A 57,671-nucleotide genomic window follows, 5' to 3' on the forward strand; every position below is an offset into this window, starting at 1 on the left:
CTAGCTGACCTTAACAAAAAACTTGATGCCGTTATTGATATTCATGTTCCTGAAGAAGTTCTTGTAGAACGTTTAGCCGGCCGCTTCATGTGCCGCAATTGTGGGGCAACTTATCATAAATTGTTCAATCCTCCAAAAGAGGAAGGAACATGTGATCGTTGTGGAAGTCATGACTTCTACCAACGTGAAGATGATAAGCCTGAGACGGTCAAAAATCGTCTAGCTGTCAATATCAAAAGCAGTGAACCAATTTTGACTTATTACAAAGACAAAGGGTTATTGCAATCGATTGATGGGGATCGCGACATCGACGCTGTATTCGAAGATGTTCAAAAGATCATTGACTAATCATAGATTGCCCGAGTCCAACTTGCAGCTTAAAACTTTCTCTTGAAATCTTTGACAGGATATGATAGAATATGTCAGTCCGACTTCTACTTTTTATTAAGTAGGAGCATAGTTTGAGAATATCAGGTGGGAACCGAGTTTCCGCCATTTTATCGTGTGAAAATCACAAGTACAAGGAGGTACTGTGCGTGGCAAAAGAAGATATGATTGAAGTCGAAGGTACAGTCGTCGAAACTTTGCCGAATGCAATGTTTAAAGTAGAATTGGAAAACGGACACCAAGTTCTAGCGACCGTTTCTGGTAAGATCCGGATGCACTACATTCGTATTTTACCTGGAGACAAAGTGACGGTGGAATTATCCCCGTATGATCTGAACCGTGGCCGCATTACTTATCGCTTTAAATAATTGTACTCCGTAAAACCACAGGAGGTATTATCATGAAAGTAAGACCATCAGTAAAACCAATGTGCGAACATTGTAAAGTAATTCGTCGTAAAGGACGCGTTATGGTGATTTGCCCAGCAAATCCAAAACATAAACAACGTCAAGGATAATCGGAGGTGTAACAAATATGGCTCGTATTGCAGGAGTAGATATTCCTCGTGATAAACGTGTGGTCGTTTCACTTACTTATATCTATGGTATTGGTAACACGACTGCAAAACAAATTTTAGCTGACGCTGGCGTGTCTGAAGAAGTTCGCGTTCGTGATTTAACGAATGAACAAACAGATGCTATCCGTGCGGAAGTTGATAAATTAAAAGTTGAAGGTGACCTTCGTCGTGAAGTGAACTTAAACATCAAACGATTGATGGAAATCGGTTCTTACCGTGGAATCCGTCATCGCCGTGGATTGCCAGTTCGTGGACAAAACACGAAAAACAATGCACGTACTCGTAAAGGCCCGTCTAAAACAGTCGCAGGCAAGAAAAAATAATTCCTAAGTGAAGGAGGTTAAAACTTCATGGCAGCAAAAAAAGTGAGTCGTAAACGCCGTGTGAAAAAGAATATTGAAGCGGGTATTGCACATATTCACTCAACATTCAATAATACAATCGTAATGATCACTGATACTCATGGTAATGCATTAGCATGGTCATCAGCTGGTTCATTAGGTTTCAAAGGAAGCAAAAAATCTACTCCTTTTGCCGCTCAAATGGCAGCAGAAACAGCTACCAAAGCAGCAATGGAACACGGATTAAGAACTGTTGAAGTAACAGTTAAAGGACCTGGTTCTGGACGTGAAGCAGCAATTCGTTCATTACAAGCAGCAGGTTTGGAAGTGAGTGCGATCCGTGACGTGACTCCAGTCCCTCATAATGGATGCCGCCCTCCAAAACGCCGTCGTGTTTAATGAGTGCTGCTCATTTTGAGTGTAACAAATACGTCATTGAACAAGACACTTTTCGTTTTGAAAGGGGTAATAGATAAGAATGATTGAATTCGAAAAACCAAGAATCGCAAAGATTGATGAAGACAAAGATTATGGCAAGTTCATCGTGGAACCTCTTGAAAGAGGCTACGGAACTACACTAGGAAATTCCCTACGTCGTATTTTATTATCTTCTTTACCTGGTGCGGCAATCACCAATATTCAAATCGATGGAGTTTTACACGAATTCTCAACTGTTAAGGGTGTTCGGGAAGACGTTGCTCAAATCATCTTGAATATTAAAGGTCTTGCATTGAAAATGTACGGGGATGAAGAAAAGACCCTTGAAATTGATATTTCAGGACCTGCTACAGTAACTGCTGGCGATATCATCGTTGATAGTGATGTAGAAATCCTTAACAAAGATATGTATATCTGTACCGTTTCTGAAGGTGCTACGTTCCATGCTCGCTTAACAGTGAAACCTGGCCGCGGCTACGTTCAAGCGGACGAAAACAAAAAAGAAGACATGCCGATCGGCGTTCTTCCAGTCGATTCAATCTATACACCAGTACGTCGTGTCAACTACCAAGTAGAAAACACACGTGTCGGTCGTCGGGATGATTTCGACAAATTAACGATGGAAATATGGACTGATGGCTCAATCGAACCATTGGAAGCAATGAGTTTGTCTGCGAAGATCATGACTGAACATTTAGACATCTTTGTTAACCTAACGGATGAAGCGAAAAACGCTGAAATCATGGTTGAGAAAGAAGAAACACAAAAAGAAAAAATGTTGGAAATGACGATCGAAGAATTAGACTTATCTGTTCGTTCATACAACTGTCTAAAACGTGCAGGAATCAATACTGTACAAGAATTGACAAACAAATCTGAACCAGAAATGATCAAAGTAAGAAACTTAGGCCGTAAATCTCTTGAAGAGGTCAAAGTGAAATTACATGATTTAGGTTTAGGACTACGTAAAGACGATTAAACCGTTTTCGATTACGTTAGTTCGGTTCGTCTGACCGATACAACATTCGAAAGTGAAGGAGGGAAACCACGTGAGTTATCGTAAACTAGGACGCACATCTAGCCAACGTAAAGCGATGTTGCGTGATTTGACAACTGATTTATTCATTAACGAACGTATCGTTACGACTGAAGCTCGTGCGAAAGAAGTTCGTTCAACTGCAGAAAAAATGATCACTTTAGGTAAACGTGGTGATTTGCATGCACGTCGTCAAGCAGCAGCATTCGTTCGTAATGAAGTTGCAAGTGTACGTGAAGAAAACGAAGAAGTAGTTATTGAATCAGCATTACAAAAATTATTCAATGATATCGCTCCTCGTTACACAGATCGCCAAGGTGGATATACTCGTATCTTGAAAACAGAACCAAGACGCGGAGATGCTGCACCAATGGTTATCCTAGAACTTGTTTAAAATCACACTTATCATCACTTTATAGATGTTTACTAAGAGTGTTATGATGTTGGAAGAAACTTTCCGAGTCTAGCTCAGCGCCTACACCTCGATGTATTTCGAGGTGTACGCACTCATCATAAAGTGCTTTTTTTTTACTTTCGATTACCTGTCAAGACAGGTAATGGCAAGTGAAAAAAAGATCTGGAGACAAATCGTGCGTGAATCATTGAAAAACGTGCACTTTTTTGGTAGTGTTAGAAAGAATTAATCGCAAATGAAGGAGTCTATCATGAAGCCAATCATTGAATTGAATGCTATTACTGTGCGTTATAGCGAAGAAGAGCGTGCCGCGTTAAATAACGTATCCTTTTCCATCAACAAAGGGGAGTGGGTGGCGTTGATCGGCCATAACGGCTCTGGTAAATCAACTTTAGCAAAAACCATCAATGGCTTGATCTTGCCGCAAGAAGGCAGTGTTTCTGTCGGCGAATTGCCTTTGAATGAAGAAAATATCTGGAATATTCGAAAAATGGTCGGTATGGTCTTTCAAAACCCTGACAATCAATTCGTTGGTTCGACGGTGGAAGATGATGTGGCTTTCGGTTTAGAAAATCAAGGAATCCCGCGAGAAGAAATGCTGGTTCGTGTCAAAGACGCTCTGGAACAAGTACGGATGAGCGAGTTTGCGACCCGGGAACCCGCGCGTCTTTCTGGTGGTCAAAAACAGCGGGTAGCCATTGCTGGCGTCGTTGCATTGCGCCCAGATATCATCATTCTTGATGAAGCCACTAGTATGCTAGATCCAGAAGGTCGTGAAGAAGTGATCGCAACGATCAAAAAAATCAAAGAAAAAAACAATTTGACCGTGTTATCGATCACCCATGATATCGATGAAGCAGCCAACGCCAATCGGGTGCTGGTGATGCGTCAAGGAGAGCTCGTCCGCGAAGGGACACCCGCAGAGATTTTTTCTGCAGGTCCAGAACTGATTGAGCTAGGCTTAGATCTGCCATTTCCTGAAAAATTAAAGGCAGCGCTAAAGCAGCGGGGCGTCACGGTACCGCAAGCGTACTTAACTGAAGAAGGGATGGTGGATTGGCTATGGACATCCGTTTTGAACAAGTAGGATTCACCTACCAACCGCATTCTCCGTTTGAACAACGGGTTTTGTTCGATATTGATTTAGAGATCAAAGAAGGCTCTTATACCGCCTTAGTCGGTCATACAGGGAGCGGAAAATCTACGTTGTTGCAGCACTTGAATGCATTATTAAAACCAACGACTGGCACGGTCACGATCGGTGAGCGAGTCATCAAACCCGAGACAGACAACAAAAATCTAAAACCGTTACGTAAAAAAGTCGGGATCGTTTTTCAATTTCCTGAATCCCAATTATTTGAAGAAACCGTTGCGAGAGATATCGCTTTTGGACCGAAAAACTTTGGGGTCTCCGAAGAAGCAGCCAAAGGTTTAGCCCAAGAATACATTCAATTGGTAGGTTTAGATGAAAGTTTTCTGGAACGTTCACCATTTGACCTTTCAGGGGGCCAAATGCGCCGTGTAGCGATTGCTGGGGTCTTGGCTATGGAACCAGAAGTTTTGGTCTTAGACGAGCCGACAGCTGGCTTAGATCCACAAGGACGCAAAGAGATGATGGAAATGTTTGATCGCCTGCATCGGGAAAAGAACATGACGATCATTTTGGTGACCCACTTGATGGATGATGTGGCAAACTATGCTGATTATGTCTATGTGTTAGAAAAAGGCCGTCTCGTCAAAGCAGGCACGCCGTCTGTTGTGTTTCAAGACACTGCCTGGCTGCAAGAAAAGCAGTTGGGGGTACCGACAGCAACCGCATTTGCGGAGCAACTACAAGCCAGAGGATTGGCATTTGAGCAGTTGCCGCTAACAGCTGATGAGCTGGCGGATGTTTTAGTAGCAAAGGGGGGCGACTGCCCATGATGAATAAACTGATTTTCGGTCGTTTTATTCCCGGAGACTCCTTGATCCACCGTTTAGATCCACGAGTCAAATTGATTGCTAGTTTTTATTTTATCGCGATTATCTTTTTGGCGAATAATTGGCAAAGCTATTTATTAGCGGGTGCTTTTACGCTCTTTTGTATCTCCTTTTCAAAAATCGATTTTGGCTTCTTTATTCGAGGCGTGCGACCTTTGATTTGGCTGATTTTATTTACTGTGGCGTTACAGATTTTATTTACTACCGGCGGCGACGTCTACTGGTCTTGGTGGATCTTTAATATCACAGAATTTGGTGTCCAAAACGGGATTTTTATTTTTTGCCGTTTTGTTTTGATCATTTTCATGTCGACCTTGTTGACGTTAACGACGCCTCCATTAGAGCTTTCAGATGCGATCGAATACATTTTGCGTCCTTTAAAAGCGATCCGTTTCCCTGTCCATGAAATCTCACTGATGCTGTCGATCGCGTTGCGCTTTGTGCCAACCTTGATGGATGAAACAGAAAAAATTATGAATGCTCAGCGTGCCCGCGGGGTCGATTTCGGCGAAGGGGGACTGTTGCAGAAGATGAAGGCGATCGTTCCTTTATTGATTCCTTTATTTGTCAGCAGCTTTAACCGTGCGGAAGATCTAGCTACCGCTATGGAAGCCAGAGGCTATCAAGGCGGCGAAGGGCGTACGAAGTATCGTATTTTGCACTGGCATCAACGGGACACATTGGTTGTCATCGTTTTTGCGCTCTTTACAGTCGCGTTAGTGTTCTTACGAGGATAATCGAAGACCTATGATTGAAGTCAACCCGCGAAAGGTTCTTAACGAAGCAACGAGGCTGCTGGCGATCCCAGCGGCTGGTTCGAAAAGGCCTGTCGATCGATCAGACTTTTCTCATAGGCTTTTTTGTGAAAAAATAGAAAGAAACAGGTGATTCAATGGTCCGCTATAAAGCGACGATCGCTTATGATGGCACGAATTTTCAAGGATTTCAGCGTCAACCCAATGGACGAACGGTTCAAGAAGAGATTGAAAAGACATTAACGAAGATGAACAATGGGCAGCCGATTCAGATTCATGGTTCTGGCCGCACTGATGCGGGGGTCCATGCGCATGGGCAAGTGATCCACTTCGATTTCCCTCAAAAGCGCCCACTGGAAAAAATGCGCTTTGGTTTAGATACCCAAACGCCAGAAGATGTTGCGGTAAAATCGGTGGAGATCGTTGATGATACCTTCCATGCCCGCTACTTAGTCGTTGAAAAAACCTACCAGTTTCGAGTGGACATTGGGAAACCCCGCAGTCCTTTCCGCCGTCATTATGCCAGCTATTATCCGTATCCGCTAGATTTGGAAAAAATCCAACGAGCGTTGCCAGATTTTTTAGGCACCCATGACTTTACCAGTTTTTGCGCGACGGGCAGTTCCGTCGATGACAAAACACGGACGATCCATGAGGCGTCCATGGCGGTCAATGACGCTGCAGATGAGTTGATTTTCACCTTTCGCGGCGATGGATTTTTGTACAAGATGATCCGAATCATGGTGGGCACATTGTTGAAAATCGGCAATGGACGACTCGCACCTGACAGTATTCCTGCAATCATTGCGCAAAAAGACCGAAATGCGGCAGGACCCACAGCTCATCCAGAAGGATTGTATTTGGTTCACGTTGCCTATGAATAAGGAAAAACACAAGCTTCGCTGCTCTTGTCCAAAAAGAGAAAACGAAAGCTTGTGTTTTTATTTTTTTTCAGGCAAAACAGGGGTGGTTTCTTGCCAATTCTCAGTTCTTTCCGCAGCGGTTTTAGACGCAGCAGTGGGGGGGGTTTTTTCTAAGGTACTGGCAGCGACTAAAGCGGCGATGGCTACCAAAAATGCGAAAAGCAAGTAAAGCAGCCAGCTCCAAGCCACGTGATAGCGATTGCCGATGCCTAAAAAGACCATTTGTCCGACGGGCCCCCCTAGCATCACAATGGTGGAAAAGATCCCGCTGCTGATGGCGAGATGTTCTTCATCGATCTCACGAATCAGATGTGCCGAAAAGCGGGGATTGATTTTTCCAATCAGATAGCCTTCAGCAAAGAGCAGCACAATCATAAGCCAACGATTATGCAGGAAGAGAAAATTCAAGGTCAATAGACATAAAACGAAAGAGGTATACGCAATCAAGCGAACCAGACCAGTATTCTTGAACCAGTCGGCAGCAAACAAGGCGCCAGCGACCATGCCGATGGAAGTGGCGATGCCTGCCATCGCAACGGTGTTGCCATAAGTGGCAAACCAAAGCGCAAGGTCATCCAACAGCTGGAGATTTAGTAGACCGCTCGTGCTAGCAGCTAAGGTATTGATCAGTAAGGCAAAGAGGATCATCTTTTTAAGAAAAGCTGTACCAGTCAATAATTTAAAGGTTTCCGAGAAATTCTGAAAGAGTGGTGTTGGTGCTTGATTGATTTTCCCTGGCACCGCATAAAAGAGCGAGCGGTTCCAGAAGATCACGATGGCGGCTAAGAAAAACGTCACGGCATTGATCAAACCAAAAGCGGCAAAATTATTATTCAGTAAAATGATCCCCCAAGCACCGATCCCTTGAAAGACGATTTGAACGGTGGTTTGACACGCCATTTGAAAGCCCATGGCACTGTCTAAGGCGTCAGCAGGCACAAGACGGCGAACATAGGGCAGCTGCAACCCAGAACAATAAGCGCCCAAACAATCAGATACAATGTTGATGCCTAGCAAAAGGAAGAAAGACCATAAACTAGGCGGCAGTTGGATCAAAAAAGCGAGTGCCACAAAAAGGACCCCTTGTAATAGTCGACTGCTGATCATCCATTGCACTTTGTTTTTGGTACGATCGGCTAGATAGCCAGTCAGGATCCGTAAGAGATCAGGGACTAACAGTGCCATGGAGGCTAAGGAAACAGCAAGGGCATTAAAGGGTAATGTACTGGCATAAACTACAAAGACGATATTAAATAAACTCATGCCGATGCCGCTGAGTAAGGCGGCGTTGACTAAGGCACGATAGCCTTTGTTTTGTTGATATTCTTTCATCGAAATCATCCTTTCACGTTCTACGTTGTAAAATCAGTATAGGATGCTTTATACTAAGAGAAGAAAATAATCCACTATAGTGGAATTTAAATGTACCAGGAGCGTACCAGAGGTTACTGTCACGAGTGGCTAACAGCTAAAAGAGTGGCATGTAAATAGGGTACCGTAGATTTTGTTCCTCAACATTTTATAAGGTTGAATCTAAATTTGAATCTAAAATAGTAGCATTTAATGGCAGAGCTTCATTCGTAAAGCAAGTTTGGTTTGGCGTTTGCAGACTGATCGCTAGGAGGATGGTTATGGAAGAAGGAAAACTGTACCGACAATTGCGCAAAGAGCGCGGCTATACGATCGCTCAAGTGGCGGATGAACAAAACAGTCGCTCGTTTATCAGTAAATTTGAGCAAGGTGCTTCAAGTATCAGTATTCATCGATTGGAACGCTTATTAGAAAATATCCATGTCACGGTGGAGGAGTTTTATTATTTACGTGCGCAGCAAAAAGGCATAAAAAGTCACGACAACCTGATGAGCTTCCCCAGCTATATGACGAGCGAATTTATGGATTTACTGGATCGAATTTTAGGGATCAACAAAGAAGCTTTCTTGAGTAATGCCCACGCCCAGCGAAGCAAAGAAGGACTGGAGGAAATGCGCAGCGAACTGATCGCCGCTTCCAAACAGCATTCTTTTGTTTTTCTGTACCTTGAGATCACAAAGGAGATACATGAAATCAATCTCTCAGGTCCTAAACCCAATCACTCTTCTGGTGACTATATGGAAAAGCTGCGCACCAAAACTCGCCCCGTCATTTCCTACCTTACGAAAGTAGACAACTGGGGCGTTTATGAGATTTTACTGTTTCGGTATTTTCAATTCTTGTTTCCTGTCGAAACCTCCTATCACTTACTGCAGATCGCTATTTCCCGCACAAAAAAAGAACAAGGCTTGTCCTTGATGCGAGAAATTCAAATGGATTTGATTTTTAGTTGTTTTACGACGTTTGTCAATTTTCGCCGCCTGGAGTGGGCAAAAGAGGTGTTGACCATTGCAGAGGAATTATTGGCAGAGCGCGGAGACATGCTAAACAGCACGCATCTTCTTTGCTATCAAGGGTGGTACTGGTATATTTATGGCGATCAAGAAAAAGGACTGTTGAAAATCGACCAAGGGCTTTCGATCTTTCGCGTCTTGAAACAAACCAAAATGGTTAACTTATGGGAGCGATCGTTGCACTCCATCAAGAAAAATGCGGAAGAACCTAACAGTTATCTTATGTTTCGCTAAACGTTCTAAGGGCTAACGGGCTAGGCATTGCCCCCGCATCGAAGGGGATCTAGTCGGCAGTGGAGGCTAAGACCACTAGAGCGAACAACTGCGGAACGCCAGCACAAAAAAAGAACCAAACTCACCGATCATTGAGCGACACCCATAAGTCAGCGATTGCTCTAACTTATGGGGAGCGCCTCAAAAAGACGAGTTGGTTCTTTTTCGATTAGGTTTCTGGTGGTTGATCCATGAGTTGACGTTGGTCGTCTAAGACTTGCTTTTTGGCTACTTGTTTCTGGTAAAACCAAGCAAACAGGATAAACAATGCGATGCAGCCGAAGAACAAGCAAACACCGATAACAAAGCCTTGCGGCAAGAAGGACAGTTCCAAGTGATGGGTGCCACTTGGGATCGTCACACTGATAAAGCCGTCTTGAAAGGCGGTGATTGGAACTTCTTTGCCGTCAAGCGTAGCAGTCCAGCCCTTGTCATAAGGGATGGTCGTTACAAGCTGCTGCTCTTTTTCAGTCGTGATATCGGCTTTGGCACTGCGCTTGCCGACCGTCATAGCGACCCCTCGATCTTGGATCGCATCAATTGCTTGTTGGTAGGCGTTGGTATCCAAGGTCACGACTTGCGGGTTTTGGAAGGAGATTTCAGGCGTTCCGTAGAAGCTGACGGTGAATTGAACCGTCGTATCGGTCTCATAGTGCCCTAAGTCGTAGTATTGACCGTTGATACTGATTTGCGTTTCTCGCTGCTGACCGTTGACTGTCACGGTGGCAGATGAGCTTTCCAATTCCCCAAAGTTGGCAGGGAAAAGACTCAAGTATGCTTGCGAGTTCGCTGGAACCTCCACTTGCCAAGTCACTTCTTTTGCGACATTGCTTTCTTGCTCGGTAAATTTCATATACATGCCGTCATTGGTGATATCTGTATTTTTACTATGGATCACCTTGATTGGCTGAAAGGCAAAATACTCTAAATTTAAATCCGCCAAGCCATTGAAAAGATTTTTCTGGCTCGTCAAGTTGTCATTTTGCGGCTGATCAATCGATTCAATGGTTGGTTCAGCCAAGAAACCTAGCGGTAACGCATTTTGATTCTCATAAAGCTTGTATTCACCAGATTCCCCCACACGTTGAAAGCCGTATTTGGTGAGATTTGGCTTGGAGATATTGTATTTGATCCCTGTAAAAGCATCCATCAGCAAGGTATTATTCGGATAGCGGATATTTAAATTGGTGCCGCGGGACCGAAAGCCCAGCTTATCCAGGTAGCTTGAGGAATTGCGGTTACGGATCGAAGAAAACATGCTGACACCGCTGTAGCCATAATTGATACTGTCGTTGGAAGAAACAGGATCAAGGTTTTCTAATCGGAAAAAGGTATCATTGTCTTCGTTGGCTTGAGTGACTAGTTTTTTGATGTCCGGATAAGGTTCTGTATACAAACTGCGAGAAGCATAGTTCCAATCATTCAAAATTCCGCGAACCATACCGCTCGTATTGACGGCCATTTCTCCGCAGACGAAGATCAGCATCAAGATCGTCACTCGTTTTTGTGTTAAAAGACCTAATTGCCCGAACCCAATACATAACAAGTAAAGAACAAAGAATACGATCGTTAGAGCAAAAGAAGTAGCGGAAACATATTCATAGGTTCCAGGTCCTTTCAATGCGTAGGAGAGAGCAAACACCACGATCGTAGAAAGACCAATAATGAGAAACAATCCGCGATCTTTTTGCTGCAGCTGCTCCCACCCGTATCCCGCCAGCATGATCACTAAGAAGGAGAACAAATAGGCATAACGGAAAAGGAACATATTTGGGGCATGCATCCCGTGCCAAAAAAGATTCATCGGCACGATATAAAAACTGGCGATCAAAACAGCAAACATGCCAGCGTATAAGAATTTATCCTTCAAGCGGATTTTCTTCGAAACAAAATATAAAATACACAACAGCAGCGGCAATAAACCGATATAGATGAAGGGAATGGAGCCGTATTTTGTCGTATCGTAAATACCGATCATGTTTTTCATCACGAGGTCAAAGACATCGGTGGCTTCGGTTTTAAAGGAAGAAATCGTTGTTAATTCTTCCCCGTTTGAGCGCAAATCCAATAAGGCAGGTAAGATGATCACCATTGAGGCGCCGCCAGCTAACAAGGAGGTGATGCCGTAAGGAATGATCGCCCCCCGAGCTTGCTTCCAGTTGCGCCCCAACTGAACCAAGAAATACATTACGGAAAAGAGACCGATCATAAAGCCCATGTAAAAACTGGATAAAAATAACAGCAGATAACTGATAAATAACACGACTGGTTTTTTCTTTTTCACTAAACGGTCAATACCTAAAATCACTAGCGGTAGATAGATCATGGCATCAAGCCACATGATCAGTTCCGAATGGGCGGTGATGAAGGACATCAAGGCATAACAGACGGCTAAGGTCACATGCTGCCAACGTTGGATCTTAAAGGTTTGGCTGGCATAAAACCAAAACGCCAAGCCCGCACTGCCGATCTTGATCAAGGTCAAGAAGTACAACGCATCTGGCATCAGCTGATTTGGGAAAAACAAGACCAGAGGAGTGAAGATCCCACCTAAGTAATAGGAGATCAGTGCCAGATAATTCAAGCCTAAAGAGGCATTCCATGTATAAAAGATACTTTGCTTGCCTAAGAGCATATTGCGAAAGCTGGCATGAAAGTTTGAGAATTGCGAAAAGGCATCACTGGCTAAGACACTGCGGCTGCTGCCAGGGTAGATGCCGATGGTCAAATAGATCACTGCCATGATAAGAAACGGCAAGAAGAAACTAGCAAGCATATAAGGCCAATGTTGTTTGGCAAATGTTTTTATTTTCGTCACAAGAAGTCACCTGTTCTTTATCAATTTTTTCTTAGTTTACCACAGGTGAATCGATTAAAAAAACAAAGACCTGTTTTCTTTAATGAAAACCTAAGTGAAAGCGCACCAAAGAAAAAAGGGTACAAAAAAAGCCGTTCAAAACGAACGGCCGAAAAGGTCTAATTATACGCGCTCAACTTTTCCAGATTTCAAAGCACGAGTTGACACCCAAACTTTTTTAGGTTTTCCGTCAATCATAACGCGAACTTTTTGCAAGTTAGGTTTCACAGTACGTTTTGTCGCATTCATTGCGTGAGAACGATTGTTTCCACTTGTAGTTTTACGTCCAGTAAAGTAACAAACTTTAGCCATGTGGTTATTTCCTCCTTTGCCTTGATGTTGGAGCGCTATTTCAGCTCATACCATCTGAATTTATCACAGAAAGGTGAAAAAAGCAAGAGTAATTTTCAAGAAACATTGACTTTTCCCGGTAAACATTGTAAATTAAACAAGGTCGAAATGCAAGACGTTTGGTCAGAAAGCCCCTTTTCATATGTCTCATCCTTTTATTTGCGGTACAGCTATGATAAAATATGTAAGAAGAAAGATGGGTCATGTCCATTGAAGGAGGCTATAAAATGGCTGTAAAAATTCAAACCTCATCAGGTATTATTGAAATCAGCAATGAAGTCATTGCAACAGTGGTCGGAGGCGCAGCAACAGATGTGTTCGGCATTGTTGGTATGGCTAGCAAGAAACAAATCAAAGATAACATCAATGAAATTTTACGAAAAGAAAATTATTCTCGCGGTGTCGTTGTCCGCCAAGAAGAAAACGGCATTGCAGTGGATGTATACACGATCGTCAGCTATGGAACAAAGATTTCCGAAGTTTCCCGCAACGTGCAGGAAAAAGTGAAATACAACTTAGAAACGATGCTAGGTGTATCTGCGAACTCGGTAAATGTATTTGTTCAAGGCGTACGTGTACTGCCAGATTAGGCAAGGGATCCGTTCATGGCGGATGATTTTAAGGAGGACTATCTAAGTGAAGGTAACGAATATCAGCGCAAGTCAGTTTCAAGAAATGGTGCAGGCAGGCGCGGCTCGTCTACAAGTTAATGCAGAGTTTGTCAACTCATTGAATGTGTTTCCTGTTCCAGATGGAGACACTGGGACAAACATGAATCTATCCATGACCAGTGGAGCAAAAGCGGTCGCAGATGCGACTTCAGAAAACGTCGGCGATCTTGCCGCTACACTTTCAAAAGGACTATTGATGGGCGCACGTGGGAATTCTGGCGTCATTTTATCTCAATTATTCCGCGGTTTTTCTAAAGCTATCCCGACCGCAGAAACACTCACTGCACCAGAATTGGCTCAAGCCTTTACTCATGGAGTAGAAACCGCCTATAAAGCAGTCATGAAACCTGTGGAAGGAACCATCTTGACTGTGGCACGCATCGCAGCTGAATATGGCGAGAAAAAAGCACAAACTACCGATGATTGTATCGAAGTGATGAAAGCCGTGGTTCACGGTGCAAAACGTTCATTGGCGAAAACCCCAGATCTATTGCCCGTCTTAAAAGAAGTCGGCGTGGTAGATAGCGGCGGTCAAGGATTGTTGTTCATTTATGAAGGCTTCTTAAATGCGTTGACGGGTGAATACCCAGCCGATGAAATCTTCGAACCTTCCCCAGCGGCTATGGATGAAATGGTCAATGCCGAACATCATCGCAGCGTTCAAGGACACTTAGCGACAGAAGATATCACCTTTGGTTACTGTACAGAAATCATGGTGAAGATCGGTGAAGGTCCGACTGTAGATAGTGAATTTGATTATGAAACATTCCGTAATTACTTAAATGAGTTAGGGGATTCCTTATTAGTGGTCAACGACGATGAGATCATCAAAGTCCATGTCCATACGGAACATCCTGGCGAAGTCATGAATTATGGTCAAAAATTCGGCTCATTGGTGAAAATCAAAGTTGACAACATGCGTCTTCAGCATGAAACGATTTTGGAACACGACCAGCAAGGTGCAAAACCTGCACCAGTGAAACGTCCACGGACACCATTTGCGATCATCGCGATCGCGGCTGGCGAAGGCTTGAAAGAGTTGTTCACTAGCCTGGGTGCTTCATATGTCATCAGTGGCGGCCAAACGATGAACCCAAGTACGGAAGACATTTTGTTGGCGATCAATGAAGTTAATGCCGACCAAGTGATCGTTCTACCAAATAACAAAAACATCTTTATGGCTGCACAGCAAGCAGCGGAAGTTTCCGAAATTCCAGTAGCGGTTGTTGAAACACGGACGATCTCACAAGGGATGACAGCGATGCTGGCATTCCACGAGCAATCCACACTAGCTGAAAATCAGCAAGCTATGACCGATGTCTTAGCAAGTGTTGTCAGCGGATCAGTGACTCATGCGATCCGTAATACATCAATTGATGGCATCGAAATTACAGAAGGCGACTTCTTAGGAATGGTCGACGGCAAAATCGTTGTTTCTGTTCCGGATCGTTTCTCTGCTTCCATGACTACCTTAGAAAAAATGATCACAGAAGATACTGAGATCGTCACCATCATTATCGGTGAAGAAGGCAAAGCCAAAGAAGCAGCGAAAATTGAAGAAGCGATCGTTGAGCTGCATCCTGAGATCGAAGTAGAGATCCATCAAGGCGATCAGCCAGTTTATCCGTATCTTTTCTCAGCAGAATAAACAAATTAGGCGGCGGGGGCAAAAATCGTAGATGATTTTTGGCTCCGTCTTTTTCTATGAATGCAGGAATCTCTGCAATAAACAAAATTACTTTGGAAAAGGAGGGTACCTATGCTGAATCAGCCACTTACGGTATTAAAGGGTGTCGGAGAAAAACGCGCCCAAGACTTGGCGAGTTTAGGGATCGAAACCATTGAAGACCTGCTGAAGTATTATCCGTTTCGTTATGAAGACATTCAAGAACGGCAATTAGCGGAGATTCAAGACCAAGAAAAAGTAACGATCAAGGGGATCGTCGTTTCCCCGCCGGTCGTCAATCGCTTTGGCTATAAGAAAAGTCGGTTGCAATTTCGCATGATGCAAGACCACGATGTCTTTAATGTCTCCTTTTTCAATCAGCCTTATTTGAAGGATAAAGTAGAGGTCTCAGAAGAGATCGCCGTCTATGGCAAATGGGACGCCAAACGCAAAGGACTGACGGGAATGAAAATTCTCGGCAGCAAGAGCGCAGAAGACTTTGCCCCCATTTATCATGTCAATAAAGCCGTGCGTCAAAGTGTGTTGATCGAACTGATCAAACAGGCATTCCTTGATTTTGGTGATCAGATCACAGAGATCTTGCCTTTGTCATTGATTGAAAAATATCGCTTGTTGGATCGGAAATCCGCGATGTTTGCGATGCACTTTCCTAAAGATCCCCAAGAGAGTCATCAAGCGAAGCGTCGGGTGATTTTTGAAGAGTTCTTTTTGTTCCAAATGCAGATCCAAGGACTGAAGAAAAGCGAAAAAGCCGAGAAAAACGGCTTAGCGATCGATTATGATGTGCAACGCTTGAAAGAATTTACTCGTAAACTGCCCTTTGAATTGACGAATGCGCAAAAGCGCGTGACCAATGAAATCTGCCATGACCTGAAAAGTCCGCAGCACATGCAGCGACTCTTGCAAGGAGATGTAGGAAGCGGGAAAACAGTCGTGGCGGCGATCGCCCTTTATGCCACGATGACGGCTGGCTTTCAGGGCGCACTGATGGTGCCGACTGAGATTTTGGCCCAGCAGCACCTAGAAAGCTTGAATCAGCTCTTTGACCCCTTAGAAGTGACCACCGCTCTTTTGACAGGCTCGACCAAACCAAAAGAACGGCGAGTCATCTTAGAACAATTAGCAGCCGGGGAGATCGACATCATCGTTGGGACCCATGCGCTGATTCAAGAAGGCGTGGATTTTGCACATCTTGGCTTAGTCATCACCGATGAACAACACCGTTTTGGCGTCAATCAGCGAAAAGTCTTACGGGAAAAAGGCTATCTGCCTGATGTGCTCTTTATGACCGCCACACCGATCCCTCGTACGTTAGCGATCACGGCTTATGGCGAAATGGATGTTTCGGTGATCGATGAAATGCCAGCAGGACGGATTCCTGTAGAGACTCGCTGGGTCCGTCCGCCGCAGTTTGAATCGATCTTAGAGTGGGCGCAAAAAGAATTGGCACAAGGGCATCAGATGTATGTCATCTGTCCTTTGATCGAAGAATCCGAAATGCTGGATGTCAAGAATGCCACGGAGATTTATGAGCAGCTGCAAAGTTACTTTTCTCCTACTTATCAAGTGGGGATGCTGCATGGGAAAATGAAGAATCAAGAAAAAGACACTATTATGGAAGCATTCAAAGAAAATCAACTGCAGATCTTGGTTTCCACGACGGTCATCGAAGTAGGGGTCAATGTTCCCAATGCGACAGTGATGCTGATCATCGATGCTGATCGTTTCGGATTAGCCCAGCTCCACCAATTACGTGGACGGGTAGGGCGCGGCGCCGATGCTTCTTACTGTATATTGATCGCAAACCCGAAGAATGAAACAGGGGTCGAGCGAATGAAGATCATGACAGAAACCACCAACGGCTTTGTAGTCAGCGAAAAAGATTTGCAGTTGCGAGGACCAGGAGAAGTCTTCGGCAATCGACAATCGGGCTTGCCAGAGTTTGCGGCTGCCGATTTGGTCGCAGATGCCCATATTCTAGAAGTGGCACAAGTCGAAGCTGCCCAGCTTTGGCAAAAAAATGGCTGGCAGCTGTTGCCAGAATTTTCGGCATTGGCGAACTATTTAGCAGCAAAAAAAGCAGACAAACAATTTTTTGATTAAAGAATATGCTATACTGATTGGGAAAATGAAGGGAGTGGCAGCGAGATGCGGATTGCTGTTGATGCAATGGGCGGAGACAACGCCCCAAAAGCGATCGTAGAAGGAGTCATGCTGGCAAAAAAAGACTTTCCAGAGATTGAATTCCTCCTTTACGGAAAAGAAAATGAAATCAAAAAATACATGACGGATGATAAAAATGTCACCATTATCCACACGGATGAAAAAATCAATAGTGATGATGAACCTGTCAAAGCGATCAGACGAAAAAAAACCGCCTCAATGGTCTTGGCAGCACAAGCGGTCAAAAATGGTGAGGCAGATGCGATTTTTTCAGCTGGAAATACTGGGGCCTTATTAGCGGCTGGTTTGTTTATCGTCGGTCGGATCAAAGGGATCGACCGTCCCGGATTGATGTCCACGATGCCAGTGATCGGCAAAGATGCTGGCTTTGACATGCTGGATCTAGGTGCCAATGCCGACAATAAACCAGAACATTTGGCAAACTATGCCGTCTTAGGGTCCTTTTATGCCCAAAAAGTTCGCGGGATCAATCGACCACGGGTCGGCTTGTTAAATAACGGAACGGAAGAAACCAAAGGCAGTGAATTAACGAAAAAAGCCTTTGAACTGCTTTCGCAAGACCCGACGATCCACTTTATCGGCAATGTCGAGGCTCGGGAATTATTGGATGGTGCAGCTGACGTCGTCGTGACAGATGGCTTTACTGGAAATGCTGTTTTGAAATCGATCGAAGGAACCGCCTTGAATTTGATGGCGCTGTTGAAACAATCGATTCTCGATTCCGGTGCCAAAGGGAAATTAGGCGCATTATTATTAAAAGATGCGTTGCGGAAAGTGAAAAATGAAATGGATTATGCGAAACACGGCGGTGCCGTATTGTTTGGGTTGAAAGCCCCAGTCATCAAAACCCATGGTGCGACAGGACCAGAAGCGGTGGCGTACACCATCAAGCAGATCCATACGATGTTAGCGACAGATGTCGTGGCACAATTGGTCGCCCATTTTGAAGAAATGCCGACTGACAAAGACGAAACGCAATCATAATGCAATGATTGTAATGAAATTGCAAAAATATCTAGACAAAAAGCATAGAAAGCAGTACAATGTTTGTTAGCCATTCTATGTTTTGTGCAAACGCGTGGAGGTGAAGCCAGTTGACACGAGATGAAGTATTCAAGAAAGTTGCGGTCGTGATCGCCAATCATTTTGAAATTGACGCAGAGAACGTAACGGATACGATGAGCATTAAAGACGACTTGAACGCTGATTCGATCAGTGTGATGGAATTCGTCCTTGAACTAGAAGATGAATTTGGTACCGAGATTTCTGATGAAGATGCCGAGCAGATCGAAACAGTCGGTGGAGCGGTTGATTATATTTCAAGCCATCTTGCTTAAGACAGACATAAGAGCTAAGTCCTAGATGACTTAGCTCTTTCTTTCTCATAATTGATCCGCAGTGATTTTGAGCGGCTTTTCTTTGGTAGCGGAATCTAAAAAACGGTCGTTAAACCTGACATGACGGCGTTGAAAGCATAATGTAAATTTTCTGAAAATTCAGTGTATTAACTTTTCTGGGACTTGCATTATTGGTGGCATTTCTATATAATTATTAAGAATATATTATACAATGTTAAGAAAGCTTTTGGAAATGAAATGCATGTTCCTTCTTTTTTTACATTAAATTGCAAGACATCTTAGAAAGTAGAGAGGGGTATTCGATTGTCCAGAGATAATCAATTACTAGATGTTCAAAACCTTCACACAGGTTTTCGTATTAAAGACGATTACTATGACGCAGTAGATGGTATTTCTTTTACACTGGATCGCAATGAGATCTTAGCGATCGTAGGAGAATCTGGTTGCGGCAAGAGTACGTTAGCTACAACGATCATGGGGCTGCATGACCCAAACAACACGAAAATCACCGGAGAAATCTTATATAAAGATTTAAACTTGTCAAACTTAAACGAAACGCTGTACAACAAAATTCGCGGAAATGATATTGGGATGATTTTCCAAGATCCATTGTCTGCACTGAATCCTTTGATGCGGATCGAAGATCAAATCAAAGAAGGGTTATCTTACCATACGGATATGACCGCCGAACAGCGTCAAGCACGAGCATTAGAATTATTAGAACAAGTGGGGATTCCCAATCCACCGCGAGTAGGACGTCAATACCCTCATGAATTGTCAGGTGGGATGCGTCAGCGGGTCATCATTGCGATCGCGATTGCTTGTAAACCACCAATCATTATTGCCGATGAACCAACGACCGCGTTGGACGTGACGATCCAAGCACAGATCCTTGATCTACTAAAAGATTTGCAAGAAGAAACGCAAACGGGGATCATTTTGATCACCCACGATTTAGGTGTCGTAGCAGAGATGGCCGACCGAGTAGCCGTAATGTACGGGGGACAGTTTGTGGAAGTCGCAACAGCCGAAGAGTTGTTTGCCAATCCGAAACATCCATACACCCGCTCATTGCTTAACTCGATCCCTCAAGAAAATTCACAAGACAGTGAACTGCACGTGATCGAAGGCGTAGTTCCTTCATTGAAAAATATGCCACGGACGGGTTGTCGGTTTGCCGCACGGATTCCTTGGATTCCTGAAAGCGACCACGAAGCAAACCCAGTCTTGCATGAAGTAGCACCTGATCATTTGGTCCGTTGCACATGCTACAAGCATTTTCATTTTAGAGACGAAGAAGGAGAAGTGTAGATGACAGAATTAATTACAATTAAAGATCTGAAAGTCCACTATCCTATTCGCAGCGGATTTTTCAACCGCGTCACGGACCATGTGTATGCCGTTGACGGTGTGGACTTCATCATAGAAAAAGGAAAAACCTACGGATTGGTTGGTGAGTCTGGTTCTGGTAAATCCACGACGGGGAAAGCCATCGTTGGGTTAGAAAAAATCACCAGTGGCGAAATCATTTATGACGGGCAAGACGTGACCAAACGTTCCGTCCGCAAAAAAATGAACTACAACAAAGATGTCCAAATGATTTTCCAAGATTCAATGTCCAGCTTGAATCCTAAAAAACGCGTGGTCGACATTATCGCCGAACCATTACGCAACTTTGAACGCTTAAGCGATCAAGAAGAGAAAAAACGAGTGAAAAGCCTTCTGGATATCGTTGGGATGCCAGAAGATGCCCTATACAAATATCCTCACGAGTTCTCTGGTGGCCAACGTCAGCGGTTAGGGGTTGCCCGCGCGGTAGCATCCAATCCAAAACTGATCGTCGCCGATGAGCCGGTTTCAGCCCTTGACTTATCCGTTCAAGCGCAGGTACTGAACTTTATGAAACGGATCCAGCAAGAATTTGGCTTAAGTTTCTTATTTATCTCTCATGACTTAGGGGTCGTAAAACACATGTGTGACAATATCGCCATCATGTACAAAGGCCGCTTCGTTGAGATCGGGACACGGGAAGACATCTATCAAGACCCGCGTCACATCTATACAAAACGTTTATTATCAGCGATTCCTCAAATCGACGTAAAAAATCGCGATGCTCACAAAGAAAACCGCCGCAAGGTCGAGTTGGAATATGTGACCCATCAAAAAGATTACTACGACGAAACTGGCAGAGTGTATGACTTGCGTAAAATCACCGAGTCGCACCAAGTCGCATTGAAAAACGGGGGTGCTGAATAATGTGGAAAACAATTCTACGTCGTTTGTTGTTGATGATCCCGCAAGTCATTATTTTGAGTATCTTGATTTTCTTGATCGCACAAGCAATGCCTGGGGATCCATTTACCGGTTTGATCAATCCAAACCAAGATCCAGCTGTTATTGAGCGGATGCGTGAAGCCGCTGGTTTGAATGACCCATGGTATACCCAGTATTTCCGTTGGATCGGAAATGCCTTAAAAGGGGACTTTGGTCAAAGTTTCATCTTTAAATTACCTGTTTCAACGTTATTAGCAGGACGTATCAGCAATACATTGTGGTTATCTTTATTGACGGTCATTTTGACTTACGTGATTGCCATTCCTTTAGGGATGTGGGCAGGACGTTACCAAAATTCATTGCTTGATAAAGTCGTCGTTGTTTACAACTTCTTCAGTTTCGCCGTACCGTTGTTTATCTTTGCGTTGATCGCATTGTTCATCTTCGGTTACCGATTGGCTTGGTTCCCAACGGGTGGTTCCGTTGCACCGGGGGTCAGCGGCATGGCTGAGTTTTGGAGTCGCTTGTATCACCTACTATTACCGGCGATCACTTCTGCATTATTAGGAACAGCAGTGACGATCCAATACTTGCGAAGTGAAGTCATTGATTCGAAATCATTGGATTTCGTTCGTACCGCTCGTTCAAAAGGGGTACCAACGAATAAAGTCTTCTCACGTCACGTTTTCCGTAATGCGTCGTTGCCGATCGCATCACAAATGGGCTACGAGATCACTTCATTGATCGCAGGTTCTGTGGTCATTGAGAAAATCTTCGCTTACCCAGGTGTCGGAAAACTGTTTATCGATAGTATCGTCCAACGGGACTATGCCGTGATCACTTCACTGACATTGATCTTAGGACTAGCGACCTTGATCGGTACGCTGCTATCAGATATCATCATGAGTATTGTCGATCCAAGAATCAGAATCCAGTAATAGGAGGGGATAAATGTGTCTGAAAAGAAAGAAAAAGTACTAAAACAAGAGAGCATCCCGCCTATGGGATTAAAAATGATTTTTCGCGAATTCTTAAAAGATAAAATGGCTATCTTTTCATTAGTGTTGTTAGTCGCAGTTTTATTGTTCGTGTTTATCGGCTCAGCAGTTATCGACCAATCACAAGTGATGCGTGTCAGCATCCTTGATAAATACGCTGTACCCGGCGCGATTTCGCCAAACGGCGGCACCTACCTTTTAGGGGCGGATGAAGGTGGCCGTGATGTTTGGGGACAATTGATCATCGGTGCGCGTAACTCAATCTTGATTGGTTTTTCAATCACGATCATTACGTCGATCGTTGGGGTCGGACTAGGGATCATCTCAGGTTACTATGGTGGCATCATTGATAACATTTTGATGCGTATCGTTGACTTCGTTATGATTTTGCCGATCATGTTGATCATTATCGTTATCGTATCGATCGTACCTCGTTATAACGTTTGGACCTTTATATGGGTCATGAGTGCCTTTTACTGGGTCGGAAAAGCAAGGCTCTTCCGAAGTAAGACCCTTTCAGAAGGCCGTCGCGACTATGTTAGTGCATCGAAAACCCTCGGAACCAATGACTTCGTCATCATGTTCCGCGAAATCATGCCGAACCTTAGCTCATTGATCATCACCAACTTAACAATGAACTTTGCAGCGAATATCGGTATTGAAACGACACTAACATTCTTAGGTTTTGGTCTGCCGACCAATGTTCCAAGTTTGGGAACACTGATCGGATATGCCAGCAGCGGTGATGTGCTGGTCAACAGACAGTGGATCTGGTTACCCGCATCAATTCTAATTTTAGTCTTGATGTTGAGTATCAATTACGTTGGTCAAGCATTTAAGCGTTCAGCGGATGCGCGTCAACGACTAGGATAAACAAGGAGGATACAGGATGAAGAAAAATATTTTTGGTATGGTCACTCTTTTGTCAGTGTTAGCATTGGCAGCTTGTGGCAGCAACGGCGGCGGAACCGATTCTTCTGGTGGCGGCAGCAATGCAGCAAACGATACGGAAGATGTAAGCAACTTCCCAATCGAAGTTAGCAATGATGCAGAGGCAATCGAAGGTGGTACTTTGGATGTTGCAGTAGTGATGGATACGCAATTCCAAGGGTTGTTCCAAACAGAATTTTATCAAGATAACTATGATGCACAATTTATGTTGCCAAGTAATGAAAGTTTATTCGTCAATGACGCTGATTTCAAAATTGTTGACGGCGGGGCTGCAAACCTTGAGCTAGATGAAGACAACAACGCAGCAACAATTACTTTACGCGAAAACCTGAAATGGTCTGATGGCGAAGATGTTACGGCAGATGATATCATCTTCACTTACGAAGTAATTGGTAACAAAGATTATACTGGTATTCGTTATGATAGTAACTTTACTAACATTGTTGGTATGGAAGATTACCATGATGGCAAAGCTGATACTATTTCTGGTATCACCAAAGAAAGTGACAAAGTCGTTAAAATTCAATACAAAGAAGTTCACCCTGGTATGATGCAAGCAGGTGGTGGTATTTGGGCTTCAGCATTACCAAAACACGCCTTTGAAGGAATCGAAGTCAAAGATATGGAATCAAGCGATCAAGTTCGTAAAAATCCAATCGTCTTCGGACCTTATGTAATGTCAAATATCGTAGCTGGTGAATCCGTAGAGTACGTTCCAAACGAATACTATTATGGAGATAAGCCAAAACTAGATAAATTATCATTTAAAGCAGTTCCAACTTCATCTATTGTTGAAGCGATGAACGCAAAACAATATGATATGGCTTTATCAATGCCGACAGATACGTATCCTACTTATAAAGATACTGACGGTTATCAAATCTTAGGCCGAACAGATACTGCTTACACTTATTTAGGTTTCAAATTAGGTAAATGGAATGCCGATGAAGGAAAAGTTGAATACAATCCTGATTCAAAAATGGCTGACAAGTCATTGCGTCAAGCAATGGGTTATGCATTAGATAATGATGCTGTCGGAAGCCGTTTCTACAATGGCTTGCGTACAAATGCAACGACATTGATCCCACCAGTATTTGGCTCATTACACAATACAGATGTTGAAGGTTATACTTTAAACATCGACAAAGCAAATCAATTACTTGATGATGCTGGCTACAAAGATGTCGATGGCGACGGTATGCGTGAAGACAAAAATGGTGAGAAATTAACCATTAACTTTGCTTCAATGTCAGGTGGCGAAACAGCACAACCATTAGCAGATTACTACATCCAACAATGGAATGAAATCGGACTTGATGTACAATACACAACAGGTCGCTTGATCGACTTCCAAGCATTCTATGACAAATTGGAAAATGATGATCCTGAGATTGATGTTTACCAAGGTGCATGGAATACTGGTTATGACCCATCACCAATGGGCTTGTATGGACCTAACTCTGCGTTCAACTACACTCGTTTTGAATCAGAAGAAAATACGAAATTGCTAGAAGCAATCGATTCAAAAGATTCGTTTGACGAAGCAAAACGTAAAGAAGCATTTGATGCATGGCAAGAATATGCTGCTGATGAAGCGTTTGTTATCCCAACACTTTACCGTAGTGCGGTGTTACCTGTATCAAATCGCGTCAAAGACTTCACATGGGCTTATGATGTGAATTACAATCCTTGGGCAACAATTTCAGTTACAGCTGAATCTCGTTAATCAATGATCGATGAAAAGACGTCCTTTCCAGGACGTCTTTTTTTTCTGTTTTTTTGCGGGTATCTGAGGAAAACAGGCTTTTTTATACAGGAGAAGATTAAGTAAATAAAATTTTATTACAGTCTTTCCAAGAATTTGGAGGAAACATTTCATAATTCGGCAAAAACCAGTATAATAGGGAAGTGTCGATAAACTAATGAAGGAATGTGACAAATGAATACACAATTAACGAAAGAACTAAAAGAAAAGTTTGATATTGTGTTCCATGATGTAGATCTGCTTGAACAAGCGTTTACGCATTCATCTTATGTGAATGAGCACCGCAACTTGCACTTGTCAGATAACGAACGTTTAGAGTTTTTGGGCGATGCTGTCTTAGAGTTGATCGTTTCACGGTATTTGTATCGTGAATTGCCAGATCTGCCCGAAGGTAAGCTGACGAAGCTACGGGCGGCAATCGTTCGCGAAGACAGTTTATCCATGTTTGCCAAAGATTGCCGATTCGATGAATACATTCGTCTAGGCAAAGGGGAAGAAAACTCTGGCGGTCGTAAACGACCTTCTTTGCTTTGTGATCTATTTGAAGCCTTTTTAGGTGCGTTATACTTGGACCAAGGACTGGAAAGTGTCAGCGGCTTTTTGACGAAAGTTGTCTTTCCAAAAGTAAAAGCAGGTGCTTTTTCCCATGAGATGGATCACAAGACCCGCTTGCAAGAAGTCTTGCAGCGTGGCGGCGATGTTTCCATCAATTATCGTTTGATCAAAGAAGCAGGCCCCGCCCATGAACGGATTTTTTGGACGGAAGTCTATTGCGATGACACCTTGATCGGAAAAGGACAAGGAAAATCGAAGAAATTATCAGAACAGGACGCCGCTGCGAATGCCTTGGCGGATCTTGAACAGTAAGAGAGGACTGGCGGAGTGTATTTAAAACGAATAGAGATTGCCGGCTTTAAATCCTTTGCCGACCGCACAGTCATTGATTTCGAACATCGAGTGACTGCAGTCGTCGGACCAAATGGCAGCGGCAAGAGCAATATTACCGAAGCGATTCGTTGGGTTTTAGGAGAACAATCTGCCAAAAATCTACGTGGTGGCAAAATGCCTGATGTTATTTTTGCAGGTTCTGACACCCGCAGAGCGCTAAATATAGCGGAAGTGACGATCGTTTTAGACAATAGCGATCATTACTTGCCGATGGATTACAGTGAGATCAGCGTGACTCGCCGCTTGAGAAGAACCGGCGAAAGCGACTTTTTCTTAAATAAACAAGCTTGCCGCTTAAAGGATATCCAAGAGTTGTTTATGGACTCTGGGTTGGGGAAAGAATCATTTTCGATCATTTCCCAAGGCAAGGTAGAAGCAATTTTCAGCAGCAAACCAGAAGACCGTCGTGGGATTTTTGAAGAAGCGGCGGGGGTATTGAAATACAAACAGCGGAAAAAGAAAGCCGAGCAAAAATTGTTTGAAACGGAAGACAATTTAAGCCGTCTACAAGATATTATTTATGAACTAGAAGATCAGTTGGTGCCTCTGGCAGCCCAAAGTGAAGCAGCCAACCGCTTTTTAGCGTTAAAAGAAAAATTGACGACGGTCGATGTGGCCTATGCGGTCTTAGAGATCACGAAAGCAAAAGAAGCGTGGGAGACAGCCAAAGCTCAACTGAGTACCTTTAACCAAGAACTGGCGCAGATTTCCGAAAAGATCAACCAAGGGGAACTGTCGCTACATTCTTTGCGGCAACAACGTACTGCTTTTGATGAAACGTTGGAGCGTTTGAATCAGCAGCTTTTAGAGGTCACCGAAGGACTGAAGCAAGCCGAAGGGCAAAAAGAAGTCTTAGATGAACGTTCAAAGCATACGCAAAAAAGCTCTGCCGAATACCAAGAAACTTTAGAGGAAGTCACAGAGCGGGTCACACTTTTAAATGAAGAAAAAACGGAACTGATCGGCTTGCTTTCACAAAAGAATCGTAGTGTGCAGGAAGTTGAAGCAGCGATGCTGGCGTGTCAGCAAGAGCAGGAAAAGTACCAACGTTCAGCAAAAGAAATCATTGAAGAGTTGCGCAGCCAATATGTCGAAGCCATGCAGGAGCAGGCAACGATCGGAAACGAATTGAAATACTTGGAGCGTCAATACCAACAAGAAGCCGCGAAAAATCAAACGGCGCTAAGCAAGCAGACGCAAATGAATACGTCGTTGAAAGAAAAGACGACGGAAGCGCAAATCGTGGAAGAGCAGCTGACGCAGGCTAAGGCGATTTTAGAAGAACAACGCAAGCAATACATCCATCTTCAAGAAAAAGCTCAGACCAACAAAAAACGCTTTGATGAAGAACAAAAGAAAATGTATCAGTTAATGAGTCAAGTGCAGCAGGTACGAGCGAAACAGCGCAGTCTGCAAGACATTCAAGAAAATTATAGCGGCTTTTATCAAGGCGTTCGCTTGATTTTGAAAAACAAACAGCAGATCAGCGGTATCGTTGGCGCAGTAGCGGAGTTGATCGATGTGCCGCAAGACTATACCGTGGCGATCGAGACCGCATTAGGCGCCGCTGCACAGCATGTCGTCGTTGAAAATGAGCGGGATGCGCGAGCAGCCATCACGTATTTGAAAGAAAATCGAGGGGGGCGTGCAACCTTCCTACCGCTGACGACCATCAAAGCCCGTCATTTGCCAGATTATGCCCGCAATCAAGCCAAGCAAGTGTCTGGATTTATCGGCGTTGCCAGCGAATTGGTCCAGTCGCCCGAACACGTCCAAACGATTACGGATAACTTGTTAGGCAGTATCTTGATTGCCGAAGACTTGCAAAGTGCCAATGCGTTAGCACGGGCATTGAACTATAGCTATCGGGTCGTTTCCTTAGAAGGGGATGTCATGAATGCTGGCGGTTCCATGACGGGTGGCGCAACGAAGAAAAATGCCGGTAGTTTGTTTAGCCAAAGCAACGAGCTGCAACAATTGACGGCACAAGCGGCGCAACTGGATGAGCGGCTTTTAAAAACGGAAAAGCAAGTCCAGCATTTTGAAGCAGCGACCAAAGAAGCACAAGCAGCATTAGAAGAATTGCGGACGCAAGGAGAACAGGCTCGCATGACGGAGCATGAGCTGCAAAGCCGCTTACAAAATCTTGAGAATGACCTGAGCCGCTTGAAGCAAGAGCAGCAAGTGTTTGATTTTGAACATCGCGAAGTGCAAGCCTTCTTTGAGGAATATGATGAGAAGAAGACGAGCTTGGAAGAACAGCAAAAGAATATTGCAGCGCAATTGGCGAAAATCGACCAAGATATTCATCAAATGAATGCCGAAGAAGACTTGATCGAGGAAAAACGCCAAACCTTAGCACAAGAAAGTGCGCGCTTGCAGGCAGCTTTCGCAGTTCAAAAAGAACAAGTGGCGCATTTGCAGCAAAAAATTGCCGCTACGAATCAAGCATTAGAAGAAAACGAAGCGCGTCAACTCTCCTTAGAACGGCAGTTAGCTGCCTTGACAAGCAACGTCAGCGATCATGAGTTTTCAGAAGAAAGCATTCTTCAGCGAATTGAAGCCTTCACAAAAACCAAGCAGCAGGTAACAGCGGAATTGACGGTGATTCGTGAACAACGTCAAGTCGTTCAACAAGAAATCGGCGCATTAGACGAAGCCCTGAGTGCTGAAAACTTAACGCAAAAAGAAAAGCTGTCAGAAAAAACCGAAGTTGAGATCGAAAAAAATCGCGCAGAATTGGTGATGGATAATCGTTTGTTGTATTTACAAGAAGAATACAATCTCACCTTTGAAAAGGCAGCGCAAGATTTCCCTGAAATTGAGGATGCAGAACAAGCCAAAGTCGACATTCTGGAACTAAAACAAGCGATCGAGCAAATTGGTCCAGTCAATTTAAATGCGATCGAACAATATGAGCAAGTCAATCAACGGCATTTGTTCTTGACGAGTCAGCGAGACGATCTGCTGTCGGCTAAAGCACAGCTGTTTGATACGATGTCTGAAATGGATGAAGAAGTCAAAACCCGTTTCGGCGAAGTCTTCGATGCGATCCGTTTGCAATTCAAACAAGTATTTCCTAATATGTTTGGCGGCGGTCATGCGGAATTAGTCTTAACAGATCCGAAAGATTTATTGAACACTGGGATCGAGATCGAAGCCCAACCACCGGGCAAGAAATTGCAAAACCTCAGCTTGCTATCAGGGGGCGAACGGGCACTGACTGCGATTGCGTTATTGTTTTCCATTATTCAAGTTCGTCCAGTACCGTTTTGTGTGCTTGACGAAGTGGAAGCAGCATTGGATGAAGCCAATGTCTCTCGTTTCGGTCATTACTTGAGTGCTTTCCAAAATGATACACAGTTTATCGTCGTAACTCACCGTAAAGGAACGATGGAGGCAGCAGATGTGTTGTATGGTGTGACCATGCAAGAATCTGGAGTGTCGAAGACCGTGTCCGTGCGCTTAGAAGAAGTGCGTGAAGGCGGTAGTTTTGCAGCAGATCAAGCATAGAGGAGGAATGATATGATTAAACTGATTGCGATCGATTTAGACGGAACGTTATTGAATGACAAAAAAGAAGTGACTCCTCGCAACAAAGAGGTACTTGCTCGTGCCAAAGCACAAGGCGTAAAAATCGTCATTTGTACGGGACGTCCATTACGGGCGATCCGTCCGTACTTAGAAGAATTATCGCTGAAAGAACCCGGCGACTATAGCATCACCTTTAACGGCGGTTTGGTTCAAAAAAATGAGACTGGCGAGATTATTGAAAAAGCAGCGATGCAGCTGGCAGATATCCATGAATTGGTTTCAGTAGCGGAAGACTTGAATTTGCCTCTAGACGTGGTATCCGAAGAGATCGTCTTGAGTTTACCCACTTCAGCAGCGCATCCATCGATTTATGGCTCGTTAAATCCTTTATTGGATTGTCGTCCTTTTGCCGTAGCTGATCTTGATGAATCGATGCTCTATAATAAAGCGGTGATCGCCTACCATCAGGAAGTCTTGGATCCTAAGATCCCTGAGATTTCCTCAGAGATCCGCGAGAAATATGAAATCATCAAAAGCCGGAATAACCTGTTGGAATTTATGCCTAAAGGAATCACCAAAGCCTATGGTATCAGCCTATTGGCGCAAGATTTAGGGATCAAGCAAGAAGAAGTGATGGCGATCGGTGATGAAGAAAATGACTTGCCGATGATTCGCTATGCTGGGATTGGCGTAGCGATGGCCAATGCCGTGCCAATCATTAAAGAGGCGGCTGACGTTGTCACCGTTTCAAACCAAGAAGACGGTGTGGCAGCAGTGATTGAAGAATATGTCTTAAAAGGAGGTGCGTAAGATGGGATTTTTTGACAAAATCAAAAAAGCGCTGATTGGAGAAACCAAAGAAGCAGAGCAAGAAACCGACAAACCGTTAGTCGATGCTGACTCACCAGAGGCACAGCGTTCAGAAGAAAGCCAGCCAGCACAAACTCCTGCTGAACAAGGCGCTTCAGAACCAGTGGTACCTGCAGAAACCGCCGACTCCAGTGATTTGGAGGCAGAGCAAGAAACTGCTGAAGTGTCCCCGCAGCAAGAAGCAACGACAGCGAATAAAGGAGAAGAAGCACCAAGTATTCCAGAAGAAGTGGCTAAGGATACACCATCAAAGCAAACCCCAGCGGCTACACCAATCCTTCAACCAGCGCCAGAAACGGAAAGTGTGCAGGATAAATACACCAAAGGATTGACGAAATCACGGAAAACCTTTGGGCAACGGATGAACGAATTGTTTGCCAACTTCCGTACGGTGGACGAAGACTTCTTCGAAGAAGTGGAAGAAACGCTGATCGGCGCAGACGTCGGCTTCGATGCGGCGATGAAGATCGCGGATGCATTGAGGCAAGAAGTCAAACTACGTAATGTGAAGAAAACGGCAGATGTCCAAAATGTCATCATCGAAAAATTGGTTGACCTATATGGTGAAGCGGGTGTCGGTGAAGTCAACGAGTTGAATATGCAGTCAGGGTTGACCGTCATTTTATTTGTTGGCGTGAACGGTGTTGGAAAAACCACCAGTATCGGGAAATTAGCCCACCAATTCAAAGCCGAAGGCAAGAAAGTCTTATTGGCTGCAGCGGATACTTTCCGTGCCGGTGCCATCGATCAATTAGTGGTCTGGGGTGAACGAGCTGGTGTTGAAGTCGTTCGTGGCAATGCAGGAGGCGATCCAGCAGCAGTCGTGTTTGATGCGATGGAGCGCGCAAAACGAGAAAATGCTGACGTTTTATTAGTAGATACCGCGGGTCGTTTGCAAAACAAAGTCAATTTGATGAACGAACTAGAAAAAATCAAACGGATCATTCAACGAGTGGACCCAACGGCCCCTCATGAAGTCCTGCTCGTGTTGGATGCAACAACAGGTCAAAATGCGATGAATCAAGCAAAACAATTTAAAGAAACGACGGATGTTTCTGGTCTCGTCTTAACCAAACTTGATGGAACAGCCAAAGGGGGGATCGTCTTGGCGATCCGTAACGAGCTGCGGCTGCCCGTCAAATTAGTGGGACTCGGAGAAGGCATCAATGATTTAGAACCATTTGATCCAAATGAATTTGTCGTTGGCTTATTCAAAGGCTTGATCAAAGAATAAAAAAACAGAGCCCTGTGTTAGGTGATACACCTACACATGGCTCTCCTTTATTGTTGCTTTTGTGAGATCAAAGGGAAGAGAAAACGGGTCGTCGTCTCTTTCCACGAGCTTGACTTGTGACGTAAAGCTGAGAACACTTGGCGTGGCAAATGTGGGTACAGCGATGCACGACTTTGCCAAAAAATCAGGAAAAGCAGTTTGAAGGCTTCGTTTTCTTCTGCACTGTCTAAAAACTTTGGGAAGTATCAGGCAGAATACAACGAGTTGAACGATGGGGAAAGATTATTTCTTAAGTTCCCCTTGGCGCTCAGTGATCATTTTTTCCAAGTTGTTCAATGTATCGATATCTTTATTGGTTTCGATAAAGTTCGTAATCAAATTCAATAAAGATTGATCAGACAATTCTGCTGCTAAGAAGTCTTCTTGGGTCACATTCGGAGAATACAACCGAGTCAAAACAGTACCGCTGTAGCCGATATCCGCTACTTTCAATAAGTCGTGGTTTTTTAGTTTACGTACGACTGCTTGAATGGTATTCTTGCTTAGATCTTGCTGTTGGACAGCAATGTCATTTGCAGAAAGAGGTTTGTCTGAATTCCAAAAGATATTCATGATTTGACGTTCGCGTTTGGTAAGATTAAGTGGCTTCATTCACTATTCTTCCTTTCAAAAAAGAGTAATATGGACATAATAATTTACTGTTCTATAAGCAGTATACTTTATTTTGAAGGTAAATATCAAATTTATTCAAGTATTTTATAAATTCTTGGTAATTTTAGTAAGAGATATTACAAGTGAAGAGCAAATTTCTGCATTTTTCACCAGTTTTCACTATAATAGATGGAAAGAAATAGCATTTGAGAAAAAATTTAGTAGAAGAACATAGAGGGCAGTCGAATGAAAATAAAAACATTGTTATCACATAAAGAGCTTTTTCCCTATTTATTGAAAGGACGCTACGGGATTGAGCGTGAAGCGCAGCGGGTGCGGCTCGATGGGACGTTTGCAGGTACCGATCATCCTAAAACGTTAGGCAATCGACGCTTCCATCCGTATATCCAAACGGATTTTTCCGAAAACCAACTGGAACTGATTACGCCCGTTGCTGATTCCGTGGATGAATTGTTCCGTTTTTTAGGGGCTATTCATGATGTGGCGTATCGTTCGATGTCAGCAGAAGAAATGCTCTGGCCATTGAGTATGCCACCAGCTTTACCAGAAAAAGAAGAAGACATCGTCATTGCTAAATTAGACCAATTTGAAGATGTGCTCTACCGCCGCTATTTAGCCAAAACATATGGTCGCCGCAAGCAAATGGTCAGTGGGATTCATTTCAATTTCGAATTTGCGGAAGACTTTTTGCAGCAGCTGTATGCTTTGTCTGAAACGAAGGAAAGCTTCCAGACGTTTAAAACGGCACTTTATTTGAAAGTAACTCGCAATTATTTGCACTATCGCTGGTTTTTGACGTATTTCTTTGGGGCGACTCCTGCATCAGAAGCCAATTATTTTACGACAGAAAACGGACCGCAAGAACCAGTCCGTAGTATTCGCAATAGCCGCTATGGGTACACGAATCACGAAGACGTCAAGGTATCTTACGCTTCGTTAGAGACCTATCTTGCAGATATTGCCAAATTAGTGGAGACGGGAAAGCTTTCAGAAGAAAAAGAATTTTATGCGCCAGTGCGTCTACGTGGGGGAAAACGGGTCGCAGATTTAGCCTCAGCGGGTATCCGTTATATTGAGTTAAGAAATATTGACATCGATCCCTTTGCCCGCTATGGGATTTCCAAAGAGCAAGTCGCATTCTTGCATTTCTTCTTATTGTTTTTAAGTACAAAAGAAGAAGGCAGCGATGCGGATGCGTGGATCGAAGAGGGCAATCAGAAAAATGATCAGGTCGCATTAGAACATCCGCTTGCACCTTTGACTTATCAGCAAGAAGCGCAAGCGCTGATTACTGAAATGATGGACTTTGCCCAAGCCCTTGAGCTGCCGCATCCACCATTTTTGGATCAGCTCTCAGAAATGCTGGCTGAACCAGAAAGAACCTTCGCGGGACGTCTTTTCTCAGCAAGTCAAGCAACCAGTCAAGCGCAGACAGCAACATTGCTGGGACAAAAGTATCATCAAGCTGCTTGGGAAAAACCGTATCAATTAGCTGGCTTTCGAGCAATGGAATTGTCGACCCAGATTCTCTTGTTCGATGCGATCCAAAAAGGAATCGAAGTGACGGTACTGGATGAAACGGATCAATTCTTGAAATTAGCCGTGAAAGACCACATCGAATATGTTAAAAATGCCAATATGACCAGTAAGGATCAGTACATCGTCCCATTGATCATGGCGAATAAAACGGTCACTAAAAAAATCTTAGCCGAAAATGGCTTTCATGTACCAAGTGGCGCTGAGTTCGCTTCGGCAGAAGAAGCGATCGCGTTTTATCCTCAGATTGCCCACAGCGGGTTTGTGGTAAAACCGAAAACCACCAACTATGGGATCGGTATCTCGATTTTCAAAGAAGGTGCCTCTTTAGCGGATTATCAAGCGGCGGTCGCCATTGCCTTTGCGGAAGATGATTCGATCCTCGTTGAGACTTTTTTGTCAGGGACGGAATATCGGTTCTTCGTGATCGATGGGCGAGTCGATGCGATTTTACTACGTATCCCTGCCAATGTCGTGGGTGACGGCAAGCGCACGATCACGGAACTCGTCGCAGAGAAAAATCTTGATCCATTGCGCGGCACCCATCATCGGACCCCATTAGAACTGATCCAATTAGGGGAACTGGAACAACTGATGTTAAAAGAGCAAGGGTATCAAGTGGATTCAGTACCCGAAGAGGGGCAGATCGTTTATTTGCGAGAAAACTCGAATATCAGTACTGGCGGTGATTCTATCGATGTGACGGATGACTTCAACGATGATTACAAACAAGTAGCAGTCGATGCGGTAGCCGCATTACAAGCATCTATCAGCGGAATCGATCTGATTATTCCAGATAAAACCAAGCAAGCCAATGAACCGGGGGCTTATGGAATCATTGAAGCCAATTTCAACCCAGCGATGCATATGCACGTTTATCCATACAGCGGGAAAGGCCGACGCTTAACTATGTCTGTTTTACGCCTGTTGTTCCCTGAAGTCTTCGAGAGCTGATGGAAGTACAAAAAGCAAAGAACTGCACACTTTGGAAGGAGAGTTCCTTTCAAAGTGTGCAGTTTTTTTTATATCGTTGTTTGATTCCTGATCTGACAGTTAGCACAATAGTTAATTCCCTCGCTTTTTTGTCTTTATTTATCAAAAAAATATTTATTTTAATAGGAATACTGGAAAAATAATTGTATTTTTGGTAATCTAAAGAAAGGAAGTTCTAGTTTTTTTTATACACGATTAAATAACTATCGTTTTTTGAAGAGCCGCTAAATTAGGTCAGCATGTATAAAAAAGATATGAACATAGATATTGTCTTTCAACTATGCTTTTACATATAACAAAATGGTTGGCATCAAAAAAGCGGCAAAGGCAGACGGGTTCTCTTATCTTTGTTATTGACAAAAGAAGTGCAAAGATTGTTTTCAATTGAATCAAAAATGAAAGTTCATCATCGGAAACGGAGTTGAATCGATACTCAATGTTCAAGTTATTAGGAAGTAAGGCAGGTTTTATAGCCGAAACTGATTGTGGTTCGATGAGTGACTCCTAAACATAGGCGCATTGCTTTAAGAATTTGCGGAACGGTCCTTTGGCAGCACCTTATAGGTACACAAAGGATATGGATGATTTTTTCCGATCCCTGCGAATGTTTGACAGTGCTTTGTCGGTTCTTCATTCAGTGTGCAGGCTTTTTTCGTAGGCTTAAATCAATGGTTTTAGTGCTTCCAACCGAGGAATCACTTTTTCTTTAGCCGCTCTTTTCTGTCTTTCAACGGGCTATGATTCACACGAGCCCTTCTGCGTAGATAAGTATACTAAATTTATTATACTGATCCATCCTGAAATTTTAATCAGGTTATGGTGTGTAATAAGTTGAATATAATAGCATTACAAAAAAGGAGAGTACGGAATGAAAAAATTTAATGGTAAGATTGTTAAAACGTTGGCATTACTAGCAACAATTTTTACGGCTGGTGCGTTATCAAATCAAGTTTCAGCATCAGAAGAAACAGCATCCCCTATTTCCGCAAGCGTATGGGTTGCCAGAACACCCGAACAAATCAAAGCTGATATTACTGGGAATGAATATACGATTGTTTGGGGTGATACACTTAGCGCCATCAGTAAAGCGACAAATATTACGATCGAACGTCTAGCACAATGGAATAATATTTACAATATTGATTTGATTTATGCTGGCAACAAATTAGTGTTTGATGGAAATGTGGTTTCTCTAAAGGATGCAGAGGGTAATACGATTAGTCAAGCAGTGATTCAAGATACTGACAAAATTGATCCGACCAAACCAATTGGGGGAGGAAGCAATACAAATCCTGGAAACAGTAATAATGGATCAAATGTCTCTACAAAACCGACACCTCCAGCAACAGATAACGGATCAGGAGACGGATCAACAAAACCAACGCCGCCTGCAACAGATAATGGATCAGGAGATGGCTCCACAAAGCCAACACCACCAGCAACGGATAATGGTTCAGGTGGAGATAATGGTTCCACTAATCCACCAGCTGATCGAGAGTTTGAAGTGACAGTCGTTGCAGAAAATGAAGAAATTACACGCCTCCGTGTCGGACCATTCTTAACTACCGATGAAGTGGCGGCATGGCTGCTTGAAAACTATGTTGGCTTAGTTTCAGACCTACAAATCTATCTAGAAGGAAACTATATCTATATTGAGTTCAATATTCCGACACCTGATAATGGAGGCGCGACTGACCGTGAAATTGTAGTTGAAGTTGTCTATGAGAATTCATATTATACTCGTCTACGTGTCGGACCATTCCTAAGTAACGAGGAAGCTACTGCTTGGAAGCATGAAAATTATCCAGGAGTAGTTAAGGGGCATGAAGTTCATTTTGTAGGTGATTATATCTATATTGAATTTGGTGTTGGTAATAAAGATAACGGTGGAGCAATTGATCGTGAAATTACGATTACCGTTGTCTATGAAAATTCATATTATACACAACTGCGGGTCGGTCCATTCTTAAACACAACAGAAGCCTCCGCATGGCTGCGTGAGAATTACCCTGATGTAGTCAAGGGCTACGCTGTTTATCCAGAAGGTGATTACATTTACATTGAGTTTGGTACATCAAGCCATGGAACTGGCGGCGGCGATATCGGAACCGACGGTGGCGGTACAGACGTAGACGGCGGCGATAACGGAACCGACGGTGGCGGTACAGACGTAGACGGCGGCGATAACGGAACCGATGGTGGTGGTACAGATGTAGACGGTGGCGATAACGGAACCGATGGTGGCGGTACGGATGTAGATGGCGGAGAAGATGGCTCTGGCGAAACAGATGTGAATACTCCAGTCAATCTGGGTAATAGCGGCATTTTTGCAGCTACTAGTGCAGAAGCGAGTGCAAGTGCATATTCTTTATGGGCTGAAGGGAAGTTTTTAGAGTTTACAGGCTTTGTTATTCGGCCAGCGCTAAATGCAAATGGAGATCCAATTGGTTTTACAGTTGATTTTTACTAAATAAAAAAAGTTAAGTTGATTCTTTGATGTTTCATATAAATTAAGAAGAATACAACTTAAAACTAATAAAAACCAGTCAGAAACTGCCTCTGACTGGTTTTTATTTGAAGAAATCATGAGAGATACGTTATCGTCCTGCTTTATGGTTCGCTTCATTAGCAATCTATTATATCCAGTACTTTCTATCTGCAGGAAGTATCGTGAGCCTTTCTTTATCTTCTTATCCTTCAAAAGCAGCGATCTCAATCGTTTGTTTCGTTTCTTCCACCTTGAGACCCGTTCGGGCTTCCCACCATTGTTTCATTTCTTTTTCATACGTGGTAGGAAAACGTTGGATCAAGGTTAATAACGGTACGCCTTGAATCGAGGCGTAGGGAAAGTTTAAAACCAGATTGTACTTCAGTTCCGACAGGAGGCTATAATATTGAAACATCATAAAGTTCATTTCATTCTTATCCTCCAGCAGGAGTACTTTCGGAGCGCGATCCAGCATAAAACCCAAGCTGCGCATCATGAACAATACGCCATCTAGATGGCTGGATTCGATCGTGGGTGCCGTTTTAAACAAATCGATATGCAGATCCAAAGCATCAAGCAGTTCTTTCTTTAATGAAAGGTAGGGCGGTGTTGATTGTTCCATGATAGTTCCTCCTTTTAATGGAAAAGACGTTTCCAAAATGACGTTTTCTCTGGTTGTTCCTGCTCTTTATCCGATGGAGCGGCAGCTGCAGGGAATTTTTTTTCGATATCGATGACGTCTTCATTGACGGCTTCTTTCCCAGCAATCAGCAAGCCGATACTGTCTGGACCGGCATCTTGGGCATCGGAGACGATCCGAAATTCCATCTGTTGCTTGGTCAGTAAAGTGATGTAATCGGTCTGGATCGATTCTGGCAATTTTCCATTAAGCAGCACGAGCGCTCCTTGATAATCTGGTAAGGCGTTCAAGAGCGTTTTCTGGTTGTCCTTCTTCTTCATTTCTGTTACTGTCATACTAAGATAACACCGTTCACGAAACGTGCCTAAATACTTGCGCTGTTCATCTGGGTTGACGCGAGGCGTCCCATACATTCCTGTATCAAGGCGTTTTTCTAATTCGTCTGACATTGAAGTATCCTCCTCAAAGCGTTTACTTATGCTTATTATAGCATATCCAACAAATAGCAAAAGAGGGGTGCGATCGTGAGAGAGTTCTGATAGAAAGTAGGGATCCTATGACAACAAAAGAACGACATTTGCTATTGTTAGCAGAAAATCAACGGTTGGAGACACCGAGGCTGCTCTTGCGTCCTGTTTCCTTGGCAGATGCAGCGGACATGTTTGCCTATGCAAATGATGAAGAAACGACGACCTTCGTCTTTGCTAGACATGGGTCGGTTGAAGAAACAAAACTACGCATCGCCGAGTATTTTGTTGCTGCACCCTTAGGAAAATTTGCGATCGAAGAAAAAGACTCAGGAAAAATGATCGGGACCATCGATTTGCGGGTAGAATCAGAAAAAGAGATCGCTGAGCTCGGTTATACATTGAGTCGCGATTATTGGGGGCAAGGGATTATGCCAGAAGCGGCAATGGCACTGCTGCATTTCGGTTTTGAAACACTCGAATTGATTCGAATTTTTGCTCGACATGATGACCGAAATCCCAAGTCTGGACGGGTCATGGAGAAAATTGGGATGAAATTGGAAGCAACGATCCCAGCTGCCCGCAAATCGGGTGAAGAAATCATCGATGAAGTCACGCGTGGCATCACCCTGGAGGAATGGAAAAAACGTATCATGTAAAGGAGGGCTCTCGTCATGGAACTGAACATTGAGCCAGCAGCAATTGAAAAAATAACCCCTTATGTGCAGCCAGGTGATCGTCTCTACTTGGATTTTGAAGACGGCGTTGGTCCGTTTCCTGCAACGGAGATCACCTGCCGTTTGGACATCCATTTTCGCCTGATCATCGTGCCGCAAAGCTATCCAGAAGAAGGATTGGCGATCTACGACACCCCTTTAACGACACCCTTAGGCACGATTTGGTTGAAGCAAGGGGCTCAGGTGTATTTAGAAGAACAGACTCGGATGCAGGTGGAACCGACCTATCAACGGTTGCAATTGGTGGGAAATAGCGGGATCTTAGCTAACGATGTCCAATTGTTACGGATCGAAAAGCAGACGGCGGGCCGCTGAGATGGGCACGCTGGCGGTTATTAGCGACTTGCACGTCGATATCAACCAATTATTTGATCCCCATCTGCAGCTGATCGCTGATTATTTGCAGCAAAATCAGGTGACCCATCTGCATCTGGCAGGAGATGTGGCGAATAAAAAACAACGGCTATTAGACGTGGTCGCATTTTTTCAAAGTCGACAGGTGCCAACGACCTTTCACTGGGGCAATCATGAAATGGTGGACTTGACGGAACAAGAGATCGAGGCTTTCGATGATCCCGCCTTTCTTAATTTTCAGACGTATCGCTTATCAGAAAAAACACTGCTGTTGGGAATCAATGGCTGGTATGACTACCAATATTCTGATCTGACCAGTGAAGCTGAGATCTTGCGGCTGAAAAATTTGTTTTGGTATGACCGCATGATTCAACGAAAGGGATCGGATAAGGAGATCAGCCAAGCCATCAATGAGCGTTTAGCGGAAACATTGGCCCATTTGCCGCAAGACCAAGAAATTCTTCTTTCTACGCATTTTGTGCCCCAAGAAGCGTTTATTGTGCGGCAGACCGGCAAGTACGCCCGCTGGAACCACCTAAATGCGTTTTTGGGGACGCCTGATTTTGGCGCAGTGATCGATCAGTACGCCAATGTGCGGGCAGTCGTCTTTGGGCATACCCATCGACGCTTTGAGAAAAAAGAACTTGCGGGAACCAGCTACTATTGCCGTCCCTTCGGCTACTATTATGAATGGCAGTTGACCCGACGCTTCGTTTTGGAAAATCACTTAGCAGAAGCATATTCTCCAACGAAAGTTCGGACGCTGCTGCGAAACCATCATGAGGCATTTGAGGACTATAAAACGGCGCATCTTGTAGAGGAATTGGCGCAAGCGATCACGCTGCTGCCGTATTAGCGCAGCAAACGAGTCCTGCTTGTTTTCGTGATTGAATTTCCAAGCAATTTAAACCATTAGAAGAAACACGCAAAGGAGAAAAATCATGACATTTGAAGAAATCTTACCAGAATTAAAAGCCGGCAAAAAAATCATTCGTGAAGGTTGGGGCGGCTTTGAACTTTATGTGACATTCGTTGAAGGCGAAGTGTACGACAATGCCCCAGTCACCCCTTACTTTTTGATCAAAACAGCAGATGAGGGATTCTCGAGTTTCGCACCGACTGTTTGCGACATTCTTGCGGAAGATTGGAAAATCGTGGAATGACGGCAGCGTGGATCGATGACAAAACGATTGTGTTTGTCACAGGGGCTGCTTCAGGCATCGGTAAAGCGCAAGCAGAGGCGTTTCTTGCAGAAGGCGCTCAAGTATTTGGTGTTGACTGCCAATCGTTTCCTGATTCGCTTTTAGCCCAGCCCCGCTTTTTCGGCACATGTTGTGACTTAGCGGTGAAAGAAAATTGTCTTGCAGCGGTCCAAGCTTGTGTGACGCACTTTGGCGGTATCACAGTCTTGTTAAATACAGCAGGAAAGCTTGACGGCTATCATACGATCGCTGAGACGACGTCAATGGAGTGGGAGGAGATATTTCAAACCAATGTCTCCAGCATGTTTTATTTAACGAAAGAAATTTTGCCGCTGATGCAAGCCAATTGCGGCGGAACGATCATCAATATGGCGTCGATCGCTGGAATGGTCGCAGGTGGGGGCGGGATCGCCTATACAACCGCAAAACACGCGATCGTCGGGTTTACCAAACAGTTGGCGTTGGATGTTGCAGATCAAGGGATCTCGGTGAAGGGCATCGCGCCCGGTGCGATTCAAACGCCGATGAATGCGGCTGATTTTGCCGGTGACGGGAAAATGGCGCAATGGGTGGCAGAAGAGACGCCAGTCAAGCGTTGGGCGCAACCAGAAGAAGTTGCAGCGCTGACCCTTTTTCTTGCCAGTCCGCAAGCTAGTTACTTGCAGGGGGCGATCGTGCCCATCGACGGTGGTTGGACCTTGAAATAACTAGCCTGAACCCATTAGAGGAGGACGCCAATGAAGGAACAAGCGATCCAGAACTTGTTTGCAAAAAATCGTGAATGTCGACAACTGCTTACGATCATTGAAGCGTTGCAGCTGTCGGATTGCTGGCTGTGTGCTGGGTACCTGCGGAATTATTTATGGGGGTGTCTCAGTGGGAAAATAGCGGAGGTGCCAATAACCGATATTGATGTCGTGTTTTATGATCCGACTGTAAGCATAGAAGAAACAGCAGCGATCGAAGCGCAACTGCGCCGTTCGTTTCCCGAATTTCCTTGGGAGGTTCGTAACCAAGCGTTGATGCACCAACATAATTTTGCCGAGGAGCCGCCTTATACAAGTACCTTCGATGCATTAACGAAGTTTCCAGAGCGTTGTACAGCGGTAGCGGCACGAATGAATCAAGGCAAGCTTGAATTGATGGCGCCTTTTGGCTGGCAGGATATTTGCAGTTTTCGGGTGCGTCCAACACCGCATTTTGCCCAAAATGAACAGTATCTTGCGGTTTATCGACAACGCCAAGCGATGAAGCAGTGGCAGAAAATTTGGCCGCAGCTCTCGATTGAAGAAGGGAAGAAATAAAAAAGAACACTCGCGTGATGCGGCGATTTTCAAAAGTTAGACGAAAAAGCTAACTGATGGGAATCGCTGCATATGACGCGAGTGTTTTTTATTAACGTAAAGCCAATGGTTGCGCCAAGCGGTTTCTTAAAAAGATACCTAGATAAGCTGCGGCAACGGCTTTGATGATCCCAGGGATAATAAACAGAACAAAGCCACCGTTAAAGGCAGCCGGCCATGCCATGCCCGTGCTCCATTTCAGCCATAATGTACCAAACAACAAAGTTGCCAGCGCACCGACAATATTGCCGATCACTGCTCCTGTGTAGTGAAACGCTGTTTTTTCTACGATCAATCCAGTAAGCAATCCATTAAAGAGGAAGCCAACTAAATAGCCACCAGTTGGTCCTAACAAAACACCGACACCGCTGGAAAAACCAGCGAAAACGGGCAAACCGATCAATCCTAACAGCAAGTAGATGACGATCGCCATCGTTCCAGTTCGCGTGCCGAGGAAAGTCACCGCTAGCCCGATCGCAAAGGTTTGTCCTGTCAATGGGATCAAACCTAATGGAATCGTCAGTTGGGAAAGACCAGCAATAATGATCGCAAATAAAGCGGCATGGATTTGTTCACGTAATGATAATTTCATCGAATCCTTCTCTCTAATAATAATTTCGTTAACCTGAAATTAGTTTATTTGGTTAACGAAATTATAAACGGTGGTTTACCAAAAGTAAAGAAGAATCTTGTTTTTTTAGTGTCCTTTTTTAAAAAGGACAATCAAGTTCTTTGAGGAGAGGAAAGGGGCGATCTCTTCCAGCTCATCTGTTGAGAAGGGCAGTGCTTGAACGAGCCGGCAGATCGTTGCTTCTGTCAGAAACGGCAGCAGTTCTTCGATTTCATCATAAGCCAAGCGTTCTGATGCGGAAACGTTTGGCTGTTCCAAGGCGGTCAGCAGGAGTTCATCCAGATAAGGCGCAGGTAAAAAGGGTAGCAGTTCTTCAATCTCAGAAAAGCGGAAGTCAGGATTTTCAAGCCAGCCTTTGATTTCTCCCGCCAAAAAGTTGGGGGGTAAAAAGGGCGCCGCCTCTTCCCAAAAAGCCATGGAATAGTGCTTGCCTTTCAAGAGCTCTTCTACTTGGGGCTTTTTCAAAAACGGCAGGAGTTCTTCCAGTACCTCTTCTGGGATATTCTCGGCGCCATTTAACAGGTGTTGTAAGTCGGCGCTGGTCAAATGAGGTGCTAGCCTAGGCAATAAGTCTAGGTCTAAAGAAGTTTCTTGAAACGGTTCTTCTTGAATCAATGCTGACAATTCTTGCGGTTTGATCAGTGGAGCTAGTTCGGCGATTTCTTCTGGTTGTGCGGTTCCTGCTTGATAATGTTGCACCGCAGCTGCTGGCTTTCCTAACAGCTCATCGATGGATAAGTCTAAAATCGCTGCTAGCTGCGGCAATTTTTCAATGTCCGGCAGTGAGTTGCCCCGCTCCCAATTACTGACAGCCTGATAGCTGACAAGTAACTGGTCTGCCAAGTTGCTTTGGGTCAGATTTTTTTCTTTGCGTTTGGCAGCGATCTGCTGACCGATTTTTCTCATGTTGAATTCACTCATAAATGAATTCCCCCTTTCATGCTCTAAGTATAGTTTCTCAAAAGGTGGAAACGCAATCAAGCTGTGGTTGAGCAGGCAAATGCCGACTCAATCACAGCTTGAGTTTACGAATGGATGAGCTGAAGGAGGTGTTCACCAAACGCTTGTGTCGTTAAACAGACCGCTTCTGGCATCAACTGCGCGAAGTCGGCAGTGACGTGTTGACTTTGCAAGGCTTGTTCAATGGCTTGTGTTAGGATTTGAGCTGCTTCTGGCCAGTTCAAATGTTCTAATAGCATGCACGCTGACAGCAGCAGCGAACAGGGATTGGCTTTGCCAAGTCCTGCGATATCCGGTGCTGTTCCGTGGGTAGCTTCAAAGATGGCTGCCCCAGTAGCGTAGTTGATATTGGCACCGGGGGCGATCCCGATGCCGCCGACTTGTGCTGCAAGTGCATCAGAAATGTAGTCGCCGTTCAAATTACAAGTGGCAATGACGTCGAATTTTTCTGGATACAAAAGGATCTGTTGTAAAAAGTTGTCTGCGATCACGTCGTTAACAACGATTTTCCCAGCCGCTTTTGCCGAGGCAAGGGCGGCTTCGGCTGCCTTTGAGCCGTTTTCTGCTTTGATTTTGTTGTATTGATTCATTGTAAAACACTGGTCGGCGTATGTGGTCTCTGCAAGCTGATAGCCCCAGTTTTTAAAGCCGCCTTCTGTAAATTTCATGATATTGCCTTTATGCACCAGTGTCACCGTGGGCCGCTTTTGAGCGATCGCATACTCAATGGCAGCAGCGATCAAGCGCTGACTGCCTTCTAAAGAGATCGGCTTGATGCCGATAGCGGCAGTTTTAGGAAAACGAATCGCCTTGACAGCAAAGTCTGCTTGCAGTGTCTGGATCAGACGCTGCGTTGCGTCGTCGTCTTTGGCAAATTCGATGCCAGCATAAACATCTTCAGTATTTTCTCGAAAGATCACCATATCGGTTTTTTCTGGTTGTTTTAAAGGCGAAGGGACCCCTGTAAAATAGCGAACAGGTCTGACACAGGCATAAAGATCCAGCGTTTGCCGCAAGGTGACATTCAAGGAGCGAAAGCCCTCGCCAATTGGGGTAGTCAACGGTCCTTTTAAGGCGTATTGTTGAGCCTTGATCGTATCGATGGTTGCTTGCGGCAGCCATTCCCCCGTCTGTTCAAAGGCGGCTTCTCCAGCTAAAACTTCCAGCCATTCGATGCGGCGTTGATTGTCATAGGCTTTATTTACAGCGGCATCAATCACAGGTTGCGCAGCCTGCCAAATCTCGGCACCGATGCCGTCTCCTGCAATGTAAGGAATGGTGATCGTCGTTGCTTCATGGGTTGTTTGGTCAGGCATGGGCAGTTCCTCCTAATTCAGCTTTTTTTCGAATGACCATCGGTAAAATTCCTTGATGCTTCCAATAGCGAATATCTGCAGGGGCATCAAAGCGCAGGCGGGTCATAAAGGAGACAGTCCCGCCGTCGATCCGTTGCGCAGTGACTTCGATCAGCTGCTTGACCACTGGCTCTTCTGGCAAAGCGATCGAGAATGTTTCGCTGCCGTCCAAATCAAACGATGCGGCACTTTCACCAGCAAGATATTCAAGCGGAATGATCCCCATCATGACCAAGTTGCTGCGATGGATTCGTTCGAAGCTTTCTGCTAAGACGACTTTAACGCCTAACAATTGTGTTCCTTTGGCGGCCCAGTCGCGAGAAGAACCCATGCCATAATCTTTACCAGCTAAAATGATACAGCTTTGACCAGCTTTTTGGTAATTCATAGCTGCGTCAAATATCGACAGGGTTTCCCCTGTTGGAAAATAATGCGTGACACTGCCAGTACTGCCAGGCACTAGCTGGTTTTGCAGACGGATGTTGCCGAAAGTCCCCCGCATCATAATCTGATGATTGCCGCGTCGCGAACCAAAGGAGTTGAATTCACGATACGGAACTTCTTTTTCTTGTAAAAATTTTCCAGCTGCAGAATCCATACTGATGCTGCCAGCAGGAGAAATATGGTCAGTGGTGACGGAATCACCCAATTTTGCCAAGACTTTCAGATCAGCTAAGACATCTGGTTTAGGCAACTCTTTGGTCAATGTTTCAAAGTAGGGCGGATGAGCGATGTAAGTGGATTGCTCCTCCCATTCATAACATGCGCTCGTGGTGGTTTCGATCGCATTCCAGCGTTCATTGGCATCAAAAAGATGCTCATAGGCAGCGCGAAATGCTTCTGGTCCGACGTACTCTTGAACGTAAGCATTGACTTCTTCATTGCTAGGCCAAATATCAGACAAATACACCGGCTCGTCATTGACGATAGCTAACGGTTCTTTTGTGAGATCTTTGCGAATGCTGCCAGCGATGGCATAGGCAACAACTAATGGCGGTGAAGCCAAATAATTGGCTTTGATCTGTGGATGGATTCTTCCTTCAAAATTTCGATTGCCTGACAGAACCGATGCCACCAGTAGATTTTCTGCCTCAATTGCTTCAGCGACCTGCGCTTCTAAAGGACCTGAATTTCCGATACAGGTGGTACAACCGTAGCCCACCAAATAAAAGCCGAGTTGCTCTAAATACAGCAGCAAACCACTGTTTTGCAAATAGGTGGTCACGATCTGGGAGCCCGGTGCAAGGGAGGTTTTGACCGTACGAGAGACGGTCAGACCTTTTTCAATGGCTTTTTTAGCCAATAAGCCTGCCGAGAGCATGACGAAGGGATTGCTCGTATTCGTACAGCTAGTGATCGCCGCCAAGACGATATCGCCGGTCACTAATTTGTCAGGTGCAGCATCTGGCCAGGTAACGCTGGCTTCTTTTTGCCATTCGTCCTCTGAAAGACCAAAGCCCTTGGGACCGACGGCAGCCGTGACCGATTGTTCAAAATCCTGACGGACTGCTGGAAGCAAAATCCGATCTTGCGGGCGCTTAGGGCCTGCTAATGCTGGCTGAACTTCTGCTAGATCGATGGTGATCGTCTTAGTATAGGTTGGCACGATCGCTTCATCATAAAAGAAATGGTTGGCTTTGGCGTAAGCGGCAACGAGTTCGATCAGCTCGCTGGAGCGACCGGTCGTTGCTAAGTAGTTCAAGGTCTCTTGATCAATCGGACAAAAACCGCAAGTCGCACCATATTCGGGAGCCATGTTTGCTAACGTTGCTCGATCAGCTAAACTTAAATGACGATAGCCAGGACCGAAGTATTCGACAAATTTTCCGACCACTTTTTCGATCCGCAGCACTTCAGTTACTTTTAGTGCTAAATCGGTGGCGGTGGTACCTGCAGGCATCTCGTTGATAAATTTCACCCCGATGACTTCAGGCGTAGGGAAGAAAGAAGGTTCGCCAAGAATCGCAGCTTCCGCTTCAATACCGCCAACCCCCCAACCGAGAACCCCCAAGCCGTTGATCATCGTGGTGTGAGAATCGGTTCCTTGCAATGTATCAGGAAACAGCAGTCGTTGATCTTCGTGTGCTTTTTGCAAGATCACATCAGACAACGATTCGATGTTGACTTGATGAATGATCCCTGTTTCAGGCGGTACGACTTCGAAATTGTCGAAAGAACCTTGCGCCCATTTCAAGAATTGATAGCGTTCTGCATTGCGTTCAAATTCCCGCTCCGTATTAAAAGCGATCGCCCCAGGAGTACCGGCTTGATCGACTTGCACAGAGTGGTCGACGACGAGTGTGACGGGAATCTCAGGATTGATGTCTTCTGCGGCACCGCCTAAAGCGACCATCGCATCCCGCATGGCAGCCAAATCAACGACTGCGGGTACCCCAGTAAAGTCTTGCAAAACGACCCGCTCTGGTTTGAATGGCACGACACCAGTAGGGGTTTCTGCCTGCCAGTTCGCTAAAAATGGTAAATAATCCTCTGTAATTTCCTCGTCTTGATGACGAGCAACACTTTCCAATAAAACTCGAATGGAGTAGGGCAAGCGAGATAAATCAGCCCCTAAGTCTTGGGTGATTTTCGCTAAGTCAATATACGTGTATTGCGTATCATTGACGGTGAGTTGAGATTGCCACTTCATAAGAATCCTCCTTTTTACGAAGATAAACGTACTTATTAGGAATAATTATACGTTGATAATTTAAAAAATCAATTAAATTTATGAAAAATATTTCATTTTCTAAACATCGTGCTATAATGTGTGAAAGTTTGTTAAAAAGCAACGATTTTATAGGATGACTATTTTAACGATGTTTGTATACGGTTAAATAACATTGTAGTCGATAGTTTGTAGAAAGATTGGAGGTAACATCACCGTGGAAAGATTAGAAAAGAAAGAGAAGATGTCCTATCTTGCATCGCAATGTCAGAAATACAATTTGATAGATGTGAATCTTTATTCAGAATATGATGTGAAACGTGGACTGAGGGATTTAAATGGCACGGGGGTCTTAGCAGGGCTTACGACGATCTCCACCATTTATCCAGAAAAAATCATTGCTGGCAAGCCAATTGAAGCTTGTGGCGAGCTGCGTTATCGCGGAATTGACATCAACGAGTTAGTTGCAGGGTTCGTCAATGAAAAACGCTTTGGCTTTGAAGAGGTTGCATATTTATTACTTTTCGGCGAACTGCCAAACAAAACAGAACTTGCAGCCTTTCATTGCCTATTAGCAGAAAAACGTACATTGCCGACCAATTTTGTTCGTGACGTCATTATGAAAGCACCTTCTTCTGATATCATGAATAGCTTATCTCGCAGTATCTTGACACTGGCAAGTTACGATCCACAAGCAGATGACATCAGCATTGAAAATGTATTGGAACAAAGTCTGATGCTGATCAGTGTCTTTCCGCTCTTGGCAATCTACGGCTATCATGCCTACAATCATTACAATCAAGGGGAGAGTATGTATATCCACCGTCCGACCGAAGAGTTGAGTACAGCTGAAACGATTTTGACTATGCTACGTCCAACGAAAGAATATAGCTTCCAAGAAGCCCAAACATTGGATATGGCACTGGTTTTGCATATGGAACATGGCGGCGGGAATAATTCGACCTTTACGACACGAGTCGTTACCTCCAGTGGGACGGATACCTATTCAACGATTGCTGCAGCGCTAGGTTCTTTGAAAGGGCCTAAACATGGTGGTGCTAATATCAAAGTGACGGAAATGATGGGAGATTTGAAGCGCAACGTTGCTGACCTTACCGATGAACAGGCGATCCGCAGCTATTTGGAAGCAGTCTTAGATAAAGAAGCATTTGATCGTAAAGGATTGATTTATGGCATGGGCCACGCGGTATACAGCGACAACGATCCCCGTGCGGCGATTTTTAAAAATTATGTGGCAAAACTGGCCCAAGAAAAAGGATCAGAAGCTTGGCAAGAATATCAATTGTATACGATGGTCGAACGTATTGCTCCTCAAGTCATCAATGAAAAGCGCAAAATCTACAAAGGAGTCAGTGCCAATATCGACTTTTTCAGCGGGTTTGTTTATAACATGTTGGATCTGCCAGAAGAACTGTATACACCAATGTTTGCTATCGCGCGGATCGTCGGCTGGTCCGCCCATCGGATCGAAGAGCTGGTCAACGCACAAAAAATCATGCGCCCCGCCTACAAAGAAGTGTCAAATGATCGCGAATATATCGATATAGAGTCAAGATAGATCAAAACAGCAGGGAGGAAGCTCGCTGCTGTTTTTGTTTTGTTCAAAATCCTAGTGCTTATACGACCATCCAATTACTCAGAAGAGGTTTGTTGTTTTTTATTAATGAAAGCGTTGACAACGAATAAGTTTAACGTTAAACTTTGTCTTATAGTTTAACGTTAAACCTTCAAGAGACAGACTAAAAAATTGATTCACTTCTAAGTAAAAAACAATCAGGATACGTGGCCAATGATTGTTTTACATTCGTTCTATAGTAGACGAAAGGCTATTTGGAGGAGTAGTTACTTTTTTCCTATCTCTACCGTAAAAAATATGAAAAGAATGATTTTCTTTGTAGGAGGGTTACATGTGCAAAAAAAAAGCAACGCAAATTTTCACAAGAATAAAATGAAAAATAGTCTTTCTTTGTACGTCTTATTAGCGCCAGCTTTGATTTTATTAGTCATATTCACTTATATTCCAATGTATGGTTTAGTAATTGCATTTAAAGATTACACCCCATCACTGGGTATTTTGGGAAGTCCGTGGGTTGGTTTTAAGCATTTTTCTCAATTTTTTAATTCGTTCCAATTTGGAGTAACCCTTAGAAATACGCTAACTATTTCCCTCTACAGTATGATTGTCGGCTTTCCATTGCCAATTGCATTAGCAATTCTTTGCAATCAAATTCGTGTAGAAAAATTCAAGAAGTTTTTCCAAGTCACCACCTATTTATCTCACTTCATTTCTACAATGGTTATGTGCGGGATGTTGATCTTGTTTCTATCACCTACCAATGGTTTGATTGTCAACCTCATGCGGCTTGTTGGCATAGAATTGCCTTCCTTGCTTTCTCAGCCAGGAAGTTTTGCAAGCGTATACGTTTGGAGTGATGTCTGGCAACATGTTGGGTGGGACAGCATTATTTATCTAGCGGCTTTATCAGCGATCGATCCCACTTACTACGAAGCTGCGACTATGGATGGTGCCACAAGACTACAAAAAATCAAGCACATTGATTTACCACTGATTCTTCCCACCGCAATGATCTTGCTTATATTAAGAGCAGGCAGTTTATTGAGTGTTGGGTTTGAAAAAGTGTTGCTGTTACAAAATGCCTTGAATTTAGCAGGAAGTGAAATTATCTCCACATATGTTTATAAAGTAGGGTTAATAAACTTTCAATATAGTTATTCAACTGCTATCGGCTTATTTAATACAGTGATCAATATAATTATATTGATCTTAGTGAATGCATTGTCGAGGCGCTTGACGAAAACTGGGCTGTTTTAGGAGGAGATTATGAAAAAAAGTAAAAAAACTGGTTCTGAAAGGATATTCGATTTCTTTGTTTATGGGGTAGCCATTTTGTTGATCCTTCTAATCATTTATCCGCTTTGGTTTGTGATCATTGCTTCCTTTAGTGATCCAGCGGATGTCGGGAATGGAAATGTTTGGTTGTGGCCAAATGAATGGCGATTAGATGGGTATATCCGCTTGTTTGAGCAGAGCTTATTCTGGCGAGGCTACTTGAATACCATTTTATATACCATCGTAGGAACCGCTGTCGCATTATTCGTTAATATCCCCGCTGGTTATGCCTTATCTAGAAAAGATTTGCACGGTAGGAAATGGCTGGCTTTATTGTTTATTATTCCCATGTTCGTTTCGGGCGGCTTGATCCCGATTTACTTAACGATCAAGAATGTCGGTCTCTTAGATACGTTTTGGGTAATGGTCATTCCTTTTGCAGTATCTAGTTACAATATCATCGTAGCTAGAACATTCTTCAACAATAGTATTCCTGCTGGTTTATGGGAAGCAGCTCAAATTGATGGTTGTGGAACGATCCGTTATTTCTTTAGCATGGTGTTACCACTTTCAAAAGCGATATTGGCTGTTATCGGTTTATGGACAGCAGTTGGTATTTGGAACTCGTGGTTCAATGCATTGATTTATTTGACCAATGACAATCTACAACCACTGCAATTGATACTTAGACGATTACTAATAAGTAATCAATTACTACAAACACAAGCAACCGGAGAACTTGCATCTGAGCTAAGAGCAACGGCAGACATGATGAAATATGCAGCAATTGTCGTATCAACAGCACCAATTATGATGTTATACCCGTTTTTACAAAAGTATTTTAATCAAGGTGTCATGATCGGCGCGTTGAAAGAATAAAAAATGGAGGAATGATGATGAAACAGTTTAAATGGAGGTATTTGTTTTGTTCTTTAGGAATTTTAGGGATGATGACTGGCTGTGGAAATGAAGGAGCCGTAGAGGAGCAAGGAAGTGACACGAATCAATTTAAAATCACCACTGTTCGCTGGTCAGACTGGGGAGATGATTTTACAAAAGGCTTTTTAGAAGAAGCAGAAGAAAATGCAGGGATTCAAATCGAATGGGATATTCATCTTTCAGCAGATTGGGGTGAGAGAAAGTCTGTTTTGATGGCTGGAGGCGATTTGCCTGATGCCTTTTTAGGGTCAATCACCTTTAATGATGCCGAAATAGCCCAAAATCAAGATGTGTTTATCCCTTTAGAAGACTTGATTGCAGAAAACATGCCTAATCTTACTCGCATTATGTCGGAAGATCCGAAAATTAAAGCAATGATCACCTCTCCAGACGGGCATATCTATAGCTTACCGAAAAAACTACCGATGCGTCCGCTCATTGCGAACCAACTATTTATCAATCAAACATGGCTTGATAATCTTGGCTTGGAGATGCCTGATACGTATGAAGATTTTATTGATGTCTTAACAGCTTTTAAAGAAGAGGACGCCAATGGAAATGGAGATGCAACGGATGAGATCCCGTATGGTGTCGGAAACTTTAGTGAAACCTTCTCATTCATTTTACCGTTTAACAATCGGCTTGGAGCTGACAATACGTACGAAATGTCAATGAAGGATGGAAAACCAATCTATTTACGCATGGAAGAAACCTATCGTGATGGCATTGCTTGGATGAGTGAGGCGTATCAAGCAGGATTGATTGATCCAGAATTGTTTACCCAAGATACATCCATGAGTGATGCGAAACGAATGAATAAAGATACCGCTCTTGTAGGGGTGGCTGCTGGATGGACGGCGGATGCAACGTTTGGCTTACATGCTGAGGAGTATGTTGCACTACCACCATTGAAAGGACCAGATGGACAACGCTATGTCATATCCGATCCAGATCATTATAACTACGGTCGGAATGAGTTTATGATAACAACGAGTTGTGAAAACCCTGCTGCGCTCTTAAAGTGGGCTGATCAATTCTATACAGATGATGCAAGCATTCAAACCTTTTATGGCTCATTTGGTGTTGGTGTTGAGAAAAACGGGGACCAGTATACAGTTTTACCACCACAGGATGGGAAATCAGCGGATGAATGGGCTTGGATCAATTCATTGCGCGATTTTGGACCAAAATATGTGGATGATCAATTTAATGAGCGTGTGACGATTGATGAAACACAAGGGGATGGATTGAAATTGATTCTTGATAGTGAAATCAATCAATACGTCCAACCTGCATTTCCGAATGTGATTTACTCGCAAGAAGAATTGGCTCGGTTGTCAGCACTTTATGTAGATATTAGTTCTTATGCTTCGCAAATGGCTGCCAAATGGGTAGTAGAAGGCGGAATTGAAGAAGAATGGGAGGGCTATCTGGAACAATTGAACGCAATGGGGATCGAAGAGTTTATGGGGATCCAAAATGATGCCTTTGATCGATACTCAGCAATTATAAATTAGATCGTGCGGGCTGAAGTAGAAATACTGCTTCAGCCTTCCTATTCTAGGTGAAAGGAGTATACATGAAAACTTTGTTTCGATTTGATACGCCATTGATGAAAGGATTAACAAGGATTACCGATATATGCTTGCTTAATGGCTTATTTCTTCTTACTAGTCTGCCGATCCTTACAATCGGCGTCTCTTTGACAGCCATGAACACTTGTTGGCAAAAAATACTGGCGGGGCATGAAGAAGGGCTCGTGCGACACTACTTTTCTACGATAAAAAGGGATTTTTTTGAAGCAACAATTATTTGGGTAGGTATTCTTTTTTTTACAACGATCTTTTCACTCAATTTCTATTTGTTTACCCTTCAAGATATAGTCTTTAGGGTGATTGGCTTAGCCATTTTATTCCCTTTCATCGTCTGTCTCTTATTATTGTTTGTCATGCTATTTTCTTATATTGGTAGATATGAAGATGGTGTGTGGCGTAGTATCAAGAACTGTTTGCTGATAGCGATTCAAAATGGGAAGCAAGCGGGTTTGCTGTTGCTCTTTAATAGTATGATGATGTATTTTAGCTTGAGTAGTCCCGAAAGATTGTTGACTGCTATTTACGTTTATACGTTTGGTGGGTTCGCCATGACTTCATTGATCAATAATCTACTCTTAAAAAAAATGTATCAAAAGACTGAGCGAACCATCGCTGAACCCCAAGAAATTTGATGAGTTCGTAGTTAGCTAGAGACCTTGATCCATGTGCTGTGCCCCTTTGTCCTACAAAATAGAGAGCGTAAGAAGAACTAAAGGAGGAAAGAGTCCACTTTCTTAAATTGTCATTGTTCTAATAAAGGGTACCCATTCTTGTTGGCTATCCTTTGATTGATGCTTCTCGACAATGCGGTATAATAAGGAAAAACAAGTACTATCGAAAGGACAAAGCGCATGAGGATTACAATTAAAAAAATTGCAGAAGAAGCAGGGGTCAGTGTGACGACAGTCTCGAATGTTATAAATAAAAAAGCGCACCGTGTGTCCCAAGATAAGATAGAAATGATCGAAGGGATCATAAAAAAATATAATTATTCACCAAATATGAATGCACGAGCGTTAGTCAAATCTTCTTCTCGCTTAATTGGGGTACTGTATTTTTCAGATCAAAAAAATTTGGACTTTGCGGACCCTTTTGTGACAGAAGTTCTAGATGGTATACAGCGAGTGACGAAAGAGCACAGCTTTTTTACATTCGTCCATAGCGTGACCAAAACAGATGATATTGGAGAATTACAGAAAAATTGGAAATTTGATGGGTTTATTGCAGTAGGATTTAGTCAAGAATTATTTGAAGAAGTCAATCGGATTGTCCAGGTCCCAATCGTTTTCATTGATACGCATCTAGAGGATGAAGTGTTCAATCGAATCACGGACTATCCGAATAGTTTTTTTATCAATACGAATGATCAAAAAGCGGCATATGAAGCGACTGCCTTTTTACTTGAAAAGGGTCTGACTAAGATCGGCTTTTTGTCCTATGAATTTGATCAATCAAAGACATCGGTTATTCAACAAAGGTATCTAGGCTATCATCAGGCTTTGCAGGATTTTGGTATAAAGCCTGATGAGGGATTAGAGTATACAGAAGAACAACAAGCAACAATGATCAGCAGCATAGACAAGTTTCAAGCAGTGCTCGTTACAGCAGACTACTTAGCGATCAAGTTTATTCATAAATTAAAACAAGAAGCTATTTTTTATGAAAAGAAACTGTCGATCATCAGTTTTGATGATATCCGTTATGCAGCTTTAAATGATCCTCCGTTAACTACGATCAGATTAGATCAGATTAAAAAAGGGGAAGCAGCCATGACTACCTTGGTCAATATCATTGATAACCATTCGAATGAACCGCAAATCACATTACTCAATGGGAAATTGATTGTAAGAAAAACAACATACTAGAAAGGAACGTGTTATGGGGAAGATTGCAGATAGATACTATACGGTTGATCCGTGGAGTGTTTCAGAAGAAGGGTTTGATAAAGAACGAAGTGAAGTGTCCGAATCGATCTTTTCTTTGGCAAATGAATATATGGGCATCCGTGGTTATTTTGAAGAAGGATATTCGGGAGAACGATTGCTAGGTAGCTACTTCAATGGAATCTACGAAAATAGCCCTAAGGAAAACCGCGTAAAGTATAAGGGGATCATTTCGAGGAGTCATTTTATGGTCAATGCGGTCGATTGGCTATATACCAGAATTTGGTGTGGTGAGGTGTTACTAGATTTAGCTTATTCAGATATCGAATCTTTTCAACGACGACTTGATCTTAGAACAGGTATCTTGACTCGTAGTTTTTATTGGAAACCTGAGAAGGATATCAAATTAAAAGTGACTTTTGTACGTTCACTAGATAGAGAAACGGTATCATTAGGGTATCAGCAGATCTCGTTAAAAGTCATTGAAGGTAGTCCATCCATCTCAATTTTGATGGGGATTGACTTTGCCACGAGCCATCTATCTGAAGGTCAAAATTTTTGGGTGGAACGAGAAAAAGAATCTTCAAACAGGCATGCGTTTTTAGCAGCAGAAACAAGAAGCACCAAGCAAACCATTTATGCTGGCTTTTCTTTATCCGCCACTGAGTCCCTCGACACGCAACTTGTGGAAAGGGATAAATTTATCGGCCGCAAGTTTAACGTTAAACTAGAAGAAGGGATGAACTTTCAAGTAAACCGAAATGCGGTAAATATTGCCGATAAAACCGGACTTGATTTAAATCAACTAAAACACCATTGTCTCACCGATCTGGAAAAAAGTCTTTCCTTTGATGAGATGGAACGAAAGAGTCGCACCTATTGGCAAAATGTTTGGGCTAAGGAAGACATCCAAATCGATGGTGATCCAAGTAATCAACAAGGGATTCGCTACTGCATCTTTCAGCTACATCAAACATACCATGGTCAAGATCCTAGTCATAATATTGGTGCGAAAGGGCTCACTGGTGAAGCATACGGTGGCCATGCTTTTTGGGATACGGAAACTTCCTGCCTTCCTTTTTACTTATTGACAAATCTTGATGCTGCAAAAAATTTATTAGAATTTCGCTATCATACTTTGGCGGAAGCAAAAAAACGAGCACGCCAGCTTGATTGCCAAGGAGCGTGTTATCCCATCGCTACATTGAATGGGAACGAAGCCAGCGATCTTTGGCAGCATGCCAGCCTTCAGTTTCAGCCAAGCACTGCTGTTGCTTATGGTATCTGGCACTACATGCAGGTAGCAAAAGATACTGAATTTTTGTATGGACACGGAATCGAAATGCTGATTGAAATTTCACGCTTTTTGGCTTCTAGAGGTGATTGGTCTCCAGAAGGTGAATTTGGCTTTTTTGGGGTGATGGGACCAGATGAATTTCAGATGATGGTAAATCACAACACGTATACAAATTATATGGCGAAAAGAACATTCGATTATACTGTAGAGGTATTGAAAAAATTGAAAACGAGTGATGAAACTAGATATAGTACCCTTCTATCAGCGCATGGTTTGAGTGAAAAGGAGATTGGCTACTGGCAAATTTGTAGCAAAGAAATGCTTATTTTAAAAACGGAGTATGGTTTGTTTGAACAACATGATGGTTTTTTCAAATTACCTCATGTGGATATCCGGTCGATTCCCATCGAAGAGTTCCCGCTTTATGATCATTGGTCCTACGATCGAATCTATCGTAACAATATGATCAAACAACCAGATGTCTTAATGTTTCTTTTCTTGTATAACCAATCTTTTCCGAAAGCGGAAAAGCAAGTCAACTATGATTACTATGAACCAAGGACGATTCACGAATCCTCGCTGTCACCTTCAATTCATTCTATTTTGGCGGCAGAATTGGGCATGGAAAATGAAGCTTATCATTTTTTTGAATTTGCCACTAGAATGGATCTAGATAATTTCAATCGTAATACTCGTGAAGGATTGCATATGACTTCGATTGCTGCAGCTTGGATGAATATCGTCTATGGATTTGGTGGCGTGAGAACTGATGGAGAAGGAATAAAAATAGCCCCCACAATTCCAGCAGACTGGAAAAAATATACATTCAAAATTACGTATAACCAATGTTTGATTGACGTGTCAGTCAACCATCAGTCAATCAAAATTTCGCTAATAGAGGGTAGTGCTATTCAACTACAAGTCTATCAAAAGAAAGTGACGCTTACTCAAAACCCCATCGTCATTGAGCGAGCAACGAAAAGAATCGTCTGAATTTCTTGGCGCTCATTCGCATAAAAAACAACGGTGAAGAACAGCACCGTTGTTTTTTGTTTTTTTGCAAGCAAGAGGAACTTCTTGTGCGTAATTAAAGATAGGGAAGAGTAGCGAAAAATCAAGTTTTTCTCGTTTTTCATATAGGAATGCAAAAATTGATTACAAAGTTTCTTGCATTTTTTGTATGATAGAGGGAGGAATAAAGGAGGAAAGTTCACGAATGAAAATAAAAAAATGGATGGCGATTGCCATTATTACCAGTCAATTTTCAACAATGCTGCCAGTATCGGCTGCCGCATCTGTTTTGACGAACGAGTCTACTGCAGGTCAAAATACAGCTGAGTCAACGGTTCCGGGAGTGAACGGGCCAACCATGGGCTTGGTCCCTGAAGATGCCGCAACGGTACCAGGAGAAAACGGCGAAGTAGTTCCAGGAGAGTCAACACCTGCTCCTGAACAGCCAACACCAGAACCTTTGCCAGAACCAACCCCGACACCAGAACCAACACCGGAACCAGAAGAGCCGACACCAAATCCTGATCCTGAGCCGAATCCAGAACCAGAACCAACACCTGAGCCGGCGCCAGAACCAGAAGAACCAGAACCAAATCCAGCACCAAATCCAGAACCGGAACCAGAACCGGAACCAGAACCGGAACCAGAGACAACACCAAATCCAGAGCCAGAATCAACACCAAGCCAGCCTTCGCCTGACATCAAAGAAGTACCGAATGTACCAGAGTTGACAGTAACGCCGCCACAAGAAGATGAGCCAGCAAAATTTGAAGTCACGCCAGTCAAAGAAACGTGGGACTTTATTATGGAGATTGGAGAAGATGCTCGTAAAGTTGG

At 43.6% G+C, this 57,671-nt stretch carries 52 protein-coding genes (2 of these 52 only partly in view); 42 read left to right on the plus strand and 10 right to left on the minus strand.

The window, feature by feature from the left end:
• The 11 genes from IGI96_RS09005 to truA form a co-directional block, all read left to right on the plus strand.
• Nucleotides 1-348, plus strand: the 3' portion of a protein-coding gene (locus IGI96_RS09005) for an adenylate kinase (protein WP_005227100.1). It extends 297 nt beyond the left edge of the window; 348 of the gene's 645 nt are visible here — the last part of the coding sequence; its start codon lies beyond the left edge, outside the window; its stop codon occupies nucleotides 346-348.
• Between the two features lie 188 nt (nucleotides 349-536).
• On the plus strand, nucleotides 537-755 hold the full coding sequence (gene infA / locus IGI96_RS09010) for a translation initiation factor IF-1 (RefSeq protein WP_002288695.1): 219 nt from the start codon (nucleotides 537-539) through the stop codon (nucleotides 753-755).
• Nucleotides 756-787: 32 nt separating this feature from the next.
• Nucleotides 788-904 (plus strand): 50S ribosomal protein L36, encoded by a 117-nt coding sequence (gene rpmJ / locus IGI96_RS09015; RefSeq protein ID WP_002288710.1) that lies wholly within the window; start codon nucleotides 788-790, stop codon nucleotides 902-904.
• 17 nt (nucleotides 905-921) lie between these two features.
• On the plus strand, nucleotides 922-1,287 hold the full coding sequence (rpsM, locus tag IGI96_RS09020; RefSeq protein ID WP_005227102.1) for a 30S ribosomal protein S13: 366 nt from the start codon (nucleotides 922-924) through the stop codon (nucleotides 1,285-1,287).
• A 27-nt stretch (nucleotides 1,288-1,314) separates the two neighbouring features.
• Nucleotides 1,315-1,704 carry a 30S ribosomal protein S11 gene (rpsK, locus tag IGI96_RS09025; protein ID WP_005227104.1) on the plus strand — a complete coding sequence of 130 codons (390 nt, stop codon included), beginning with the start codon at nucleotides 1,315-1,317 and terminating at the stop codon, nucleotides 1,702-1,704.
• Nucleotides 1,705-1,783: 79 nt separating this feature from the next.
• Entirely contained in the window at nucleotides 1,784-2,722 is a 939-nt protein-coding gene (locus IGI96_RS09030) for a DNA-directed RNA polymerase subunit alpha (RefSeq protein WP_008376367.1), read from the plus strand.
• Nucleotides 2,723-2,792: 70 nt separating this feature from the next.
• Complete coding sequence (gene rplQ / locus IGI96_RS09035) at nucleotides 2,793-3,173, plus strand: 50S ribosomal protein L17 (protein WP_003128038.1); 381 nt, start codon at nucleotides 2,793-2,795, stop codon at nucleotides 3,171-3,173.
• Between the two features lie 271 nt (nucleotides 3,174-3,444).
• Nucleotides 3,445-4,281: an energy-coupling factor ABC transporter ATP-binding protein gene (locus tag IGI96_RS09040; protein ID WP_005227109.1), complete on the plus strand. Its 837-nt coding sequence runs from the start codon at nucleotides 3,445-3,447 to the stop codon at nucleotides 4,279-4,281.
• Nucleotides 4,257-5,117 carry an energy-coupling factor ABC transporter ATP-binding protein gene (locus IGI96_RS09045; RefSeq protein ID WP_086338946.1) on the plus strand — a complete coding sequence of 287 codons (861 nt, stop codon included), beginning with the start codon at nucleotides 4,257-4,259 and terminating at the stop codon, nucleotides 5,115-5,117. The genes IGI96_RS09040 and IGI96_RS09045 overlap by 25 nt, the downstream gene beginning before the upstream one ends.
• Complete coding sequence (locus IGI96_RS09050; RefSeq protein ID WP_005227113.1) at nucleotides 5,114-5,911, plus strand: energy-coupling factor transporter transmembrane component T family protein; 798 nt, start codon at nucleotides 5,114-5,116, stop codon at nucleotides 5,909-5,911. The genes IGI96_RS09045 and IGI96_RS09050 overlap by 4 nt, the downstream gene beginning before the upstream one ends.
• Nucleotides 5,912-6,066: 155 nt before the next feature.
• A complete protein-coding gene (gene truA, locus IGI96_RS09055; protein WP_086338947.1) occupies nucleotides 6,067-6,813 on the plus strand; it encodes a tRNA pseudouridine(38-40) synthase TruA in 747 nt (248 codons plus the stop codon).
• 57 nt (nucleotides 6,814-6,870) lie between these two features.
• Here truA and IGI96_RS09060 read toward each other — a convergent pair whose 3' ends face one another.
• Nucleotides 6,871-8,184 (minus strand): MFS transporter, encoded by a 1,314-nt coding sequence (locus IGI96_RS09060; protein WP_005227117.1) that lies wholly within the window; start codon nucleotides 8,182-8,184, stop codon nucleotides 6,871-6,873.
• Nucleotides 8,185-8,483: 299 nt separating this feature from the next.
• Between IGI96_RS09060 and IGI96_RS09065 the strand changes: the two genes are divergently transcribed.
• Nucleotides 8,484-9,470 (plus strand): Rgg/GadR/MutR family transcriptional regulator, encoded by a 987-nt coding sequence (locus IGI96_RS09065; RefSeq protein WP_086338948.1) that lies wholly within the window; start codon nucleotides 8,484-8,486, stop codon nucleotides 9,468-9,470.
• A gap of 208 nt (nucleotides 9,471-9,678) precedes the next feature.
• Here IGI96_RS09065 and IGI96_RS09070 read toward each other — a convergent pair whose 3' ends face one another.
• The gene (locus IGI96_RS09070) at nucleotides 9,679-12,327 is read right to left on the minus strand and encodes a YfhO family protein (protein ID WP_438785051.1); all 2,649 of its coding nucleotides are present in this window, start codon (nucleotides 12,325-12,327) and stop codon (nucleotides 9,679-9,681) included.
• A gap of 162 nt (nucleotides 12,328-12,489) precedes the next feature.
• Nucleotides 12,490-12,678, minus strand: coding sequence for a 50S ribosomal protein L28 (rpmB, locus tag IGI96_RS09075; protein WP_003128045.1), 189 nt, complete (start codon nucleotides 12,676-12,678; stop codon nucleotides 12,490-12,492).
• Between the two features lie 266 nt (nucleotides 12,679-12,944).
• Here rpmB and IGI96_RS09080 point away from each other — a divergent pair, with 266 nt between their 5' ends.
• From IGI96_RS09080 to ftsY, 14 genes are all read left to right on the plus strand, one after another.
• Complete coding sequence (locus IGI96_RS09080) at nucleotides 12,945-13,307, plus strand: Asp23/Gls24 family envelope stress response protein (RefSeq protein WP_005227125.1); 363 nt, start codon at nucleotides 12,945-12,947, stop codon at nucleotides 13,305-13,307.
• A 46-nt stretch (nucleotides 13,308-13,353) separates the two neighbouring features.
• Nucleotides 13,354-15,036 (plus strand): DAK2 domain-containing protein, encoded by a 1,683-nt coding sequence (locus IGI96_RS09085; protein ID WP_005227126.1) that lies wholly within the window; start codon nucleotides 13,354-13,356, stop codon nucleotides 15,034-15,036.
• A 111-nt stretch (nucleotides 15,037-15,147) separates the two neighbouring features.
• Nucleotides 15,148-17,178 carry an ATP-dependent DNA helicase RecG gene (recG, locus tag IGI96_RS09090; protein ID WP_086338950.1) on the plus strand — a complete coding sequence of 677 codons (2,031 nt, stop codon included), beginning with the start codon at nucleotides 15,148-15,150 and terminating at the stop codon, nucleotides 17,176-17,178.
• A gap of 45 nt (nucleotides 17,179-17,223) precedes the next feature.
• Nucleotides 17,224-18,243, plus strand: coding sequence for a phosphate acyltransferase PlsX (gene plsX / locus IGI96_RS09095; RefSeq protein ID WP_016609182.1), 1,020 nt, complete (start codon nucleotides 17,224-17,226; stop codon nucleotides 18,241-18,243).
• Nucleotides 18,244-18,353: 110 nt separating this feature from the next.
• Nucleotides 18,354-18,596, plus strand: a complete 243-nt coding sequence (gene acpP / locus IGI96_RS09100) for an acyl carrier protein (protein ID WP_005227129.1) — start codon at nucleotides 18,354-18,356, stop codon at nucleotides 18,594-18,596.
• Nucleotides 18,597-18,920: 324 nt separating this feature from the next.
• On the plus strand, nucleotides 18,921-19,928 hold the full coding sequence (locus IGI96_RS09105; RefSeq protein ID WP_005227130.1) for an ABC transporter ATP-binding protein: 1,008 nt from the start codon (nucleotides 18,921-18,923) through the stop codon (nucleotides 19,926-19,928).
• Complete coding sequence (locus IGI96_RS09110; protein WP_005227131.1) at nucleotides 19,929-20,873, plus strand: ABC transporter ATP-binding protein; 945 nt, start codon at nucleotides 19,929-19,931, stop codon at nucleotides 20,871-20,873.
• Nucleotides 20,873-21,829: an oligopeptide ABC transporter permease gene (opp4B, locus tag IGI96_RS09115; RefSeq protein ID WP_005227132.1), complete on the plus strand. Its 957-nt coding sequence runs from the start codon at nucleotides 20,873-20,875 to the stop codon at nucleotides 21,827-21,829. The genes IGI96_RS09110 and opp4B overlap by 1 nt, the downstream gene beginning before the upstream one ends.
• Nucleotides 21,830-21,892: 63 nt before the next feature.
• Nucleotides 21,893-22,762, plus strand: coding sequence for an ABC transporter permease (locus IGI96_RS09120; protein ID WP_153883525.1), 870 nt, complete (start codon nucleotides 21,893-21,895; stop codon nucleotides 22,760-22,762).
• A gap of 16 nt (nucleotides 22,763-22,778) precedes the next feature.
• A complete protein-coding gene (locus IGI96_RS09125) occupies nucleotides 22,779-24,566 on the plus strand; it encodes an oligopeptide ABC transporter substrate-binding protein (RefSeq protein ID WP_086338951.1) in 1,788 nt (595 codons plus the stop codon).
• Between the two features lie 213 nt (nucleotides 24,567-24,779).
• The gene (rnc, locus tag IGI96_RS09130) at nucleotides 24,780-25,472 is read left to right on the plus strand and encodes a ribonuclease III (protein WP_005227136.1); all 693 of its coding nucleotides are present in this window, start codon (nucleotides 24,780-24,782) and stop codon (nucleotides 25,470-25,472) included.
• 15 nt (nucleotides 25,473-25,487) lie between these two features.
• Nucleotides 25,488-29,066 carry a chromosome segregation protein SMC gene (smc, locus tag IGI96_RS09135; RefSeq protein WP_086338952.1) on the plus strand — a complete coding sequence of 1,193 codons (3,579 nt, stop codon included), beginning with the start codon at nucleotides 25,488-25,490 and terminating at the stop codon, nucleotides 29,064-29,066.
• A 12-nt stretch (nucleotides 29,067-29,078) separates the two neighbouring features.
• A complete protein-coding gene (locus IGI96_RS09140; protein ID WP_005227138.1) occupies nucleotides 29,079-29,897 on the plus strand; it encodes a Cof-type HAD-IIB family hydrolase in 819 nt (272 codons plus the stop codon).
• A 1-nt stretch (nucleotide 29,898) separates the two neighbouring features.
• Nucleotides 29,899-31,191, plus strand: a complete 1,293-nt coding sequence (ftsY, locus tag IGI96_RS09145; RefSeq protein ID WP_074934437.1) for a signal recognition particle-docking protein FtsY — start codon at nucleotides 29,899-29,901, stop codon at nucleotides 31,189-31,191.
• 282 nt (nucleotides 31,192-31,473) lie between these two features.
• Here the strand turns inward: ftsY and IGI96_RS09150 are convergent, their stop codons facing one another.
• Entirely contained in the window at nucleotides 31,474-31,842 is a 369-nt protein-coding gene (locus IGI96_RS09150; protein ID WP_005227140.1) for a BlaI/MecI/CopY family transcriptional regulator, read from the minus strand.
• A gap of 246 nt (nucleotides 31,843-32,088) precedes the next feature.
• Here IGI96_RS09150 and gshAB point away from each other — a divergent pair, with 246 nt between their 5' ends.
• Together gshAB and IGI96_RS09160 are read left to right on the plus strand one after the other, a co-directional pair.
• Nucleotides 32,089-34,353: a bifunctional glutamate--cysteine ligase GshA/glutathione synthetase GshB gene (gene gshAB / locus IGI96_RS09155; protein WP_086338953.1), complete on the plus strand. Its 2,265-nt coding sequence runs from the start codon at nucleotides 32,089-32,091 to the stop codon at nucleotides 34,351-34,353.
• Between the two features lie 940 nt (nucleotides 34,354-35,293).
• A complete protein-coding gene (locus tag IGI96_RS09160; RefSeq protein ID WP_438785053.1) occupies nucleotides 35,294-36,862 on the plus strand; it encodes a LysM peptidoglycan-binding domain-containing protein in 1,569 nt (522 codons plus the stop codon).
• A gap of 220 nt (nucleotides 36,863-37,082) precedes the next feature.
• Here the strand turns inward: IGI96_RS09160 and IGI96_RS09165 are convergent, their stop codons facing one another.
• Both IGI96_RS09165 and IGI96_RS09170 read right to left on the minus strand, forming a co-directional pair.
• Nucleotides 37,083-37,502: a hypothetical protein gene (locus tag IGI96_RS09165; RefSeq protein WP_086338955.1), complete on the minus strand. Its 420-nt coding sequence runs from the start codon at nucleotides 37,500-37,502 to the stop codon at nucleotides 37,083-37,085.
• A gap of 14 nt (nucleotides 37,503-37,516) precedes the next feature.
• Nucleotides 37,517-37,969, minus strand: a complete 453-nt coding sequence (locus tag IGI96_RS09170) for a YueI family protein (protein ID WP_010748630.1) — start codon at nucleotides 37,967-37,969, stop codon at nucleotides 37,517-37,519.
• A 107-nt stretch (nucleotides 37,970-38,076) separates the two neighbouring features.
• Between IGI96_RS09170 and IGI96_RS09175 the strand changes: the two genes are divergently transcribed.
• The 6 genes from IGI96_RS09175 (at nucleotide 38,077) to IGI96_RS09200 (ending at nucleotide 41,584) form a co-directional block, all read left to right on the plus strand.
• On the plus strand, nucleotides 38,077-38,646 hold the full coding sequence (locus tag IGI96_RS09175) for a GNAT family N-acetyltransferase (RefSeq protein WP_086338956.1): 570 nt from the start codon (nucleotides 38,077-38,079) through the stop codon (nucleotides 38,644-38,646).
• A gap of 15 nt (nucleotides 38,647-38,661) precedes the next feature.
• Nucleotides 38,662-39,039, plus strand: coding sequence for an iron-sulfur cluster biosynthesis family protein (locus IGI96_RS09180; RefSeq protein ID WP_074535383.1), 378 nt, complete (start codon nucleotides 38,662-38,664; stop codon nucleotides 39,037-39,039).
• A 1-nt stretch (nucleotide 39,040) separates the two neighbouring features.
• Nucleotides 39,041-39,934 carry a metallophosphoesterase gene (locus tag IGI96_RS09185; RefSeq protein WP_074535382.1) on the plus strand — a complete coding sequence of 298 codons (894 nt, stop codon included), beginning with the start codon at nucleotides 39,041-39,043 and terminating at the stop codon, nucleotides 39,932-39,934.
• Nucleotides 39,935-40,019: 85 nt separating this feature from the next.
• The gene (locus IGI96_RS09190) at nucleotides 40,020-40,241 is read left to right on the plus strand and encodes a DUF2829 domain-containing protein (protein WP_005227147.1); all 222 of its coding nucleotides are present in this window, start codon (nucleotides 40,020-40,022) and stop codon (nucleotides 40,239-40,241) included.
• On the plus strand, nucleotides 40,238-40,987 hold the full coding sequence (locus IGI96_RS09195; RefSeq protein WP_086338957.1) for a 3-oxoacyl-ACP reductase: 750 nt from the start codon (nucleotides 40,238-40,240) through the stop codon (nucleotides 40,985-40,987). Before IGI96_RS09190 ends, IGI96_RS09195 begins: the two co-directional genes overlap by 4 nt.
• Before the next feature lie 30 nt (nucleotides 40,988-41,017).
• Entirely contained in the window at nucleotides 41,018-41,584 is a 567-nt protein-coding gene (locus tag IGI96_RS09200) for a nucleotidyltransferase family protein (protein WP_086338958.1), read from the plus strand.
• A gap of 91 nt (nucleotides 41,585-41,675) precedes the next feature.
• Here the strand turns inward: IGI96_RS09200 and IGI96_RS09205 are convergent, their stop codons facing one another.
• The 4 genes from IGI96_RS09205 to acnA all read right to left on the minus strand — a co-directional run bounded on the left by IGI96_RS09205 (nucleotide 41,676) and on the right by acnA (nucleotide 47,219).
• Nucleotides 41,676-42,215 carry a biotin transporter BioY gene (locus tag IGI96_RS09205; protein ID WP_086338959.1) on the minus strand — a complete coding sequence of 180 codons (540 nt, stop codon included), beginning with the start codon at nucleotides 42,213-42,215 and terminating at the stop codon, nucleotides 41,676-41,678.
• A gap of 105 nt (nucleotides 42,216-42,320) precedes the next feature.
• Entirely contained in the window at nucleotides 42,321-43,175 is an 855-nt protein-coding gene (locus IGI96_RS09210; RefSeq protein ID WP_086338960.1) for a helix-turn-helix domain-containing protein, read from the minus strand.
• A 104-nt stretch (nucleotides 43,176-43,279) separates the two neighbouring features.
• Nucleotides 43,280-44,530: an NADP-dependent isocitrate dehydrogenase gene (gene icd / locus IGI96_RS09215; RefSeq protein WP_086338961.1), complete on the minus strand. Its 1,251-nt coding sequence runs from the start codon at nucleotides 44,528-44,530 to the stop codon at nucleotides 43,280-43,282.
• A complete protein-coding gene (gene acnA, locus IGI96_RS09220) occupies nucleotides 44,523-47,219 on the minus strand; it encodes an aconitate hydratase AcnA (RefSeq protein WP_438785057.1) in 2,697 nt (898 codons plus the stop codon). The genes icd and acnA overlap by 8 nt, the downstream gene beginning before the upstream one ends.
• A 235-nt stretch (nucleotides 47,220-47,454) precedes the next feature.
• On the opposite strand from acnA, the gene IGI96_RS09225 reads away from it, so the two are divergent.
• From IGI96_RS09225 to IGI96_RS09260, 8 genes are all read left to right on the plus strand, one after another.
• Nucleotides 47,455-48,816 carry a citrate/2-methylcitrate synthase gene (locus IGI96_RS09225; protein ID WP_010748638.1) on the plus strand — a complete coding sequence of 454 codons (1,362 nt, stop codon included), beginning with the start codon at nucleotides 47,455-47,457 and terminating at the stop codon, nucleotides 48,814-48,816.
• 315 nt (nucleotides 48,817-49,131) lie between these two features.
• The gene (locus IGI96_RS09230; protein WP_438785138.1) at nucleotides 49,132-50,091 is read left to right on the plus strand and encodes an ABC transporter permease; all 960 of its coding nucleotides are present in this window, start codon (nucleotides 49,132-49,134) and stop codon (nucleotides 50,089-50,091) included.
• Nucleotides 50,092-50,100: 9 nt separating this feature from the next.
• Nucleotides 50,101-50,988: a carbohydrate ABC transporter permease gene (locus IGI96_RS09235; protein WP_016609205.1), complete on the plus strand. Its 888-nt coding sequence runs from the start codon at nucleotides 50,101-50,103 to the stop codon at nucleotides 50,986-50,988.
• A gap of 11 nt (nucleotides 50,989-50,999) precedes the next feature.
• Nucleotides 51,000-52,565, plus strand: a complete 1,566-nt coding sequence (locus tag IGI96_RS09240; protein WP_086338964.1) for an extracellular solute-binding protein — start codon at nucleotides 51,000-51,002, stop codon at nucleotides 52,563-52,565.
• A gap of 62 nt (nucleotides 52,566-52,627) precedes the next feature.
• Complete coding sequence (locus IGI96_RS09245) at nucleotides 52,628-53,275, plus strand: DUF624 domain-containing protein (RefSeq protein ID WP_086338965.1); 648 nt, start codon at nucleotides 52,628-52,630, stop codon at nucleotides 53,273-53,275.
• A gap of 219 nt (nucleotides 53,276-53,494) precedes the next feature.
• Nucleotides 53,495-54,508 carry a LacI family DNA-binding transcriptional regulator gene (locus IGI96_RS09250; RefSeq protein WP_438785059.1) on the plus strand — a complete coding sequence of 338 codons (1,014 nt, stop codon included), beginning with the start codon at nucleotides 53,495-53,497 and terminating at the stop codon, nucleotides 54,506-54,508.
• Between the two features lie 13 nt (nucleotides 54,509-54,521).
• Complete coding sequence (locus tag IGI96_RS09255) at nucleotides 54,522-56,816, plus strand: glycoside hydrolase family 65 protein (protein ID WP_086338966.1); 2,295 nt, start codon at nucleotides 54,522-54,524, stop codon at nucleotides 56,814-56,816.
• A 223-nt stretch (nucleotides 56,817-57,039) separates the two neighbouring features.
• On the plus strand, nucleotides 57,040-57,671 hold the 5' end (the start) of the coding sequence (locus tag IGI96_RS09260; protein WP_260668196.1) for a peptidoglycan DD-metalloendopeptidase family protein. 832 nt of this gene lie beyond the right edge of the window; 632 of the gene's 1,464 nt are visible here — the first part of the coding sequence; the start codon lies at nucleotides 57,040-57,042; its stop codon lies beyond the right edge, outside the window.

It is taken from the genome of Enterococcus sp. DIV0421 (assembly GCF_051713745.1).
Lineage (GTDB): Bacteria > Bacillota > Bacilli > Lactobacillales > Enterococcaceae > Enterococcus_D > Enterococcus_D casseliflavus.

Bases quoted from the DNA above. Each gene is read 5' to 3' on its own strand.
- ftsY (WP_074934437.1), top strand. From the start codon at position 29,899: ATGGGATTTTTTGACAAAATCAAAAAAGCGCTGATTGGAGAAACCAAA.
- IGI96_RS09205 (WP_086338959.1), bottom strand. From the start codon at position 42,215: ATGAAATTATCATTACGTGAACAAATCCATGCCGCTTTATTTGCGATC.
- IGI96_RS09230 (WP_438785138.1), top strand. From the start codon at position 49,132: ATGAAAAGAATGATTTTCTTTGTAGGAGGGTTACATGTGCAAAAAAAA.
- IGI96_RS09210 (WP_086338960.1), bottom strand. From the start codon at position 43,175: ATGAGTGAATTCAACATGAGAAAAATCGGTCAGCAGATCGCTGCCAAA.
- IGI96_RS09180 (WP_074535383.1), top strand. From the start codon at position 38,662: ATGGAACTGAACATTGAGCCAGCAGCAATTGAAAAAATAACCCCTTAT.
- IGI96_RS09200 (WP_086338958.1), top strand. From the start codon at position 41,018: ATGAAGGAACAAGCGATCCAGAACTTGTTTGCAAAAAATCGTGAATGT.
- IGI96_RS09140 (WP_005227138.1), top strand. From the start codon at position 29,079: ATGATTAAACTGATTGCGATCGATTTAGACGGAACGTTATTGAATGAC.
- opp4B (WP_005227132.1), top strand. From the start codon at position 20,873: ATGTGGAAAACAATTCTACGTCGTTTGTTGTTGATGATCCCGCAAGTC.
- IGI96_RS09245 (WP_086338965.1), top strand. From the start codon at position 52,628: ATGAAAACTTTGTTTCGATTTGATACGCCATTGATGAAAGGATTAACA.
- IGI96_RS09175 (WP_086338956.1), top strand. From the start codon at position 38,077: ATGACAACAAAAGAACGACATTTGCTATTGTTAGCAGAAAATCAACGG.
- IGI96_RS09120 (WP_153883525.1), top strand. From the start codon at position 21,893: ATGGGATTAAAAATGATTTTTCGCGAATTCTTAAAAGATAAAATGGCT.
- recG (WP_086338950.1), top strand. From the start codon at position 15,148: ATGCTGAATCAGCCACTTACGGTATTAAAGGGTGTCGGAGAAAAACGC.
- IGI96_RS09255 (WP_086338966.1), top strand. From the start codon at position 54,522: ATGGGGAAGATTGCAGATAGATACTATACGGTTGATCCGTGGAGTGTT.
- IGI96_RS09065 (WP_086338948.1), top strand. From the start codon at position 8,484: ATGGAAGAAGGAAAACTGTACCGACAATTGCGCAAAGAGCGCGGCTAT.
- IGI96_RS09240 (WP_086338964.1), top strand. From the start codon at position 51,000: ATGATGATGAAACAGTTTAAATGGAGGTATTTGTTTTGTTCTTTAGGA.
- rnc (WP_005227136.1), top strand. From the start codon at position 24,780: ATGAATACACAATTAACGAAAGAACTAAAAGAAAAGTTTGATATTGTG.
- truA (WP_086338947.1), top strand. From the start codon at position 6,067: ATGGTCCGCTATAAAGCGACGATCGCTTATGATGGCACGAATTTTCAA.
- IGI96_RS09150 (WP_005227140.1), bottom strand. From the start codon at position 31,842: ATGAAGCCACTTAATCTTACCAAACGCGAACGTCAAATCATGAATATC.
- IGI96_RS09185 (WP_074535382.1), top strand. From the start codon at position 39,041: ATGGGCACGCTGGCGGTTATTAGCGACTTGCACGTCGATATCAACCAA.
- IGI96_RS09040 (WP_005227109.1), top strand. From the start codon at position 3,445: ATGAAGCCAATCATTGAATTGAATGCTATTACTGTGCGTTATAGCGAA.
- gshAB (WP_086338953.1), top strand. From the start codon at position 32,089: ATGAAAATAAAAACATTGTTATCACATAAAGAGCTTTTTCCCTATTTA.
- IGI96_RS09165 (WP_086338955.1), bottom strand. From the start codon at position 37,502: ATGGAACAATCAACACCGCCCTACCTTTCATTAAAGAAAGAACTGCTT.
- rpmB (WP_003128045.1), bottom strand. From the start codon at position 12,678: ATGGCTAAAGTTTGTTACTTTACTGGACGTAAAACTACAAGTGGAAAC.
- IGI96_RS09235 (WP_016609205.1), top strand. From the start codon at position 50,101: ATGAAAAAAAGTAAAAAAACTGGTTCTGAAAGGATATTCGATTTCTTT.
- icd (WP_086338961.1), bottom strand. From the start codon at position 44,530: ATGCCTGACCAAACAACCCATGAAGCAACGACGATCACCATTCCTTAC.
- rpsK (WP_005227104.1), top strand. From the start codon at position 1,315: ATGGCAGCAAAAAAAGTGAGTCGTAAACGCCGTGTGAAAAAGAATATT.
- rpsM (WP_005227102.1), top strand. From the start codon at position 922: ATGGCTCGTATTGCAGGAGTAGATATTCCTCGTGATAAACGTGTGGTC.
- IGI96_RS09080 (WP_005227125.1), top strand. From the start codon at position 12,945: ATGGCTGTAAAAATTCAAACCTCATCAGGTATTATTGAAATCAGCAAT.
- acnA (WP_438785057.1), bottom strand. From the start codon at position 47,219: ATGAAGTGGCAATCTCAACTCACCGTCAATGATACGCAATACACGTAT.
- rpmJ (WP_002288710.1), top strand. From the start codon at position 788: ATGAAAGTAAGACCATCAGTAAAACCAATGTGCGAACATTGTAAAGTA.
- IGI96_RS09190 (WP_005227147.1), top strand. From the start codon at position 40,020: ATGACATTTGAAGAAATCTTACCAGAATTAAAAGCCGGCAAAAAAATC.
- IGI96_RS09030 (WP_008376367.1), top strand. From the start codon at position 1,784: ATGATTGAATTCGAAAAACCAAGAATCGCAAAGATTGATGAAGACAAA.
- IGI96_RS09060 (WP_005227117.1), bottom strand. From the start codon at position 8,184: ATGAAAGAATATCAACAAAACAAAGGCTATCGTGCCTTAGTCAACGCC.
- IGI96_RS09050 (WP_005227113.1), top strand. From the start codon at position 5,114: ATGATGAATAAACTGATTTTCGGTCGTTTTATTCCCGGAGACTCCTTG.
- IGI96_RS09170 (WP_010748630.1), bottom strand. From the start codon at position 37,969: ATGTCAGACGAATTAGAAAAACGCCTTGATACAGGAATGTATGGGACG.
- IGI96_RS09045 (WP_086338946.1), top strand. From the start codon at position 4,257: ATGGACATCCGTTTTGAACAAGTAGGATTCACCTACCAACCGCATTCT.
- IGI96_RS09125 (WP_086338951.1), top strand. From the start codon at position 22,779: ATGAAGAAAAATATTTTTGGTATGGTCACTCTTTTGTCAGTGTTAGCA.
- IGI96_RS09195 (WP_086338957.1), top strand. From the start codon at position 40,238: ATGACGGCAGCGTGGATCGATGACAAAACGATTGTGTTTGTCACAGGG.
- plsX (WP_016609182.1), top strand. From the start codon at position 17,224: ATGCGGATTGCTGTTGATGCAATGGGCGGAGACAACGCCCCAAAAGCG.
- IGI96_RS09250 (WP_438785059.1), top strand. From the start codon at position 53,495: ATGAGGATTACAATTAAAAAAATTGCAGAAGAAGCAGGGGTCAGTGTG.
- IGI96_RS09110 (WP_005227131.1), top strand. From the start codon at position 19,929: ATGACAGAATTAATTACAATTAAAGATCTGAAAGTCCACTATCCTATT.